We start from the raw sequence: 50,148 nt of genomic DNA, 5'->3' as shown, positions 1-50,148 counted from the left end.
GGGCAGCTTCTTCTCCGACGACTACCCGATTACCATATGGGGCGTGGGCCCCGGCCGTGCCTGCACGGGCGGTCGTCGAGCCGGGCAGTTCGCTGCCGAGCGGGCCGGGGGAGCGTAGCGTGCTCCCGCAATGCTTCGAACGCAACGGACCCGCCGAGGAATGGCGGGCCCGTTCAGGGGGGATGTGAGGAAAGAGGCTGTTGGGCTAGCCTACGCTTGGCCTCCAAGCACTTTGCCGACGGTATAGCCCATGAGGCAGTTGCGGGTGTGGGAGAGGCAGTTCAGGTTGTGCGGGTAGGTGTTGTAGAACATGCCGCCCGAGGTGAGGCCGATGGCGAAGAGGCCGTCGATCGGCTGGCGTTCCTTGTCGAGCACGCGGCACTCGGTATCGACGAGCAGGCCGCCTGCGGTGCACAGGCCGTCGGCGTGCTCTTTGGTGGCGTAGAACGGCGGCGTGTCGATGGTCATCATCATCTCGCCGGGGAAATTGAAATCCTCGTCCTTGCCCGCGGCGGCCATTTCGTTCCAGCGGTTGATCGATGCGACGAAGTCGTCAACGGGCACCTCCATCAGTTCGGCAAGCTCTTCGAGCGTGTCGGCTTTCAGTGCGTTTTCGCTTGTGGCTGCGGCTACCCAGACTTCTTTGGGGCCGTAGCACGAAGAGCTTGGCGTCCAGATCTTATCGATCTTGTTGGCGATGTCCCCATCGACGATGTAGTAATCGTAGGTTCCGGGCTGCGCCTGGATGGCGAGCGCAAGGTGACCGTAAGGCTCGTATTCGGGCGTAAAGCGCTTGCCGAGCTTGTTGACGCGCAGATACGGCATGAGCTGCTCGGGGTCGAGCATGATCGCCTGCGGGAACTCGTCTTCGGCGGCGCCGACGGCAAGGCCCATCTGGTGGCCGTCGCCCGTGTTTCCGAAAGCGCCGGTGAGCCAGGCGCCCGGCACGCCGCGCGGACGGCAGCGTTCCTTGAGCATCTGCTGGTTGAATTCGTAGCCGCCGGTTGCGAGCACGACGCCTTTGGCGCAATTGTACTGTTCGAATCCTTCATCGCTTTTCACGATGACGCCGGTCACCTTGCCCGCGTCATCGGTAACGAGTTGGCATGCGGGGCAGCTGTAACGGATCTCGACGCCAGCCTCTTGCAGAATGCCTGCGAGGATGCCCGCAAGATCGCCAGGGGCATAGGGAAGGTTGAACGAAGTGTTCCACGAGCGGGAGAGCGACGTAGTATCCCATTGGTCGCGAAAATCGGGGAAATCGCCCGCCGCGAACGTCAACGGATAATCATCGAGGTTCTGGTTGTCGAAATGGCTGATGTACCAGTCAACGGCTTCTCCGTTCGTTTCGAGCCAATGGCGGTACAGCTCCATTTCGCCCTGGAACGCGCAGTCGACCATGGCATCGCCCATCCAGGCATCGAGGTCGTAGGTCATGCCCCAGTGCTCGTTGAGCTTCGAGTTCGTGCCGCCGATGGTGGCCGAGTTGTAGTTGCCGACCGTCTGCTTTTCGACGGCGACGGTTTTGAGCCCTTGTTCGGCGCACGAGAGCGCTGCGGCGTCGCCCGCGGGTCCGAGCCCGCATACGACAACGTCAACGTCGTGCGTGGCCACGATGTCGCTTTCGGAAATGGGCTCGGCGACAAAGGCGATCTTGCCTTCGCCCGCAGCTCCAACCTCTACTTCTTCGACGACGGGCCAAACGGCTTTCGAGGGGTCGGTCGTCTGCATGGCTCCAGCGGTTTGCGTTCCCGAGCCGTTTGCGGTCGAGCCTGCTTCCGCACCTGCCGTGCTTGCCGATCCGCTCGGCGAGCATCCGACGATACCCGCCATGGCGGCAAGGCCGGCTGTTGCCGCTGCGCCTGTCAGAAACGAGCGGCGGCTGAGACCGCTTTTCGCCTCTTCTGCTTCGGATGCGTTTCTGGTTTCGGTGATTTGTTTCATCGTTTCCCTCCAGGATGTCGATGGTCTTGCGCTCGATTCACGTTCGAGCATGGCTGCAGTGTGGCCGCAGGACGGAAAAAGCGCATCTGACGAAACGGTAGATATTTGTTAATTGCCTGATCAAAGCCTTATATTTGCGAGACTTGTTTCCTTGCTCGGTTTTTGCGGTATGATTGCCGAACATTTCGAGTTGGGGTAAGGAGGCGGCGATGGGCCAATCGCTTTCGGAAGCGAAGCAAGCGAAAAGGGCTGAGGCGGCATCGGGTTGCGAGCCTCGCAGCGTTCAGCGCCGCCGGTCTTTCGTCGTCGTCATCGGTTCGGCATTTCTCTGGTCGTGGGGATTCCTCTGCTTCTTGAGCCCCGTTATGTTTCCGCCCGATGCAGCGCTCGACGCGAGCATCGGAATCGAGATAGGATTTTTCGTTTCGCAGGCATCGGTTGTTGCGTTCGCCCTCTGCGTGATGGCTCTGTCGCGCCGCCGCCGCTTGGTAGTTCGCCGTTCGGCGTTCTTCGTTGCCGCGGTTGCCATTTCCCTTTCGGCGGTGGGCATCGCGTGGGCGGTTCGTGCGAACGCGATGGGGGTCGTTATTGCCTGTGGCATTGTCGACGGGGTATGCGTGACGCTGCTCGGAGTTGCCTGGGGTGCGCGGTACTCGTTGGGTCCGAAGCGCATACGGCCTCTGGTTGTGCTTTCGTTTCTCGTCGCCTATTTGCTTTACTTGGTCGTTTCTCATCTTCCCGGCCCCGTGCCGATCGCGTGCGTGTGCCTTTTGCCTGTGGCTTCATGGGCGCTGTGGCGAAACGATGCCACGATACGGCACGAGGTTGCATCGGAGGTGTTTCCCGTTCGGGCATCTGATAAAGGGCCCGGTTCGCTCGGCGAGCTCGCGGCGGGTTCGTGGGAGGCCTCCGTGCTTCCTTGGAGATCCCTTTCCGTGTTGCTCATTGCAACGTTTATCGGCAATCTGATAACGTCGGTTCTGCTTGGCCGGGGATACGCGGGCGTCGACAGCCTGTTTTTCGGGGGCATCGTCGTGTGCGCGTGCATTGCAACCATGGCGCTCGTCCCCCTGACTTCGGGCCGCACAACGCTTTCGGTCGGCAGCGTGTACCGCATTACGGTAACGTTCACCGCCATCGGGCTTGTTGCCATCATGGTGTTCGGCGTTGCGGGCGTTGCGGTGGGTGGGGCGCTGGTGCAGGGTTCGGCGTTTTTCCTGCAGGTGCTCGTGTTTCTCGTGGTTACGCAAAGCACGCAGGAAAGCGGCCTGTCGCCGTTGCTTTCGTTCAGCATCGGGCAGGCGGTGATCTCAGGCGTGGTGTTTCTCGGAAACGTGCTGGGAAAGCAGATTGGCGATCTGTTCGGATCGGGAGCGTTCGTGCTCGACGTTTTGTGCGGGGCCAGTGTGCTCGTGTTGTTTTTCATGCTGGTGGCGCGAGCGAGCGCGTATTCGGATGGGGAAATGTCGCAACGGGGTGCGTTGGCCGATAACGAGGTGGAGACCCGCGTTTCGCCGCAGGGGGAAGCGGCCTCTCGGGTTGAGGCGGCTTTGCAGCCTGCGACATCAGAGGAGCTCATGGTTGGGAAGATCGCCTCGTTCGCCGAAGCGCATGGGCTAACGCATCGCGAAACCGAGGTGTTCGGATACCTCGCCCGCGGCCGAAGCTTGCCCTATATTGCCGGCGAGTTGTTCGTGACGACGGGGACCGTCAAAACCCACACGACCCATATTTACCAAAAACTCGGCGTTAATTCGAAGCAGGATCTGCTCGACATGTTCGACTCATGGGGAAGTCAGGCGTAAGGGCTGCGCCAATCCTGGTTTGGCGGTGGGGGCGAGCCCCGGGTGCACACTTTTCCTCGTTGTGTTGCGCTCGACGTCGCACTGCAGTGATTTTGGGAATATCGTATGTATATTGACCTGGGAAAACGTCGCTGATTAGCAAGCGGCGGCGCGGCTGTGGGGGTCGAGCGGTCCTTAAACGCAACACATCGTTGATTTTTGTGCAGTTCGGCCGTTTCTTCTTGCACGTGGCGAGGGATTGTATCGACTGGACTTGCGCGATTGCGGATACAGCGACCAGGGGCGGCTCGTTCCACCCACTTGCGCTATCATGGGGTTATCGAGTGATCGGAGACCTATGAGTGCATTGTTTGAAGAGCTGGCAATCAACGGGATGCGTGCGAAGAACCGTTTCGTACGAGCGGCTACCTACGAGGGCCTTGCGACTGACGATGGGCATCTTACTTCCGAGCTCATGGCGATTCACGAGGAGCTCGCAGAGGGCGGCGTCGGCACGATCATCGCAGGCTACGCATACGTAACGGCCGACGAGCAGCCTAACCCCAACATGCTCGGAATCTACGATGACTCGTTTATCTCCGAATATCGCGAGCTGGTCGATATCGTGCACGAGAGCGGCGCTGCATTCGTTTCGCAGATCGTGTACGGCGGCTCGGCGAGCAGGCTCGATCCGCCGAGCAAGCGCATTTTGGGACCCTCTGCCATCGCGAACCCGAAGACGGGAATCGTGCCCGCCGAAGCGACTAAGCGCGACATCGAGATGCTGGTTTCGGCGTTCGCCGCTGCAGCCGGGCGTGCGAGGGCGGCGGGTTTCGACGGCGTCGAGCTACATGCGGCGCACGGCTACCTGTTGAGCCAGTTTCTGAATCCGCTCCTCAATAAGCGTGTCGACGAGTACGGCGGTTCGGTTGAAAATCGCGCACGCATCATTACGGAGTCCGTGACCGCGATTCGCAACGAGGTTGGAGCTGACTATCCGCTGTTGGTGAAGCTGAACAGCTCCGATGGCGTCGAGGGCGGGCTGACCGAGCGGGATAGCATCGAGGCGGCGCGCCTGCTTGCCGAAAGCGGAGTCGATGCGATCGAAGTGAGCGGCGCATGGCGGGCATGCGAGCCGAAGGTTTATCGCGACAAACCGTATTTTGCCGATTACGCCAAGCAGCTTGTGCGCGAGGTCGGCGTTCCCGTGGTGCTCACCGGCGGCAACCGTAGCATTGACGTCATGGAGCACCTTGCTGCCGAGGACGGCATAGCGGCGTTTGGCCTGTGCCGCCCCCTTATCTGCGAGCCCGATCTCGTAAACCGCTGGCGCGACGATCCTTCGTATCAGGCTCGGTGCACGTCCTGCAACCAGTGCAGCTCGACGGCGGGCCATCGCTGCATTCTGCCTTCGCGCTAGAAAAGGACCTGCATTCACAGAGGGCTCGCATTCGGCGCGACTCTTCTCTTCGCGCTTGGCTTTCATGGCAAAGAAACGGCAAACGCCCGACGTTAGCCCAGCAAAATGCCCGTTGCTGCATACGGCATGCCTGATCATGAGTTTTTGGGGTATGATACGCACGTTAACGGGATGCCGAGGTCGTGCGCTTCGCGGAATCGAGGATGCGCGTCCGCCATTTTTTGCGCGAAGGAGAATCCATGCAGTACATCCATTGCTTGAACAACATTTCGAAGTACGGAACCGATCTGCTGCCCGATACCTACGAACTCACCGAAGAGTTCGACAAGTCGACGGGCGTGTTGGTCCGAAGCGCCGCGATGCACGACATGGAATTCCCTGAGAGCCTTCTGGCCATCGCCCGCGCAGGCGCTGGTGTGAACAACATTCCGCTCGACCGCTGCGCCGAAGAGGGCATCGTGGTCTTCAACACTCCCGGCGCCAACGCCAACGCCGTAAAGGAGATTGTGATCTGCGGCCTTCTGCTCGGCAGCCGCGGCATCGTCGAGGGCATCGAGTGGTGCCGCGAAAACGCCGACGACGAGAACATCGCCAAAGCAGCGGAAAAAGCCAAGAAAGCGTTCGCGGGCCGCGAGATACTCGGCAAGAAGCTCGGCGTCATCGGCCTCGGTGCGATTGGCGCGCAGGTTGCCAATACGGCAATCGATTTGGGCATGGATGTGTACGGCTACGATCCCTATGTTTCGGTGGGCGCTGCCTGGCGCATGTCGAGCGAGGTGCATCACGTGACCAATCTCGACGATATCTTCCGCGAGTGCGACTACATCACCATCCATGTTCCGGCCATGGAAGGGACCATCGGAATGGTGGATGCGCATGCCTGCGAACTCATGAAGGACGGCGCGGTGTTCTTAAACTTCTCGCGCGATACGCTCGTCGATAATGCGGCTATGGCCGCAGCGCTCGAGTCGGGCAAGGTGCACGCCTACATCACCGATTTTGCGGTGCCGGAGGTTATGAGGATGAACGGTGCCATCGTGCTGCCTCATCTTGGCGCTTCGACGGCCGAGGCCGAGGACAACTGCGCGATCATGGCCGTGCGCGAGCTTGTCAACTACATCGAGAACGGCAACATCGTGAATTCCGTCAACTATCCCGCTTGCGATATGGGCGCCTGCCCCGCAGGAGGCCATCGCGTTGCGGTTATGCATAAGAACGTTCCTAACACGGTGAGCCAGATCACCAATGCGTTCGGCGAAGAGGGCGTCAACATCGAAAACCTGACGAACAAGTCTCGCGGTGATTTCGCCTACACGCTGCTTGATATCGATCAGGAAGCCCCCGAGGCGGCAATCGCAAAGCTCAACAGCATTGACGATATTCGCCGCGTTCGCGTGGTATGCTAATCGGCAAACCTACCAATGTTACCCATCTGCAGCCTGTGCGATCGCCCGGGCTGCAGATTCGATGCTCTCGCGGGCAATGCCCGTGTAGCTTATGACGAATTTTCGGGGAAGAGTGGTTCCGGGAGGCAGATTCGGCAGGTTTTCCGCATCTTGATAGAACGACGAGAGCGGTGCGAGAGCTACCCCTCGTGCTTGGGCGGCTCGCGCAATCTCCTGCTCGCTTGCAGCCGATTTGATCCCTAAGATGAAGTGGAGCCCCGAATCTTCGGCCTCGATGCTCATGCGATCGGCAAGGGAGGTCGCTTTGAAGGCGGCGATGAGATCGTTGCGCACCGAGCGGTAGTGGGTGCGCATGCGGTTCACGTGCCGTTCGTAATCGCCGTTTTCGATGAATCGCGCAAGCGCCAACTGATCGATTGCGCTGACCGTGCAGGAGTAGAATCCGAGCTCTTGCTCGAAGCGGGTGGCAAGGTGTTCTGGCAGGACCATGTATCCGATGCGGAAGGCCGGCCCGAGGCTTTTCGTGAAGGTGTTCGTGTAGATAACGCGCTCGCTTGCATCGATGGTCTGCAGCGCGGGAATCGGCCTGCCTGCAAGGCGAAACTCGCAATCGTAATCGTCTTCGATGACGAATCGGCCATTTTCTTCCGATGCCCAGCCGAGAAGCTCGTAGCGACGGCTGATCGCGGTGACGAGGCCGGTGGGGTATTGGTGCGAGGGCATGATGTGGAGCACATCGGCTCCGCAACGTCTGAGCTTTTCGACTTCGATGCCGCCCTCGTCCATCGGCACATGGGAAAGCGCCACGTTGTTCGCGCGGTAGATTTGGGTAAGGCGCGCATAGCCAGGGTCCTCGACGGCGTAGCGCATGGTTCTGCCCAACAGCTGTACGATCAGGTTGTAGAGGGTTTGGGCCCCCGAGCCGACGACGATCTGGTCGGGGGCGACCTGCATGCCCCTGAAACCGCTCAGGTGGTTGGCGAGCGCGCGGCGCAATCGGAGCGACCCGGCTGCCGAGGTTTCGCAGAGCAGCGTTCGCTCCGACTCTTCCGCAAGTGCTTCGCGTACGGTTTTCGCCCATGTGCCGTAAGGGAAAAGGCCCGTTGCCACGGAGCTTCCGGTGAAGTCGGCAACAAGGGGGCTCGACGCAGATTCCTCGGCTTGCGCGTGTGCTTTCTGCTGCCGCGCTGCCCGGGAGCTTGGCGTTGCTGCGTTCTTGACGAGGGGGTTTGCGAAATACCCTTTCCGCTCGATAGCGTATACATAGCCTTCGGCTGCAAGCTGGGTGTAAGCTCCTTCGACGGTGATCAGGCTCACGCCCAGATGGCGCGCGAGGGATCGCTTCGAGGGAAGCTTCTCGTGGGCGGCGATGGTGCCCGTTTCTATGTCGTTTCGAATGCACTTGTAAAGGTATTCGTACAGGCTGTCCGTTCCTCGGTGTTCGAGCGCGTAGGTGAGCAAAGCCGTTCCTTCTTGTTTGGCGTTATTGTCGTCTGGTTATAATCTGACCATATTCAAAAAACCATTTTTGATAATACCACTAAGGTCATATACGCGATAGCCTTGCTCGTAGTCGAGAACGGATTCGAGGGAAAGGCGGCTGGTCATGCAGGAGGAATCGAAGAACGGCGAAGATAGAAGCGAGCTCAACCGTGCGCTTGCCCAGATGCTCAAGGGAGGCGTGATCATGGATGTGACGACGCCCGAACAGGCGCGCATCGCCGAGGAGGCGGGTGCCTGCGCGGTTATGGCGCTCGAACGCATACCAGCTGATATTCGGGCTGCGGGCGGCGTTTCGCGCATGAGCGATCCTTCGATGATCAAGGGCATCCAAGCCGCCGTGAGCATTCCCGTTATGGCAAAATGCCGCATCGGCCATTTCGTGGAAGCGCAGATACTGCAGGCGATCGAGATAGATTACATCGACGAGAGCGAAGTGCTTTCACCTGCCGACGATACCTACCATATCGATAAGACCGCCTTCGCCGTCCCTTTCGTGTGCGGTGCGCGCGACCTCGGCGAAGCCTTGCGCCGCATAGCGGAGGGCGCCTCGATGATTCGTACCAAGGGCGAGCCCGGCACTGGCGATGTCGTGCAGGCGGTGCGTCACATGCGTATGATGAACGCCCAGATCGGCAAAGTGGCATCGCTTCGCGAAGATGAATTGTTCGAGGAGGCGAAACAGCTGCAGGTGCCCTGCGACCTGGTTCGCTTCGTGCACGAGAACGGAAAGCTTCCCGTGGTGAATTTCGCAGCAGGCGGTGTTGCCACGCCTGCAGATGCGGCGCTTATGATGCAGCTTGGCGCTGAGGGCGTGTTCGTGGGGTCGGGCATCTTCAAGTCGGGCGATCCTGCCAAGCGCGCCCAGGCAATCGTGAAGGCCGTCGCGAACTACGGCGATGCCGAGATGATCGTATCGCTGTCCGAAAATCTCGGCGCGGCTATGGTGGGCATCAACGAGCAGGAGATCGATCTGCTGATGGCCGAGCGCGGGAAATAGGATGCCGTGATGCAGATAGCGCATGCAAGCGGCAAAGCGCTGCCTGGGGATGGGCAAACAGTCGGCGTTCTTGCCGTGCAAGGGGCATTCGTCGAACACGAACGCCGTCTCGCGCAGTTGGGTTGCGCGTGCATCGAATTGAGGAAGGCAGCCGATCTCGAAAAGCCGTTCGACCGCCTGATCTTGCCTGGGGGAGAGAGCACGGTGCAGATCAAGCTGTTGCATGAACTGGGGATGTGCGGGCCGCTTCGCGAACGCATCAAAGGCGGCATGCCGGTGCTCGGAACCTGTGCGGGGCTCATTCTGCTTGCCGATCGGGCTGAAGGTGCAGCGGATGGCGGGCGAAGCGGGCTCGCCACGATGCCCGTAACGGTTCGACGCAACGCCTATGGCAGGCAGCTGGGGAGTTTCCATGCGAACGCCGCCTTTGCGGGGGAGGAAAACGTGCCCATGACGTTCATTCGAGCGCCGTTTGTTACCGAGGTGGGCAAGGAGGTTGAGGTGCTCGCCCGGGTTGGCGGCGACATAGTGGCTGTTCGGTACAGAAATCAGCTCGGGGTGGCGTTCCATCCTGAGCTCGATGATGACGATCGGGTTCTGAAATTATTTCTTGCCGATGGGGCCCTGCTACATGAATAAAGGCCGCCATCTGCGATGTCGAGGCTGTAGATGCGCGCGTTCCGGTAAGCCTGGCGGTGCTTCTTTCCGAAAAGCTGCGGTAGAGTTTTGATTCATGCCAATTTTTCCTGCATGCAAAAGGGATGTGTTTATGCTGAATGCATGGAAACCATCGTTTGTTCGTACGGCCAAGGCCGCAAAGACCTTGGCCGGCGGTGTGAAGTAGCGTACGAGGCCCAAGTGAAACCCGGCGTACGTTCAATCGTCGGGTAGAGAAAAAGCAACATCTTGTCGGCGCCCGCGGCTTCGTTTAAGGAATACGAAGCCGCGGGCGTGTTTTTGCGTGGTCGCACAGTCATCTTTTTTCAAAAACTTCTATTACTCGCATGAAAGCTGCGCCCAGTCTATGCCGAATCAGGCATTTTGCATGTAAATCTAATAAAAACGTAAAACAAATGTGATACACAAAAAATGGCCTAGAATCTTTGGGAGCAGTGCGTTTGGTTTTGCTCCAGAAGGCATTTCCAAAAAGATACAACCTGATAAAGAATCAATAACCTGCAAAAACGCAGCAACCTCACAATGCCGTCGAATGTTGATGCCCTTTCTTGACAAACCTGCCTGGAGGCTGATTAGATGTGAAAATCTACTCGGGGGTTCATGAATATTCTGTGCAGAGGGTCTATTCGAAAGTGGGCTTGCCTTTGAGCAAGACACCAGAAGCGAGAAGGGGGTACGCTTATGGCAGCGAGAAGCTTTGTCTTTGCGGATCCACGTAAGTGCATCGGCTGCAAAACGTGCATGGTGGCGTGCATTCGGTCTCATGAGGGAAGCGAGATGACGGGACCTCGTCTTCGGCTTGTTACTACGATAAAGGTATCCGCGCCGATTGGCTGCCACCATTGTCTAGACGCGCCCTGCGTGAAGTCTTGCCCGACGGGATGCTTGCATTCAGACGGCTCGCGTGTCGCCATTCGCGAAGAGCGCTGCATCGGCTGTCAGAACTGCGTTCTTGCCTGTCCGTTCGGAGCTATCTCCATTGGATCCAGGCCGAAGCTCGAGTCGTTCGGGGGGCTTGCGTTTAATTCGGGGCAGACCCCGGTTGTTGTCAAATGCGATCTTTGCGCTGGACGCAGCGCGGGACCGGCTTGCGTAGAGGCATGCCCGACCGATGGCCTGTTTCTTGCCGACGATAAGTTCTTTGCGGCAGAGGAGGCGGCTAAGCGCGACAGAGCCGCAAAATCCGTTGAATCATTCATGGAATCGTTTTCGGATGTAACACTATAGTGAGGGGTTGCCTTATGGAAAAGCACATGACTGTATGTCCGTACTGCGGTGCCGGATGCAAAATGAATCTTGTTGTCGAAAATGGTTTGATCGTAGATGCCGAGCCCCTGCACGGAGTGACCAACGAGGGGAATCTGTGCTTGAAGGGATTGAGCGGCTACGATTTCGTGAACGATACGAAAATACTGACGCCGCGCTTGCTCCATCCTATGATCAGGCGCCGTAAAGGGGCAGAACTCGAACGCGTAACCTGGGACGAAGCACTCGATTTTACTGCGCAGCGTTTGTCGGAGATCAAGGAGAAATACGGACCCGATTCGATCATGCTCACCGGATCATCCCGCGGGCCGGGCAACGAAGCCAATTTCGTCATGCAGAAGTTCACAAGGGCGTGCATAGGCACCAACAACATCGACAACTGTGCGAGAACGTGCCATGCCCCTTCCGTCATCGGTCTGATGGATACGATTGGAAGCGGTGCCATGAGCGTAAGCATTCCAGGATTCGAAGAAGCTTCCTGCATCATGTTGTTTGGATACAATCCTGCCGCCAGTCACCCTATCGTAGCGCGGAGAATCGTCAAGGCGAAGGAAAAGGGAGCCCGCGTCATCGTTTGCGATCCGCGCGTTATCGAAACGGCCCGCATCGCCGATATCCACATTCAAATGAAGAATGGTTCCAATCTCGCGCTTTTGAACGCGATGGCGTTCACGATTATCGAGGAAGGGCTGTCCGATAGGGCGTTCATCGATGCCCATACAAGCGGGTATGAAGCCTGGCTCGAGGTAATCCAGCAGTATCCGCCCGAGGCAGTGGAGGATGTCGTTGGCGTGAAGGCCGAAATAATTCGTGAAGCTGCAAGGATGTACGCCACTGCGGAGTCGTCGATTATCGGTTGGGGCATGGGCGTCACCCAACAGCGGCAAGGCGTGCACACAGTCCACGCCATAGCTTCTCTTGCCTGCATTGCGGGCAAGATAGGCAAGCCTCATTGCGGCGTGGCTCCCGTGCGCGGCCAGAACAACGTGCAGGGCAGCTGCGATATGGGAATGCTTCCGAACTTGTATCCCGGCTACCAGAAGGTGGAAGACGCGAAGGTGCGGGCGAAGTTCGCAAAGGCATGGGGTCTTCCTGCTGAGAAGCTGTCCAACAAAGAGGGATTCAAGCTTACCGATCTTCCCCATGGCGTGCGGGACGGCAGCATCAAGGCGTTTTACAACTTCGGAGAAGATCCGCTGCAGACCGAACCGGATTCCGCCGATATGGAAAAGACGCTGAAGAATCTTGAATTCTTTATCAGTCAAGATATTTTCATGACTCAGACGACGGCGCTTGCCGACGTCGTGCTGCCCGCCACTTCATGGGGCGAGCACGAAGGGGTTTTCACTGCCTCGGATCGATCGTTCCAGCGCTTTACGGCCGCCGTGCCGCCTAAGGGAGAATGCAAGCATGATTGGGAGATATTCCAAGAGATTTCGACGCGGATGGGCTATCCGATGCGCTATCGGAATACGAAGGAGATTTGGGATGAGGTTCGGGAGCTCTGCCCCCAGTTCTACGGGGCAACCTACGAGCGGATGGAGGGCCTCGGATATGCGCAGTGGCCGATTCCCGATATCGAGGGAGAAGGTACGCCGGACCTGTATCTCGACGGCAGCTTCAACACCTTCGACGGGCGTGCGTTGCTGCTCTCTCACCATTGGAGCGCTCCGACGGAAGAGCCAGATGAGGGATATCCCCTCGTGCTCTGCACAGTGCGCGAGGTGGGACATTATTCGTGCAGGTCGATGACTGGCAACTGCAAGGCTTTGGCGCAGCTTGCCGATGAGCCGGGCTACGTACATATCAATCCGATCGACGCACGCAAGCGCGACATTCGAGATGAAGAACTCGTTTGGGTGTATTCGAGACGGGGCAAGGTTATCACGCGAGCCGCGCTCGATGAGCGTGTCAATCCTGGAGCCGTATACATGACCTATCAATGGTGGGTCGGGAAATGCAACGATCTCACGATGCATGTTACCGATCCTCTGTCGGGTACGCCTGAAGACAAATACAGCTCGTGTGACGTCGCTTCCATCGGTGATCAGGTTTGGGCTGAGCAGCATATGGAAACGCTATACAGCGAATTGAAGGCCCGTCTTGCTGCCGAGGCGGCGCGCCAAGACGGACCCACGCTCAAGTACGGCGAGCGGCAATAGTCACTTGACGACGTGCTTGGAGGACGGATGTGAATCGCTATATAGTCATAAACCCCGATGCGTGCATTGGTTGCAAGACGTGCGAGGCAGCCTGCATTGCGGCTCATGAGAAAGCGGGTCTCCAAAGTGCTGCCCGGTTGACGGTTGTCGAAACGAAGGGTGTGTCCGCCGTTTCTCTCTGTCGTCAGTGCGCAAGCGCCCCCTGCCTTGCCATATGTCCAACTGGCGTTATTACACGCGAAAACGGCATTGTCCGCGTGGATGAGCAGCGGTGCGTCGGATGCAAAATGTGCTCGATTGCCTGTCCGTACGGGGCGGTGATTCCGTCGGGCACTTCGGTTGCGGGTGTTGCGGGCGTGTGTTTCAGAACACCGAGATATCCAGGCTCGGCAAGTCCTTTGCTCAAGTGGGAGGCAGGCGTTGCTGCCTGCGCGGTGAAATGCGATCTGTGTGCAGGTGCGTCGGAAAGCCCTCGCTGCGTCGATGCGTGTCCGACAGGTGCGCTTGTTCTGATCGGCCAAGAAACCCTTGATGCCGATTTGCGCGAAAGAAGGCTCCGCGCGGCAGAGGAAATGGAGGCTGTATCGGTTGAAAGCTCGAAGGTTTGGAGGTCGCAATGGGTCTGACATTGTTGGTGGGCGCAGGCGGCATATCAGTTGTGGGCGCTTTGGTTTCCCTTCTGCTGTATCGTCAGGAAAGCGCAGTCAAGTTTCTTTCGTGTAGCTGCGGCGTCGTATCCTCGGTCCTGGCCCTCGGGTTCGGCTTAATATCGATGTTAGGGCCAACGCAGGTGCTGAGGGCCGTAAGCCCCTTCGGGTTTGCGGACTTCTCGATTTCCTGCAACCCTCTTTCCGGCTTGCTGATTGCGGTGATTTCGGTGCTGGCGATAGCCGCGTGGATATACGGGTTTTCGTATTTCGACGAGTATCGGGGTCGCGGTATCGGCAAAATCGGGTTTTATATGAACCTGTTCGTGATATCCATGATTTTCGTAGTAGCAGTCGACAATGCATTCTGGTTCCTGGTTTTTTTCGAGCTCATGTCGCTAACATCGTATTTCCTCGTTGTATTCGATCGTTCCGAACAGGCGCAACGGGGCGGATTCGTGTATTTCGTCATGGCTCATATCGGTTTTCTCATGATCATGGTGGCGTTTCTTATGATGGCGAACGCTGCAGGAGGAAGCTTCGAGTTCTCCGACTTCCGGCAGGTTGCGATGGCGCCTGCGGCAGCCTCGATCGTTTTCATGCTCGCGTTTCTCGGCTTCGGCATCAAAGCTGGCATGGTTCCCTTTCATTCGTGGCTTCCCCTGGCGCATCCCGAGGCTCCGTCGAACGTGTCGGCGCTTATGTCGGGCGGTATGGTGAAAATCGGCATCTTCGGTATTGTGAAAGTTTGCTTTGACTTGTTGGGGGCTTCGGGTTGCCAGCTTTGGTGGGGCTTCGTCGTCATGATGCTCGGCGTTGTATCGGCGGTGTTCGGCATCGCGTATGCGGTGGCAGAACGGGATATCAAAAGAACGCTTGCGTACTGCACGGTTGAAAACATCGGAATCGTTCTGATCGGCGTTGGGGTGGCAATCTTCGGTATGGCTCTTGAACAGCCGATAGTCGCGACTTTGGGACTTTTGGGCGGATTGTACCATCTCGTCAATCACGCAATGTTCAAAGGTGCGCTTTTCCTTGGCGCGGGTTCGGCTATTTTCCGGGTTCATACCCGATCGCTTGATGCGATGGGGGGTCTTGCCAGGAGAATGCCCTGGACGGCTGCGGTATTCCTCATCGCTTCGGTCGCCATCTGCGCGATACCTCCGTTGAACGGGTTCGCTTCAGAATGGATCACCTACCAGTCGCTGCTCGACGTCTCTCTTGGAGCTGCTCCCCTTATAAAGACGGCGGCGGTTCTAGCGGCGGCTTCGCTTGCGATTTCGGGAGCTTTGGCCATCGTATGCTTCGTTAAAGCGTACGGAGTTGCTTTCTCGGGTGCGCCGCGATCCGAAAAAGCGCGGGAAGCCCGTGAGGTGCCTGTTGCTATGGTGGTGGGAAGCGTGCTGCTGGCAGCGATATGCATCTGCCTCGGCGTGGGCGCGGCATGGATCGCGCCTGCGATCGGTCGAATCGCGGCTTCTGTTCTCGGCATGGCGGCCTCGACCGCCCCGGTGGCCTTGGGTTCGGAACTGGTGAACCCGCTTGCGGGAACAGGGGTGTCTTTTATCCTGATCGCCGTGCTGCTGATCGTTCTCGCATTGCTGCTCGTAGGGCTGCGTGCTGTCGTGCGGCGCAGGGCGGGCGCCGGTCTGCGAAAGGAGCCGTGGGACTGTGGCTATCTTCCCGAACGGGAGATGCTCGCTGCCTCAACGAGCTTTTCCTCTGCAGCGGGCATGTTCTTTGCAGCGTTGTACCGGGCTCGGGATCTGGTTTCTGCGCAAAAGGTGAAAGTCGAGTTCTTGTACGAAAGGCTGGTGGGGGGAATCGGAAAAGCCGAGCCGCTCTCCGATCGGTATTTGGTCGATGGGGTGATCGGAATCGTCAGCAAGCTAAGCCAAGCGACTCGGAAAGTCGAAGGAGGCGATTATCGCGTCTACGTCTCCTACGTCGTTGTCGCGCTCGTCTTCTTCCTGATACTGACCGTTGCGATCGGATAAGCGAGGGAGCCATGAATGAGATAGTGCTAGCGATTCTGCAACCTGTAGCCCTTCTGCTTGCCGCACCGCTTTTTTCGGGCGTCAGCAGAGTTCTTCGGGCGAAGATGCATACGCGGAAGGGTCCGAGCATCTTCCAAGACTACTATGACATACTGAAGCTGTTCAAAAGGGAGGATGTTCGCACGATCGATTCCGGTGCGCCGTTCAGGATCATGCCGGTGCTCTACCTGGCAACGGTCTTGCTGCTTGCCATGGGGATACCTATGGTTACTCGATTCTGTCCGATACCGGCGCTCGGCGATTTCATCGTGGTCGTGTACATGCTCGCGTTGCCCCGGTTCTTTTTTGCGCTGTCTTCGATCGATAGCTCGGGATCGTATCCCGGTGTCGGCGGTGTTAGGGAACTGCTTGCCAGCGCGCTTATCGAGCCGTCGATGATCATCGCACTGTTCGCTGTCGCGATTGCGACGGGGTGTTCGAACATCGGCGATATGGGAGGCGCTCTTTCGTCTCTCTCGTTCACTTCGCCCATCGCAATGGTCGTTGCGGCGTTCGCCTTCTGCGTAGCATGCTATATGGAGCTTGGAAAGCTTCCCTACGATGTTGCCGAAGCCGAGCAGGAGCTTCAGGAAGGCCCCTTGGCCGAATACTCCGGGCCTTCGTTGGCCTTTCTCAAACTGGGGATGTCGCTTAAGCAGATCATCGTGATCAGTATGCTCCTTGCCATCTTCTTCCCATTCGGAAGCGCTGTCGATATGACTCCTGCTTCACTGGCTTTAGGGCTGCTGGTGTTCTTCGTGAAAATGTCGGTCGTATTCACCGTGTGCGCTCTCATTGAGAATACGGTCGTACGCGTGCGGTTCAAATTGCTATCCCAGCATACGTGGATGGTGGTGGGATGCTCTGTCTTGTCGCTTGCGTTCCTCGTTATGGGCATATAGGTGGAAGGAGTGATGAGCATGCTGTCAGGGATCGAGGTTGCGTTCTTTCCGCTCTTGGCTATATTGGTGCCCTTCGCGGGGATGCTGCTGATTCTTGCGCTGCCGCGTGGTGCGGCTCGCTGGATCTGCGCCGTCGCTGCGGGCGTCTCGCTTCTTGCGTGCTTGGCTGCCGCGGGGCTTTTTGCGCAGGGGGGCATGCAGGGAAGCACGCTTCCGTGCCTGTGGTTCGGTTCGGTGGTCGTGTTCGGCTTTACCGTCGATGCCATGAGCACGCTGCTCGCTGCGGCGTTCGTGGGCATCGGGTTTTTGGTGACCGTGTACTCGTTCGCTTACCTGAATAAGGGAAATCGCGAACACCCTGACGAGCACAAGAAGCGGTTCTACGCGGTGTTCATCGCTTTCATCGGTGCGATGGCCGGCTTGGTTTTCAGTTCCACGATACTCGGACAGCTCGTCTTCTTCGAGATTACCGGTGCATGTTCGTGGTCTCTCATCGGCTATTACAACAACGCCACGTCGAGAAAATCAGCGATGAAAGCGCTCATCATCACGCACATAGCATCGCTCGGGCTCTATTGCGGCGCCGCCGTTTTGTTCTTGGAGACCGGTTCCTTTGAGCTTCAGGCGATCGCTCAGCTTGGAGAAGGCGCAAAAGCGTTCGTCCTTATCGCGATTCTCGTCGCGGCATGGGGCAAGTCGGCTCAGTTGCCGTTTTACATGTGGCTTCCGTCGGCTATGGAGGCGCCCACCCCCGTTTCGGCGTATCTCCATGGTGCATCGATGGTGAAGGTTGGCGTGTACATTTTCGCTCGGGCGCTCTTGTGTGCGGGGTCCGTACCGATCGAGGTCGGCTGGGTTGTCGTTGTGGGAGCAATCGTGACCATGGTGTTCAGTTTCCTTATGTACTTGCCGCAGAAGGACGTCAAACGTCTGCTGGCGTATTCGACGATCGCGCAGCTTTCGTATATGTTTCTTGGTTTCGGCTTTGCGATCTTCGGGTCGCAGCTGGCCATGCAGGGCGGTATTGCCCATATTTTCAACCATGCGTTTGCCAAGACCCTGTTCTTCCTCGTCGCAGGCGCCCTGAGCTACACGATGGGCACGCGGCTTCTTACGAAGTTCCAGGGTCTTTCGTCAAAGATGCCGCTTTTGGCGATCGCGTTCGCGTTTGGCGCTTTGGCGATTGGCGGACTTCCTCCGTTCGGCCCGTTTTTCAGCAAGTTCATGATATTGGCCGGTGGGTTTGAGGTCTCGTCGCAAAGCGTGTTGTTGTTGGTGATCGTGATCGTCGCGATCATCGAGTCCCTCTGCTCGTTCGCATGGTTTTTGAAGTGGATGGGTTCGGTAGTTTCGGGCGCGCCGTCTGAAACGGTCGAAGACGCCCATCCGCTTCCGAAGCCTATGGCGGTTGTGTTTGTCGTGCTCATGGTTATGACGGTCTGCTCTGGGTTCATTGCAGTGACTTGGTTGAGTTAGGGTGATGGTGTCATGTCTGCATTTGCTTGGGTAAACGCCCTCGGCGGTCTGCTTATCGTCACGTCGACGATGGTGGTTCTTGCCCGATCGGTTAGAAAGTCGGCGATTCTTTACGCGCTGCAATCGCTTGTTCTCGTACTGCTTCTCGTCTCGCTTGCATTTGCGACGGATTCAGAAGTTCTGTTCATGTGGTCTGCATCGGCTTTCATCACCAAGGTCGTGCTCGTTCCGAGCATGTTGCTGTTTCTGCAGAGGAAGCTCGGTGCCGATTCGCAAGATCTCGGTGAGCGCCTCTCCCCGTTCAAGAGCATCACACTGATCGCCTTAGAGGTGCTGATCTGTTTCGCGGCGATACAGGGCATCGATCTCTACACTGCTGCAGAGGTGAAGCCCGCGCTCGCCATTTCGCTTGCCCACTTCTTCATCGGTCTTACATGCATCGTCTCGCAGCGCAACATTGTGAAGCAGATATTCGGATACTGTCTGATGGAAAACGGCTCGCATGTAACATTGGCTCTTCTTGCTCCACAGGCGCCGGAGCTTGTGGAAATCGGCATTGCCACTGATGCCATCTTCGCCGTCCTCATCATGGTTCTCATGGTTTTGAGGATATACAAGATCGCGAAGACGCTCGACGCTCGTGATCTTATGGAATTGAGGGGGTAGAACATGGATATTTCAAGTCTGCTGCTCGTTGCGATGGCGACGCCGCTTGTCGCCTGTTTGCTGATAGCGGTTCTTCCCATAAGGCTGCCCCGGATCGCGTTCGAAGCGGTGCACATCGTATCGATCGGGATAACGTTTCTGTCGAGCCTGTTCGTTGTCGCCTTCGTGTTCGGGGGCGGCGGCTCGGTGGAGGTTATCGATGTCTGGTTTCAAGTCGATGCGCTGAGCGCCGTCTTCCTTGGACTGGTGAGCACGGTTGCCCTGTTGACGGGCGTTTGCTCGGTATCCTATATCCGTTTCGATGCCAGGGAGGGGCGCTTTGATGCCTCGCAAACCAAGCGGTTCTATGCTTTCTTCAGCTTGTTTTTGTTTACCATGCAGTTGGTTGTCACATCGAACAACGTGATCATGATGTGGGTGGCTATCGAGGCGACGACGCTTTCGACCGTATTTTTGGTGGGTTCGTACAATACGAAGATCTCGCTCGAGGCCGCATGGAAGTATCTTATCGTTTGCACGGCTGGTGTTGCGTTCGGCCTGTACGGCACCTTGCTCGTGTATGCGAATGCGGCAGACATCATGGCCGACCCGCATCAAGCGGTATTCTGGACATCCCTCGTTCCATATGCTGCCCAATTCGACTCGGCACTCATCAGGATAGCGTTCGTGTTTGCAGCGATCGGGTTCGGCACGAAAGCGGGGCTGTTTCCCATGCATACCTGGATGCCAGATGCCTACTCGCAGGCGCCGAGTCCGCTATCGGGGCTGATGTCCGGTGCCCTTGCTAAGTGCGCAATGCTGGTTCTCATTAGGTTTTACGTTCTAGCGGTGCAAGCGGTCGGACCCGAATTCCCCCAGACCGTCATGCTCATATTGGGAGCTGCTTCGATACTGTTCAGCGCATTTGCCGTTTTTTCGCAAAATGACCTCAAGCGCAAGTTGGCTTACAGCTCGTGCGAAAACATCGGCATCGTCGCGCTTTGCTTAGGGTTCGGTGGCCCGCTCGGCATTGCCGCCGCACTTCTTCACTGCATATTCCACGGTCTTGCGAAGGCTCTCATGTTCTGCCTCTCGGGCAACGTGATCATGAAATTCAAAACCAGCAATCTTGAAAAGATCATCGGCGTGGTGCAGGTTGCCCCTGTTACGGCGGTTTTGCTGGGTGCAGGTCTTTTTGCCCTTTCGGGGTTCCCCCCGTTCGCGCTGTTTCTCAGCGAGGTGCTTACGGTGCTGTCTGGCATCTACGCGGGTTACCTTTGGCTTGTCATCCCGATTTGCTTGGCGCTGACGGTTGTGATTGCGGCCTTCAGTCTCGTGTTTCTTCGGTCGGTGCTGGGCAAAGCTCCTGATTCCGCCAAAAAGAAAGACGTGGGCGCTACGATGCTCGTTCCCGAGATGGTGCTCATGGCTTTGCTGTTATGGTTCGGCGTGGCTTTGCCGGCTCCGGTTATAAGCGGGGTGGGATCGGCGACGGCGATAGTCATGCAGGAAGATGCGTCGCACCTGTACGAGATACCGCTTTTCGGCGACGTGCTGCATACGGCCGATAAGACAATGTTTCCAAGCGAATAGGGAGGTTCTTGTGACCAAACGAAGTGGAAATAGGGAAAAACGCCGTGGTTCGACGCACGTCGAAGCAATCCGGAGGCAGTTCCATGGGGCACTCATGGGCGAGACGTGGCAATCCGACGAACAGGTAACCATGACGGTTAGGGCGGATTCGGTGCCCGATGTCGTGCGATTCCTTTATTATCGAAGAGGTGGGTGGATTTCGGTTGTGGTCGGCAACGATGAGCGTCCGATCAACGGCAACTTCGCCCTGTACTACGTGCTCTCTATGGAGGAATCCGATCCTTGCATATGCGTGGTCCGCAGCGAGGTGTCTCCCGAGGAGGGAACGTTTCCGTCGGTTGCTGCCCGAGTTCCAGCGTGCGTCTGGGGGGAACGCGAAATTCGCGACATGTTCGGGCTGACGCCCATTGGCATTCCCGATGGGCGCAGGCTTGTTCTTCCCGACGACTGGCCCGAGGGACTCTATCCGCTGCGCAAGGACTCCATGGATTACCGTCATCGTCCCGAACTTGCCGCCGATCTTGAGAATTACGAGTTTCTGAACAGAGCTGAACCGGGAACAACTACGGTTATTCCCATGGGGCCTCTGCATATCACTTCCGACGAGCCCGGCCATTTCAGGTTGTTTGTCGAAGGGGAGTACATCGTCGATGCCGACTACCGGATGTTCTACGTTCATCGCGGTATGGAAAAAGTCGCCGAGGCGCGTATGACTTACGATACGGTTCCTTTTCTTGCCGATCGCATCTGCGGTATCTGCGGTTGCGCCCATTCGGTCGCATATGCCCAATCGGTTGAGAATTCGCAGGAGATACTGGTTCCCGAACGCGCTCAGGTGATCCGCTCTATTCTGCTTGAGGTCGAAAGGTTGCATTCGCATCTGCTCAATCTGGGGCTCGTATGCCACTTCTGCGGCTTCGATACGGGGTTCATGCACTTCTTCCGAGTAAGGGAAAAAGCGATGAACCTTGCAGAAATGCTTACGGGTGCGCGAAAGACCTACGGGATCAACCTGATCGGCGGTGTAAGAAGGGACATCCTTTCCGATCAGAGCATGAAAACGATTTGGATGCTCGGTGAGCTTCGGCAGGAAACCGATCATCTGGTAGAAGCGTTGCTGTCGACAGCGAATTTCGAAAGCCGCACGGCGGGCATCGGCATCTTGGATCCCGAGGTCGCGCGCGACTACAGCCCGGTAGGTCCGACAATCAGGGGAAGCGGCTTTTCCCGCGACACGCGCTTCGATCACCCGTTTGCCGGATACCGGTATACGGATAAGAAGGCTTGCGTGCACGACGGATGCGATGTAAAGAGTCGGACGCTCGTGAGGGTAGAGGAATTCTTCGACAGTCTCGATATGATTCAGGCATGGCTCGAGAATACGCCGACGGGTCCGATTTTGAACGAATCGTGGAAGTACGAGCCGCATCGGTTTGCGGTGGGCTTCACCGAAGCGCCCCGCGGCGAAGATCTTCACTGGTCCATGACGGGCAACAACCAAAAATGCTATCGTTGGCGGGCGAAAGCCTCAACGTACAGCAATTGGCCGGTGCTTCGCTCCATGCTGCGCGGGAACACGATCGCGGATGCCGCCGTTATCGTGGGGAGCATAGATCCGTGCTACTCGTGTACCGATCGGGTGACCGTCGTCGACATCGGCAAGAAGTCGGAAACGGTGATAACGAAGCAGGAGCTCGAGGACTATTGTCGCGATCGCACCCGATCCCCTCTGATGGGCCGTTGGTAAGGAGCCGGCGATGCTGAAAACACTGAAAGGCATTCTGAAGACAGGCGATGCGACCGTCAAATACCCTTTTGCGCCCATTGAGCAGGCTCCGGATGTTCGCGGCAAACCCGAGCATGATGCGTTGCGTTGCGTTGCTTGCGCGGCATGCGCTACGGCGTGTCCGCCGAATGCGATTCAAATGGAATTGAACAGCGGAGCGGGTACTGTTACGTGGACGATCAATTACGGCAGGTGCATTTTCTGCGGTCGGTGCGAAGAGGTCTGCCCGGTTGATGCGATCAGGCTCGGGACGGAATTCGAGCTGGCGGTCATGCTCAAGGCGGATTTAGTGGATTCGTGCACGTATCGGCTTCAGGAATGCTCATGCTGTGGCGAGTACTTTGCGCCGCGCAAAGAAGTCGAGTACGTAGCAAGCGTGCTCGACAAGATGGGGGGCGTCGGTGCTTCGGGCGATTCTGTCGGCCTTTGTTTGGCATGCAAGCAAAGAAATGATGCTCTCGCATACGAAAACCGCGCAAGGGGAAGGAGGTAGTTATGGTTGAACGAGGTATACCGACTCAGCTGCAGGCGCAGCTCGAGCCGAAGAAGCTGAGCGAAGAAATTACGAAGGCAAAGGCGACGTTGCTGAAGAACATCAAGCGATCCGTGTACGTCTATCGGGTAGATTGCGGCGGCTGCAATGCCTGCGAGATCGAGATATTCTCTTCGATCACTCCGGTGTTCGATGTGGAGCGCTTCGGAATCAAGGTGGTTCCCACACCGCGCCACGCCGACGTCCTTGTGTATACCGGGGCGGTGACGAGGGCTATGAGGCTTCCGGCCATACGCGCCTACGAGGCTGCCCCCGATCCCAAGATCATCGTCTCGTACGGAGCCTGCGGATGCACGGGCGGCATATTCCACGACAATTACTGCGTCTGGGGTGGAACCGACAAGCTGTTTCCCGTGGATGTCTACATTCCGGGCTGTCCGCCCACGCCGGCTCAGACGGTGTATGGTTTCGCCATGGCGCTCGGCATGCTCGACCAAAAGCAGCATGCGGTACACGAGGTCGAAGCCGAAGGAGAATACGTGCCCTTGAAATACGAGGACATTCCGCATGGCCTGCGGGTTCAGCTTGAGCGCGAAGCACGTCGTCTATCGGGGTACCGACAGGGCGGCGATATGTGCGATTTGTTCCTCGAGGTGCTTCAAAACGGCGAAGTCGATGCTTTGAGGGAGGTCGATCTGCTTATTGCGGCGCAGAAGGATTCCCGAAAGAAGGAGGTTCTGACCAGCCTCAAAGATTTGCTCGTGTCGAGAACCGTTGGGAGCTGATATGGGCGGCCGGGTTGTCATGTACCAGTTGACGGCAAAGCTGGTCGACAGCGAAATCGATATTCCGCCGGATGCCCAGGACATTATGTACTACACGTTATCGGTAGGACATCATACGGGCGTTATGGACTGCTTTTCCGCAAAGCTGTCCTGCCCGATCGAGACGTTCGAATCGGTGCTTGAAAACATAGCAGACGATCGGGCTCGTTCGAAGCTCGGCGGCATATTGCGATTCGGCGAGATACAGATTGACAAGAGCCATCTGCCCGTGCTCAAACCAGCTATCAAGCGTACGTTGCGCGAGCTTTTTACGAGGAAGGACACGAATCCCTATTCGGCCGAACTGGTTTGGATGAGCGATTTCATTCAGCTGCTCGATGCGACCGAGAAGGAGACGGCTATGTACCTTATGGGCAGGAGGATCGATGACTGATAAGGTGCTTCTGACGGTGGGGAGCGTATTGCGGGGAGATGATGCTGCGGGACCGATGCTTGCGAAGCTGATGTCGGAGCACCCCGAAGCAGGATGGGCGGTCGTTGACGGGGGGCAGACGCCCGAAGACGAACTGCAGGCAATCAGGCGCATAGCGCCTAAAACCGTCGTTGTGGTCGATGCTGCCCATATGGGCTTGGACACAGGGGCGATTCGCCGGCTGAAGGCGGAGGACGTCGCGCGGAGCTTCCTCATTACCACCCACGCTCTTCCCCTGACGTTCCTTCTCGGTCAGTTGGGTGAATTGGCCGAAGTGGTGATATTTCTGGGTATCCAACCAGCCGACACGACGTTCTTCAATCCTCTGACGCCTGCGGTGAAGGAATCGGTTGAAGAGCTATGCGGACGGCTTGTCAGCGGAGCCGATTTGATGGAGTACCCGGCGTTCGAAAAGACCAAGCAGTAGCTGAATCAGAGAAAGGAACGGCTATGAAAATCGATGCCCAAATGCCAACGAGAATTATTTTCGGAGCAGGTCGGTTAGACGAGCTGGCGTCGCTCGATCTTCCGGGGTCGCATGCGCTTATCTGCACGGGTAAAAGTGCGCGACCCGAGCGGAAGGAATTGCTTGCACGCGTGATTAAGCTGCTCGATGGCGCAGAGATCGATGCGACCGCATATGAGGGGATGACGCCGAATCCGACCGACGAAGAGGTTCGGGAAGCATGTGAGCTTGCAAAGGAAGCCGGGTGTGATTTCGTCATAGGTTTGGGAGGGGGCAGCAGCATCGACGGTGCCAAGGCCGTTGCCATGATGATGAGACAAGGCGGAAGACTGTGGGATTACGCCTATACGGGTACGGGTGGAAGAAAAGAAATAACCTGCGCGGCGCCCGTGGTCGCCATCTCCACGACGGCGGGAACCGGTACCGAAACCGATCCGTACAGTGTTATCACGAAGGTGGAAACGGGCGAAAAGCTTGATTTTGCCGCCGATGCGCTGTGCCCCGTTCTATCGATCATCGACCCAGAACTCATGGTGTCGCTGCCCAAGGACCAAACCATCTATCAGGGAGTCGATGCGCTGTTCCATGCGGCGGAATGCGCGATCACCAACAGGGGGGAGAATAGGCTGGTGGACGTGTTTGCGCAGGAGTCGATTTCCAACGTGCTCGCTTGGCTCCCGGTCGTCGTCGAGGATCCGGGCAATATCGAAGGCCGGGCGATGATCGCCTACGCTGCGGATATCTGCAGCGGTTATACGCAGACGCTTATCAATACCACTTCACACCACATTATCGCCCAGACGATCGGCGGCATGTTTCCTTCGGTTGCCCACGGGGCAAGCTTGATCATGATTGCCGAGGAATACTACAGACGCATAGCCGAGTTCGTGCCTGACGAACTCGATCGAGTCGGGGCGTATCTTGGCGTCGATCCTTGCGGCGGCCGTCGCGGGCAGTCGTTCGCTGATGGCTTGGGGAGTCTGTTCGACTGCCTTGGCGTGCGCGGGATCGCTATGAGTGAATACGGCATAACGCGGGAGGATCTGCCCGTCATAGCCGATGCAGCGGTCAATCGCACCGGTATTGCCGATGTCGATTTGTATACGCTTACCGAAGATGATGTTCTCGGCATTCTGCAAAGATCGTACCGATAGCGAACCTTGCATGGAAAGCAATAGCTACAGCAAGCCGTACAGCGCCTGGTATGTTGCGGAAGCCAATTGGGTGCCGGTCACCGAAGTCGTTGCCGTCGAGGAATCCGTCGGTATCTACTACGACGGCCAGCTTATCGAGGAAGCGTCGTGTACTCCCGAAGATCTGAAGGACCTTGCAATCGGGTATCTGTACACTTCGGGAACGATCGAGTGCCTCGATGATGTCTCCTGCGTCGAAGACGGTATCGGCGAAGCAGGTTTGGAGGTGAGGGTCTTGTCTTCAAACCAGAGGCGGATCGCTGAAAGCCCCCGCCTGCCTTTGCGTGCAGACGCGACTGCCGGCGAATTCAGGGTATCGCCAGAAGCCGTTCATCGGGCAAGTGCCGCTCTCCTCGGCGCCCAGCGCATGCATCGCGGTACAGGCGCCACCCATGCTGCTGCGTTCGCCGACCTCGCCGGCGGCTATCGCTGTATTCGGGAGGATATCGGTAGGCATAACGCCGTTGATAAGCTCATCGGCGCCTTGCTGGGCAGTTCGACCGCTCCAGCGAGCGGGTTCGTCCATCTTTCAAGCAGGTGCGCTTTGGATCTTGTAAAGAAGTGCGCCGTATTCGGCATACGGCTCATTTCGACAGTGTCGGCTCCGACATCGGCGGTTATCGAATTCGCCGATAGGCAGGGGATTGCTCTCTGCGCCTTTTCCCGAAATGGGCATTTCACCGTTTATACCCATCCGGAGAATCTTTCAAGATAGCCGATCCCTCGCACTCGACGTCCGGGGGGGGGGTCCGCTCGCTGCGATGCAGGCCTCCGATGCGAATCTCAAATCCATCGGAGGCCTGTGCGCGTTGCGAGTGCGATCAGCTGATGTTCATAATGGAATGCTCGGTTACGTAGTCGTTTGCCTTCAGGCGGAGGGCTGACTGGCGAGCCTCTTGCATTCTGCCGTTTCGCTCGAAGTCAAGTCTGATCATGGCTTCGAGCCCCGGCGAAGCGGCAGCTTTGAAGTATTCGTCGAGATCGTTGTCGTCGACATCGAGGTCGAAATGCCGAGCTACGGCATCGAGAGCGAATTGTCTGACGAGTTGTTCGCGCACCTGGTTATCGAAGTGAGCCATGAGCTGCTGCTCGGTTACCCCCTGCTGTCGCAGAAAATCCTCTTTCGTCATATCTTGCTGGGCGAGCTGGTCTTCGAACGACTGTAGGATATCAGCGGTAACGGCATCGAACACGGCAGGTGGGATTTCGCCCTCGAAGCGCTTGACGAGCTCGTTGGCGCTTAGCAGGTTTTTGTAGTGGCGGTATTCGATCGACTTGCGTTCGAAGATCGCCTCGCGGGCGCTTTCCCGCAGGCCTTGCACCCCGTCGACGTCGGGCATGTTTTCGCGGATCCACGCGTCATCGAGGTTGGGCACAATCAGCTTCTGGACCTTTTTGGCGGTTACCGTCGAGGTATAGTGCTCGATTTCCGGCTCGTAGTTCTCATCGAGGGTGAAGCCCGGGTATTTGTACTCGATGGTTTTCGTTTCGCCGACGTTCATTTTCATGACCTGTTCGTCGAAATCGGGAGGCATCATATCCGCCCCCGTGGTGTAGGTGCGGCTCTCCGAACAAAGCTGATCACAGCGAACGCCGTCTTTGAACGTTTCGATTTCCAACTCGACGAGATCGCCCTTCCTGATTTCCGCATGGCTTGCGTCTTCTTCGAGGTAGGCGTGGCTTTGAGCGAGGGAATCGAGATAGCGTTCTATGTCTTGGTCGGTGACTTCGAGCGGAGGCACTGTTATATGGACGGGATCGTACGAGGAAAGCGAGAACGAAGGCTTGAGCGTGCAGAGTGCCTCGAAGGCGAAGTCGGCGTTGCGGGCGAGGGGGCCATGCGCGGTGAAGGAGGGCTTTCCGACTATCTCCACGTTGCTTCCTTCGGCGGCGAAGGGGAACGAATACCCCATGATTGATGCCCGTAGGCGTTCGCTAACTGCGGTTGCGCCGAGTTTCGCCGCGGATGCTTCTTCGAGGCTCTGGCCTTCTTCAGGCGTGATGTTGTTCTGGTAGGCCAAGGCTATGGTGAACTGGTCGATGAGCGTGTTTACGTCATCGGCCTTGATGGTGATGCTGAGGGTGGCATGATCGTCGTCGACGCGATCATAAACAGATTGCAGCTCCATATAACTACTCCTTCGCATAGGGTCGGCTTTTGCGGGCAGACCTCATGACCCGTATCGCACAAGCGACAGGTCTTGATACGGAATGTTTAGCCATCGGATGCTGTTTGTATCGGAAAAGATACAAGCCAAGTATACCACAGCAAGCGGGGTTTCGGATGGCAAATACGGCTTCAAACAGGCTAGATCATATTTTTCATCAGCGGTTTATCGAAGCTGACGATTTCGTGACTGTAAAGATGGTTGCGGGCGACGAGCAAGCAATCGATGTAGTCGAGCATGCTGGATCCGAACAGGCGCGTGGCGTAGCGGACGATGTCTTCTTCGCTGACGCGAATGTCGTCGAGGAGGTTGAGCATTGCTTCGCTTACGAGCGAGCGCGGAACGCCGTATACGTCTCTGAGGGTAACCGCCACACGTGCGAATATCTCTGGATACGAATAAGCGTGCCCCCCGGCGATAAGGCTTGCCGCCTGCTTTGCTTTTCTTTTGTCGTCATTGAGCAGGTAGCGTAGAATAACGCTCTCGTCGATGATTGTAATCATTTTTTGGCCAATGACGAGATCCATGCTTCGCGCTCCACTTCGCGCGATTGCGGTTTCGAGTACAGGTTCAGGAAACCGAAGGCCTCGTCGCCTCCCTTCTTTTCGAAGCTTTTGATCTGAAAAGGAAACTTTTGATCGAGCGTGCATTGCTTGAGGAAGATTCTGACCGCCTCGGAAAGGCTTGTTCCCATCGATTCGAATAAAACTTCCGATTCGGCCTTCAAATCGGCGTCGATCCTGACGTGCAAGATGGTTTCTTTCATAAAACCCCCTGTAAAATGTAAAAAACGTAACACAATTGTACTACATGCAATCCTTAATTTCATTTGCAAAAACGAGGTTTTCGCGCAGTGCATCACTGGCGCTCTTGATAGGCAAAATACCTGATCATAATGAGAAACAATTATATGAGCGCTTCACTATGATTTCCGACTCAAATCCTTGACAATTCACTGAGCGCCAATGTAATAATGGTCGGGCATCGGATGCACTGGTTATCAGAATTATCCAAATTCAATTTGAAATTGGGGGGAGGTGTAATCCGAATGACTTTAGGACTTGGTTTGCTCTACGTCGGTTGCGTTCTGTTTATGAATGGTGTGGGAACGCTTCAGAAGTGGGATCCAAAGGCCATGGCGGTCATGAATTTCTTTACCGGCGGTTTGCTCGTGGTGATCAACACTATCAATATCGCATGTACCGTCGTTGCGGTTGGCGCAGACGGCATTGGCGCCGACTTCTACGGAATTGCGACCAATATGCTGTTTGGTTTTACCTATCTGTTCGTGGGATGTACGAATCTGTTTAAACTCGACGGAAGGCCGCTTGCCTGGTACTGCCTGTTCGTTGCGGTAAACACGTTGCCGTGTGCGTACCTTTCGTTTGTAACGGCTGATCCGATCTTCGGGGTTATATGGCTTATCTGGGGAACTTTGTGGTTGGCTTACTGGTTCGCCGGCGCCGAAATGAAGATAACCCTTGGGCCGAAGTTCATCGGTTGGTACACCGTCGTTGTAGGAATTATCACATGCTGGGTTCCTGGATACATGCTTCTGGCAGATTGGTGGAAGTTCCTGTACTAAGCGCATGAGGGTAGGGTTTTTTGGGAGGGCGGAGTTCGTTCTCCCATACAAAGCGAAGGCGGGTGAAATCACTTGCCGAAACGTACGGCGAGGCGTGTCGCGTCGCCGAGATTGGAGGAAAGAATTATGGGCAGTATCGGAAGTATGAATAAACCTGAGAATGGCTTCCTGGCAGCACTGATTCAGTTCCCTGTGCCGATCGTCAACTCCCGGGCTGATATCGACAAACAGATTGAAAGCATCATTCGCACGCTCCATGCCACCAAGGCCGGTTATCCGGGCCTCGAGCTCATCGTGTTCCCCGAGTACAGCACCCAGGGCCTCAACACGGCCAAATGGCTGACTGAAGAATTCCTGTGCGACGTTCCCGGACCCGAGACCGAGGCGTTCGGCCAAGCTTGCAAGGAAGAGGGCATCTACGGCGTCTTCTCCATTATGGAGCGCAACCCCGATCCCGACAAGAATCCGTACAACACCGCTATCATCATCGATCCGAATGGCGAGATCTGCTTGAAGTATCGCAAGCTGTTCCCGTGGAATCCGATCGAGCCTTGGTATCCTGGCGATCTCGGTATGCCTGTGTGTGACGGACCTGCTGGTTCTAAGCTCGCCGTGTGCATTTGCCATGACGGTATGATCCCCGAGCTTGCCCGTGAAGCTGCCTATAAGGGTTGCAACGTGTACATCCGCATCTCCGGTTACAGCACGCAGGTTTGCGAGCAGTGGATCCTCACCAACCGCTCCAATGCGTGGCATAACCTTATGTACACGCTGGCTGTCAACCTTGCTGGTTACGATAACGTCTTCTACTACTTCGGCGAAGGCCAGATCACGAACTACGACGGTACCGTTCTCGTTCAGGGCCATCGCAATCCTTGGGAGATCGTCACCGGCGAAATCTTCCCCTGCCAGGCCGACCAGGCACGTCGTTCTTGGGGTCTTGAGAACAACATCTACAACCTTGGCCATCGCGGCTACGTCGCCCTCCCCGGTGGCGAAAGCGATGCCGGCCTTACCTGGGTCAAGGATCTTGCAGCCGGCAAGTATAAGCTTCCTTGGGAAGACGAGATGGATATCAAAGACGGTAGCATTTACGGTTATCCGACAACCGGCGGTCGCTTCGGCAAGTAAGCGGCGTTTCGCGGCATAAAGGGTTTTCGGCATCGAATCGGTGCAAGGGAAATGCTTACGGGTGGTCGCTCGAACCGGGCGACCACCCTTTCTTCGTCAACCAGGCACGTTCGGACGAGAGGCGTTTGCGAGGGATAAACGTTTCCCGATCACGGGCTCCTTTTGATATCGGACGCCCCTCGGCGGCAAGCGTCTTACCATCTCAGACGTTTTCTGACCGTCGACGCACACGATGAGGCACATCACCCTATTCGGCCTTCACAACGGCGTGCGCCTCCAGCGACAGGGCGTCTTATTTCACTTCGATCGTGGGAATGATCTCGCTGACGGCGTTTTCCCAGTCGACTTGGGTTTCGAACTGCGTGCCGTCGGCCTGGGCGGGCTGGATGATCTTCTCGGCGGGAACGGTCCCGAGGGTTTGCAGGTCGATTAGCTCATCGGCAACGGATTCGTCGAGCAGGTCTGCATGCCAGCCCTCAGGTGTCGCTTCGGGCAGGTTGATATCGAAGACGATCCATGCGAAGTTCGTCATCCAGAGTTCTGCACGTTTTCCGTTGCCGAGTTCCTTGCTGAACACCAGAGCCGTATCGGGATTGTCTTCTGCCGCAGGGGTTGTGGAGCTTGCCTCGGTGCTGCTTTCGATGGCAGGGGAGGAGGCATCTACTATCTTCATGGTTACGAGGCTCGCTTCGGGAAAGCCGTTTGCGTAAACCGAAGCGCTTCCATCGTCGCCGTAGACGATGTTCACGCGATTGCTCCAGTACGACGGCAGGTCGAACACGAACAGATCGGTGCTTACGCGATCTCGCGCAGCCGGAGTTGATCTCTGTTCGGTTTTCCAGTCGATGCTGCCTGTCTTTTGAGCGGATTCGCTTGCTTCCTGCCGTATCAGCTCGGAATGTTCGGCGTTTTTCGCCGAAGCGGCCTCCTGAAGGGCGAAGTAATCGAATCCGTGCGAATCGAACGGGGTGGCGTGGGAGGTTGGCGGTTTGGTGAGCGAAATCGTGAAAATGAGGATTGCGATGACGGCGGCTGCGATGATGCAGGATACGACGACTCCTCGTACGGTGTTGGCGGGCCTTTGGTTCTCTGCCATGGTTATCGACTCCTTCGTGCTGTGCTCGAGGCGTCCCAGGGGCGCTTCAGATAGGTAAGATAGTAAGAGTATATCGAGCGAAGAGAGCTGTGGCATTGGATACGGGCATTCGTTTCGCTCGTGCAAGCAGGCGGTAAACAAGCTGTTTTATGCACCCGTATGCCCTTCCGGTTTCGAGCGGGCAACAAAACAGGACGGATTGCGTCAAAGCGGTTATGTTGGTGGCAAGAAAACATATAGCTCGTTCGAACCAGAAGGAGAACGATCATGAACGTACATGACTTTACCGTAAAAGGATCCAAGGGCGATGCCGAAGACCTCTCCCAATACGATGGAAAAGTGCTGCTCATCGTGAATACGGCGACGAAGTGCGGACTCACGCCGCAGTACGAGCAGCTCGAAGCGATCTACGAAAAGTACCGCGATCGCGGGTTCGAAATCCTCGACTTTCCGTCGAATCAGTTCCTCAAGCAGGCTCCCGGCACCGATGAGGAGATCAGCGATTTCTGCACGCTCAACTATGGCACCACGTTTCCACGGTTTGCCAAAGTCGATGTGAACGGCAAAGATGCCGAGCCTCTGTTCGCTTGGCTCAAGGAGCAGCTCCCCGACGAGCATGCCGATGAGGAAGCGAAATCCTTCGCTAAGAAGGTTAAGGCGCTCCTGCCGTTTTCCAAGAAGGGCGATATCACGTGGAACTTCGGCAAATTCCTGATCGATCGCGAAGGCAATCCGGTTGCTCGCTACGCCCCGGCCTATGCACCCGAAAAACTCGAAGCGGATATCGAGAAGCTTCTCGACTAGGACGTTCTCCCGCCGGGCTTCGGAATCGAGCTCTTCTTGCTTCGCGCCTGCGCCCGCAACGCTCTGCGATGCTGCTATAATGCTCTGTCGAGTTGCATTGCGAAGGCAACAGGTGGGCGGAGGCTTTGGGTGGAATCACCGGAGGCTTCCTCATCAGGGGATTGGAACTCCGGACTGCATGTTCAACACGCTCATAATATGCTACCTTTTTTTGGGTGGAGCGGGCGCGGGAGCGCTTACCGTCATGGGGGCGCTTGAGTGCGCGAACGCCCGGTCCCGATTCGGCTACGAGATCTGCGCGGCCTCTTCGCCAGACCGCCGCGTTCGCATGCGGCAGGCCTTTACGCTGCCCGACGATTTTTTCACCCGAAGCTGGTCAATCTGCTTCATCGTGCTTGCAACGGGCATGCTGTGCCTTTTCGCTGATTTGGGCAGACCTGACAGGATCATCAATTTGCTCGCAACGCCGACCCCCTCTGCCATTACCGTTGGTGCCTATGCCCTGGTGTGCTCGCTTGTCTGCTCGGGCGCGTTCGCGCTGTTGGCTTTGTTCGAGACTCCGCACATCCCGCCTTTGGCTATCATCGTCCTTGGAGTTGTTTCCGTAGCGTCGGGAATTGCGACCATGACCTATACGGGCGTCCTGCTGCAAAGTATGGCGTCGATTCTGTTTTGGCAGACTCCCCTGCTCCCCGCCGTGTTCGTACTCTCATCGCTTTCCTGCGGTATCGCGCTGGTGCTGTTAGCCACCTCGTTCGTCGAAGCGCGCTACGCGTTCGTCAAGCCCATCGTGTGGCTTTGCCGCGTCGACAGCGTTGCCATTGCGTTCGAGGCCGTCTGCCTCGTAGGGCTTTTGGCTTGGGGCATGGCCGGCGAGGGAACGAGGCTTGCAGCCGAGTCCCTTATCGCAGGCGATATGCGTTGGCTGTTCTGGGCGGGGCTTGTTGTGGGCGGATTGGCGGTGCCGCTTGCGCTCGAGCGGTTCGTGACCCACGGCAACTACCGTACCCAGCTTCTCTGGATCAGCGCGTTCCTCCTTGCAGGCGGATTCGTATTAAGATACTGCATCGTCGGAACCGCCTCGTACGATGTGACCCAAATGCCCGAGCTCTTCTTTGGATTAGCTTCCCGATAAACGAAAGGCTGTAACCATGGGACGACGCAACCCCCGCATGATGAAGGACGCACCCTATGACGTTCGCGATAAGGAGGCCGAGGCCAGAGCGGCTACCTCGTACGTTCCCCGTAAATCGTCGCGAAACGGTGCGATCATCTTCAGCATCGCTGTATTCGTGGCCACGTGCGCGATCGTGCTCGGCGTGGCTTTCGTTGCGACGGGGGGCATTGGCGTTGGGGCGCTCATAGCCATGTTGCTTATTGCAGTGCTCGTGCTTTCTTCGACCCACATTGCTCTCAGCTGGGAAAAGGTGGTAGTACTTCGCTTCGGCAAGCTGAACCGCGTTGTGGGGCCCGGTCTGTACTTCACCATTCCCATCATCGAGCATGGCACCATCCGCGTCGACCAGCGCATCATCGCCACACCCTTCTATGCGGAAAAGACTCTCGCGGCCGATCTCGTCCCCGTGAACATTGATGCCGTGCTATTCTGGGTGGTGTGGGATGCGGAGAAGGCTTGCACCGAAGTCGAGGACTACTACGCCGCCGTATCATTCCTCGCGCAGACCGCCATGCGTGAGGCGGTGGGCCGTTCGACGGTCGCCGAGGTGGCTCTGCGCCGTGACCAGCTTGATCTGGAAATCAAGGAAGACATCGAGAAAGAGGCTGCCAGCTGGGGCGTCGACATCATATCGGTGAAGGTGCGCGACATTGTCATCCCCGATGAGCTGCAGGAGGTTATGTCGCTCGAGGCGCAGGCGGACCGCGAGAAGAACGCCCGTATGGCCGTGGTCGGCGTGGAGCGCGATCTGGCGGAGATGCTCTCCGAGGCTGCCGAGGTATACGGCGATCCCGATGCGGCGCTGAAGCTGCGCACTATGCTCATGCAGTACGAAACGGTGAAGAAGTCGAGTGGCACCGTCGTCACCGTACCGAGCGCTCTGAGCGACGGTTTTATCGGGGAGGCGGGGGAGAAGCAGGGTGCGCCTGCGCGTAGTCCCCGTGGATAATCTTTGTGCAAGTGAAAGGTCTGCTATCATGCATGCCAATCACTTCATCGAAAGACTGCCCTCATGAGTCCACTTGAATCATTCGAACTTGACTACAGCACCGGTCTTCCCGTTTGGATACAGGTAAAGAACCGCATTGCCTATCTGATCGGGTCGGGCGAATACAAAGCAGGTGACCGCCTGCCTACCGTGCGTGCTCTGGCAGTCGATCTCGACATCAGCTACAACACCGTGAACCGCGCGTACATGGATCTCGAGCGCGAGGGCTACATCACCACGCGAAAAGGGCGCGGCACATTCGTGGCGGAGCGCAACGACATCGGCGCGGCCCGCGCGACCGACAGCCCCGTCGAGCTTCTGATCGACGACATGATCAACGCGTGCTCCCATGCGGGGCTCAACGAGGACGATATCCTCGCGATGGTCAAGGCGCGGCTCGCGCATCGCAAGGTGTGAGTCACAGCCGCTTGTGCGGCGGAGTCGTCCGGAGAGTGCGGGCGTTTTATCCTTTATTTATCCTCAAAGTGGGATAATCTGTCATATTGATTGTCGCAATAGATTGCGATAAGGTGACAGCACAAGGATTTGGCCAATTCTTAAGAGGAGTATCAGGGGGATATCCTGAAGGATTGCGCGCGGGGGAGCTCGAAGAATTGGGTTTTCGCTGGACAGTCCAACAGAAGATATCCTGACACAATCTTTGAGGAGGAGAAATGTCAGGAGCGAACAGTCCGTACGGCGGACTTACTCGTAGAAGCTTTCTCAAAACCACCGCAGTTGTCGCAGGAGCGGCCACCGTTGTCGGGGGTGCGTCTTCGCTCACGGCGTTAGCGGAAACCTACAGCGCTGGACAGGTCGAAGCGGAAGGCGAGCAGATTTTCCGCGGTGTGTGCCGCCCGAACTGCTTCGGCTTTTGCCATGTCAACGTCCACGTTCGCGACGGCAGAGTGACGAAGACCTCTCGCGCGGAGTACAACGAGAAGTGCTACGACCGCATCTGCCAGCGCGGCCTTTCCCATGTTCATAGGATCTACGACCCCGATCGCGTGCAGTACCCCATGCGCCGCGCCGAAGGCACCGAGCGCGGCGCTGGTCAGTGGGAGCGTGTGAGCTGGGACGAGGCTCTCACCGAGATCGCCGACAAAATCAAAGCCATCCAGAGCCAGTACGGCGAGAGCGCCGTGGCGTTCCTCACTGCTTCGGGCAATCAAGCTGCTGGCATCACTGGCGCATACGGTCGCCTTCAGGCTCTTCTGAACGCCAGCAACATCGGCCCTTGCCTGGACATGGGCAGCTACTACGGAATGCAGGCGGTAGCCGGTCTCTATATCAGCCCCCTGATGGGCTTGCAGATGTGGGAGGGCAACGAGCCCACTGACGCTAAGAACGCGAACACCATCGTGGTGTGGGGCGCGAACATCACCGATGCTCAGGTGCAGAACTGGCATCTGGTCAAGGAGGCCATGCAGGGCGGCACCAAGCTGGTGGTCGTCGACCCTGTTTTCACGCAGATTGCGTCTAAGGCCGACAAGTGGATCCCCATTCGCCCCGGCAGTGACACGCTGTTGAAGTACGCTCTCATGAACATCGTTCTTGAGAAGGAAGCGCAGGATGTGGAGTACTTGCAGCAGCATACGGTTGCCCCGTTCCTGGTTCGCAGCGACACGGGCATGTTTGTGCGCCGCAGTGATACCGGCATCGAGCCCACTGCGACCGGCGAGGTGAACCCCACGACGGGCGAGGAGATCATGCTCGATCCGTACATGGTGCTGGTCGGCGGCGAGCTAGTTGAGGTGACCGGGGTCGTCGCCCCCGATCTCGAGGGCACCTACGAGCTCGATGGTGTGAAATGCCGCACCGCCTACGAACTGCTGAAAGAAGAGATCCTTTCGCATTCTCCCGAGGAAGTTTCCAAGTTGACCGAGGTTTCCGTCGAGGATATCTACGAGCTTGCCGACATCTGCATGGATACGCCGGTGTACCACTACGAGGGATACGGTCCGCAGGCGTACAACAATGGTGCGCACACCACCATGGCCGGCCTTACGCTCTGTGCCCTTCTGGGCAATCTGGGCAAGCCAGGTGCCTCGTACGGTGCGTTCTGGGGCGTCCATATGGGCGTCGGCTCCACCTACGGCACGCCAGAAGGCGCTGCGAGTACGGGCTTCACAATCCCCAGTGTCGACTTGAAAAACGTTGTGGAGCAGGGTCAGTTCGGCGGCAAGAAGGCCGACATAAAGATGCTGTGGATGTATTCGGCGAATCCGTTGAACACCCATACTGACACCTGCGCTTGGACCGACGTTATCATTCCTGCGATGGAATACGTTGTCGTAGCCGATTCGGCGATGACCGACTCTGCACGCTACGCCGACATGGTACTGCCCATCGCGCAGTGGTTCGAGCTTGAGGAAGTGGCGAACGCAGGACAGTGTTCTTCGCTGAACTACAACGAGAAGGCCATCGACCCCTTGTACGAAAGCAAGCCCGACACCCAGATTGTCTCCGAACTTGCCGAAAAGCTGGGGCTTGGAAAATACTTCACGCTGAGCAATGCGGAGATTCTCGACGAGGTGTTCAACACTCAGGTCGGCACCGCTCTCGGCATGGACATGAAGACCCTGCGCGAGAAGAAGCAGGTGCGCTTCATTCCCGGCGATGCCGAAACCGATCCGCATATCGCTTACAAGGACGGCGCGTTCGGAACCGCGTCGGGTCGCTTCGAGTTTTACCGCGAGATGCCCGTGGTGCGTGCGGCTACGACCAAGACGCCGACTCCCGAGGAGATCGAGCGCGACCGCATGCCCCATTGGTTCCCGCCGTTGGAGGCGTGGCCGGAAAACGAACTGTACTCGAAGTATCCGCTGGTCCTCATGAGCGAGCGTCCGCGCTACCGCGTCCATTCGCAGTGGTTCAACACGCCGCTTCTGCGCGAAATCGATCCCGAGCCCTTCGTGAAGATCAACCCCGCAGACGCCGAGGCGCGCGGCATCGTCGACGGCAGCTATGTCGAGTGCTTCAACGACCGGGGCACCGCTGTGGCTAAGGCGGTGTTCTCCGAGGCTATCCGTCCCGGCACGCTGCTTTATCCCAAGGGTTGGCAGCTCAACCAGCACAAATCGGGCGGCTGGTCGCTTTTGAGCTCCACCGAGTTCGACGTGTTTGCGGTAAACAACAACTTCATGGATGTGCTCTGCGACGTTCGCGTATGGGAAGGGAGTGACGAATAATGACACGTCTTGGTTTTGTCATCGATAAAAAGTCCTGCATTGCCTGCCATGCGTGCGCAGTAGCGTGCAAAGTGGAAAACAACCTGCCTGACGGCATCTGGTGGAACCGCATCCTCACCGAGGGCGGGGAGAACATGGACACGCCTGCGGGCACGTATCCCAACCTCACCATGGCCAACATCGCCGTGGGGTGCCAGCACTGCGACAACCCCGCATGCGTGAAGGTATGCCCCGTGGGTGCCACCTACCAGGATCCCGATACGGGCGCTGTGCGTCAGGACTACGACAAGTGCATCGGCTGCCGCATGTGCATGTCGGCCTGCCCCTACACGGGCGTGCGCTCGTTCAACTGGGAAGAGCCGAGCTACGCCATCGGCCAGGCTATGGGCGACGCCGATGTCCCCGTGCATCAGAAGCATGTGGTCGAGAAGTGCACGATGTGCTGGCACAGGCTGGCAAAGGGCCTCGAGCCCGCTTGCGTCGAGCCTTGCCCCGCCCGCGTGCGCTACTTCGGGGATTTCGACGATCCGAACTCCGAGGTGTCCAAGCTCATCCGCGAGCGCGAGTACACGAAGCTGCTCGACGAGCGCGGCACCAATCCGTCCGTTTACTACCTCGTTTAAGCAGAAAGGGAGGAAGAAATGTCTGAGAACAACCAGACGGCGTCGCCGTCATCGGCTCCTGCTGCCAAATTCGGGGGCAAGGGTCTCAACATCGCCATCGTCGTCGCGGCTGCCGTGACCGTCGCGGGCCTCGTCCTCTGGGGAGTCCAGCTCACCGGCGGCCTCGCCCAGAGCGGCATGCGCAACTTCGATTCGTGGGGCCTCTATATCACCTGCTTCATGTTCCTCGTGGGTCTGTCCGCGGGCGGCCTCATCATCTCGTCGGTGCCCCGCGCCTTCGGCATGAAGGGCTTCGGCGGCATCTCGAAGGTCGCGGTCTGGACCTCGATCTGCTGCACGGTGCTCGCCATCGGCTTCGTGGTCGTCGACCTCGGCCAGCCGTTGCGTTTGTGGGAGCTGTTCGCCTACTCGAACCTCGGCTCGCCGCTGATGTGGGACATCGCCGTCATCGCGATCTACCTGATCCTCTCGATCGTCTACCTCTGGGCGACGCTTCGCTCCGAGGCGGGCAAGATCTCGGAGAAGGCGCTGCGCATCGTCAGCGTGATCGCGCTCGTGTGCGCCGTGCTCGTGCACAGCGTGACGGCGTGGATCTTCGGGCTGCAGCAGGCTCACGAGTTCTGGTACACGGCGCTCCTGGCTCCGTGGTTCGTGACCTCCGCGCTCGTGTGCGGCACCGCGCTTGTGCTGATCGTGGTCGTGGCGCTGCGCCGTGCGGGCTACATGGAGCTCGCGCAGGAGAACGTCGTCAAGATGGCGAAGATGCTCGGCGCGTTCGTCATGGTCGACCTGTACTTCTTCGGCTGCGACCTCCTGACCTCCGCCTTCCCGGGCGGCAGCGGCGCCGAGGTCGTGGACATGCTCGTGTCCGGCCCGCTCGCCCCGTTCTTCTGGGTCGAGATAATCGGATGCGCGCTCGCCGCCGCGGTCTGCTTCGTGCCGAGGTTGCGCACCAACCCGCTGCTCGTGGTCGCGAGCCTGCTCGCCATCGTGGGCATCTTCTGCAAGCGCGTCCAGCTCCTGGTCGGCGGCTTCCAGATCCCGAACCTCGACATGCCGGGCGTCATGACCCAGTACTCCGTGACCGACTGGACCGCCGGCATGGCGGGCGCCTACCAGGGCATGGTCTACTGGCCGACCCCGATCGAGTTCGGGATCGCGCTCGGCGTGTTCGGCCTCGGCGCTCTCATCCTGCTCCTCGGCCTCAAGTTCCTGCCCTTGAAGCCTGCGGAGAACTCGCACTAGGGAACCCCGCCCGGGGCCGCTTCCTCCCGCCGCTGCTGCGCGGGGGACGGCCCCGGGCTCTCTTTAAGGATTCGTCATGGTAAAGAAGACCCTCATAACCCTCGCGGCGTTCCTCGTCGTCGGCGCCTGCGTGTTCGGCGCAGGCATGCTCGCCGACCCCTCGGTGGGGCTCCCGCAGGCGGTAGCCGAGGACTCCCCGTGCCCCGCGACCTCGTGCGCGTCGGGACAGTGCCACGGCTTCGGAGACGTGCCCGAGCCCGACGGCGTCCACGAGATGGAGTGCCCCGAGGCGGCCTGCGCGAGCGTGGAGTGCCACGCGTGGGACACCCTGACGGAGCGCTACTGCAGCCCCTCCGACGCCAGCCTCAACCTGTGGCTGCTCGCGCCCACGGCGCTCGTCGTCGGCCTCGTGCTGCTCGTGAAGAAGGTGAGGTAGATGGACAGGAAGAGGCTCTTCGCCGTCGACGCCGTCGCCCTGGCCGTCTACCTCGCGGCCGCGACCCCCGCGCTGACGGGCGTCGCCGTGCACGAGTGGCTCGGGATAGGCGTGTTCGTTGTGTTCTTCGTCCACGCCGTCCAGCACGCCGGCTGGGTCGCCGACACCGTGCGCACGGCTCTCAGCTCTCCCGCGCCCGCGCGCGTCGCGAACCTCGCGCTCGACGCGCTCATCCTGGCCGCCTTCATGGTCGTGACCGTGTCGGGGCTGCTGATCTCGGGCGCGGTGCTGCCCGCGTTCGGCTTGTACGCCGACGGCTACTACTTCTGGGACCCGCTGCACGCGATAGCGGCCAAGGCGCTGCTCGCGCTTCTTCTCGTTCACGTGGTCGTTCACTGGAAATGGATCTACAGCTTTTTCAAGAAGAGGGGCTCCGATGCTCGCGCGAGCCGCGCCGATGCGGAAGAGGCCGATGCGGAGGAAGCCGACGGTCGGGCCTAACGGGGCGTTCGCTGGGCTCGGAATGGAGCTCCGAGAAGGACGGCTCGTCGAACAAAGTGAATTGCCTCCGGGCAATAAAGCGGGTTGCATGGATTTGCGGCCCGCTTTTGCTTGCCCAGGTTTCGGTGCGGCGGCGATGCGCCGTGCTCCGCGCAGAAAACGCCGGGGCCGGGTGCGGGAATCTGCGGTTCGAGCGCCGAGGGGGAAGCGTGCGCCCGCTCTTTCCCGACGGGTCGCCCATAGCGCTGGATCGGGGCGCTGGCGCGAGCTACGCGCCTTCTACTGGGCGCAAGGCGGGCCGGAAGCCCGATGCGAACGGCGGTTCCAGCGCCCGAACCGCAAGAGCCCGCACTCAGGCGGTCCTTCTTGCGCGCGGTCCGCCTCGTGAGAAAAACCCCGAGCTGGGTGCAGGTTTTTGCGGTTTTGCATGCTTGGATTCTCGGGTTCGGCGTCAGTGTTTATCGTGCCGCAATGCGGCGATTCCGTGAACTGGTGCCCCTATGATCTTACCGATACTCGCTTTTACTTGGGGCGAGAATCGCAGCGCCCGGGGGCGCTCGCGGGAACGCAAAACCGCAAATATCTGCACCCAGGTGCCTCTTTTCTGCACGAGCGCCTGGTTGGCTTCTTTGCTGGAGCCCGTTATTTCTTTCGTATTGGACCATCGAACCTCCTATTGAGCAAATTTGTTCAATAGGCAAACGATACAACTGGCCGCTCACGTTCTCGCTTAGATGCATCCCCCATCCGAATGCGCTATCATAAGCGCAGCACAACCCATGAACGAGAAGCTTTCTGAACCCGGTACAATTGCAGCACGGAAGGCGCATGGCAAACGAACAGCTCATACTCAATCGATACAGGCCGATCGCGCAGGCGGGATCGGGCGGATTCGGCACGGTCCAGGTTGCCTGGGACACGCGCATCCAGCGTCGCGTTGCCATCAAGTGCATCCAGCTTGACGAGAGCCAAGCGTTTCGGGCTCTGCAGGTAGAAGTGCAGGCCATTTACGGAAATCCGTACGGGAGCGACGGATCGTACCGAGATAGTGATCCGCACGAACGCAGCGACCCCCGTGCCGTCCCGGCCGTCTCCCTTGAAAACCTGCCCGGCCTCGACGAGGCGCGCACCGCTGCGATGCTTTCCGACCCCAACATCGTGGGAGTCTACGATTTCGAGGTTCGCAATGCGACGGCGTACCTCATCATGGAATACGTCGACGGAATGACGTTGACGAACCTGCTGCGCCAGCACGGCGACGAGCTGTCGCTCGATGCGATAGCAGCCATCTTCTCGTCGATCGCCCACGCGCTTGAAGTTGCCCACGATAACCAGGTGCTCCACCTCGATATCAAGCCCGATAACGTGCTCATCAATCACCAGGGGCAGGTGAAAGTGACCGATTTCGGTCTTGCCACGCTCTCCGATGCAACGGGGTTCGGCACGGCGGGCGGCGGTACGATCGGCTACATGCCGCTCGAACAGATGAGGCAGGAAGCGCTCGATGCCCGATGCGACGAATGGGCGCTTGCGAGCCTTACCTACGAGATGCTGACGGGCAAAAACCCGTTTCTTGCCCCCGACCTCTCGAAGGCGGAAGCCGCAATCGAAGATGCCGAGCTGCTGCTTCCATCGCTTTGCTACGACGGGCTCGATGCGGAGGCTGACGACGTGCTGTTCTACGCGCTCGACCCTGATCGCGAGGAGCGCTACGACAACGTCGAGGACTTCTCGGAAGAGATGAGCCGTTTCTTCGGCAATTCCGCACGCGGGCACAAGGAGCTTGCAATGCTCGTCGGCCAAGCTGTGGAAGAACCCGAAGACGAGGAGGAGGTCGTCGAGCGCATCAGCCTCTTCGATCGAATCGGCACGGGCAGGATGCAGTCGGTTCTCGTCCGCATTTGGGCGGCGCTTGGCGTGGGGCTGTTGAGCTTCGTGTCGCTTTCCAACATTTCGGCGGCAGGCGGCTGGGCGAGCCCGGTGTTCTGGGGTCTGTCCGCGCTCTTCGTGCTGGCCGGGGTGCTGAAGCCGCACCTGGGAGCGTTGCTTTCGCTTCTGTCTCTTTCCGTTGCGCTGCTGTTCCAAGAAGCGTTCGTCGTGGGCATTCTGATGATCGTCCTTGCGTACGCATGGTGGTTCTTCGTGGGTCGGTTGAGCGACGAGGGACCCAATGCGGCGCTTGCTCCAGTTCTGTTCGGCTCGTTCGGATTCAATCCGATATCGCCGCTCGTTGCGGGATTCTTCCTTTCGGTGAGGGAGGCGATTGCCACTGCGGCGTTCGCGTTCGCGCTGAGCATCGTGCTTGCCGGTTTCGGCTCGAACAGCCTTGCGGGTTGGAATGCGCTTGCGTTTTGGGATTTCGGCTCGCTTGACGTGCAGCACAACATGCTCGTTCTCCTACAGCAACCGCTTACGTGGTGCGTGCTGGCAGGCTGGATGGGGGCGGCTGCGATTCTAGCGCTTTTGTGCCGGAGGCAGACGCGGCTTTCCGCGGGCATCGGTGCGGCGCTCGCCTGCACTCTCATGATAGCTGCGCTGTGCCTGGGCGCATGGTTTGCTTCGGGCATGGTTTCTTGGATGCCTGACTTGCAACTGCTTATCCCGACGATCGGGGCAGGCGTTGTGGCGGTTGTCGCTTGCGCGTTCGGCGTTCCCATTCGCCCGGATGAATGGGGAGAGTGGGAAGAATAGGGGCGTGGCGCGGTCGGTTCTCTCATGCGAGCCCTTGCTCGGATCGCGGACATTCGTTCTTGCTTCCTCGCACCCGCGAGATCATTAACGCTGCGCAGTCTTTCCCGCAACGTAGCCACGGGTGAGCGCCATGTCAATGGAGCTCCTCGACGCCGATATGAAATTGGGAGACGCTGCGTGCGGGGAAGAACCTGCTGCGTGCGAAAAAGAATCGTGGTCCGCTACCTCAGCAGATCCGCGATCTTGCCGATGATAAGCTCGAAGCTCACGCCGCGCTCCTTGAAATCGGGCTGCTTGCTCGAGACGATCATCGCGTCGTGAACGAAGTCGCCCGCAAATGCGACGGCCTCCTGCAAGCTCTTGCCTGCCATGATGGCGGCGAGCAAACACGAGCAGTACAGATCGCCCGTACCGTGGAGCATGTAGGGGAGGTATTCGTTCTTCGCCTCGAACAGCTCGCAGTTCTCGCCTGCGACGAAGTTGCGGATGCAGGTTTCGCCCTCGCGCTGGATGCCCTTGAGCACGACGTTCTTGGCTCCCTTTGCAAGCAGCCCCTCGATCATGCGTTTGGCGGTGTCATCGTCGATATCGGTGCCCGGCCAGTCCTCTCCGAGGATGATGGACGCTTCGGTGAGGTTCGGCGTAAGGATGTCGGCTCCGCAGGCAAGCTCGGCCATCGCGTCGCAGAGCTCGGGCGTGTAGGTGGGGTAGACCTTGCCGTGATCGGCCATGACGGGATCGACTACGCGCAGAGCGTTCGGGTACATGTTGTACAGATCGCGGATGCGATCGACCTGCTCGGGCGCTCCGAGGAAACCCGAATACACCGCGTCGATCTCGACGCCGATGTTTTTCCAGGCGGCCAGGTAATCTGGGAGCATATCGGTGGTATCGTGCATGTACCAGCCGGGGTATGCCGTATGGGAGGAGAACAGTCCGGTCGGCACGGGGCATACATCGCAACCCGCTGCGGAAAGAACGGGGATGGCCACGCCGAGCGAGCACTTGCCGTAGCCGCACAGATCGTGGACGGCGGCGATGCGGGGAATGTAGTCGCCTTCGCGCTTGTAGAGGTGCAGGTCTTGGAGTGACATCGGGTCATCGCCTTCTTCGGGTCATCGCGTGCTTGCGCAACGCGGCATCTACGGGTAACAGGTAACACGATATCGCGCGCGAAGAAAAAACGGCGCAGGTGCTACCGATTCGTTATCGACGGGTTGTTCGCTATTTGGACTCTTCGTCCTCGTCCTCATCATCGTCATCGAAGAACGACCAGTCGTCTTCGGTGGGCTCGTGGTTCGTGAACCGCTTGCGCGTTCTCCGCTCCATGATGACGCTTGCAATAATGCTCAGCACCAAGCCGGCCAAGACGAGCACGCCGATGCCCGGGACGGTCTCAAACAAGAAATGATAGAGTTCTCCGAGATCCATGAGTGCCTTTCCGATTTATATAAGGGCTGATCAACAAATTGTCATCGAACGAGCCCATTCGCATAGAACTATATTTTAGTAGAGTATACTATGCCCGATCAAGAGTGGGTATGGCGTGGCATCATAAATCCTCCGTTTGGTTTATGGGCGGCCGTCGAATGATGAGCGGGAGTAGAGAGCGTGCGGCCACGAAAGAGAAAACAGCATAGCAACTATGTTTTGTTCGTTATCGTTTCGGTTGTCGTCGTGCTGGCCGTTCTCGCCGCCTCGGTAAGCTTGCTTGCTCATATCGACCAGAAGCTTCGCCAGGGGGCCGAGCAGCAGGTCACGACGTTTACCGAGCAGGCGGCGAGCAACGTGAGCGATCGCATGACTGCAGTGCAGAACGCGATTGGCGCCTTCGGCATCGAAACCGCCGATCCCGAACGGGTGCGGCCTGTGATGGAGGAATTCAAGAACCGGTTCGGCTTCGCATCCGTTGCGTTTGCGGGCGTCGACGGCATCGGGGTCTATTCCGACGGCGCGCCGTTCGAGGTCGGCGATCTCAAGATGGCCGAAACGGCCCTCTCGCTTGAGAAGCCTTCGTATTCGGCCAACTACGATCTGGGCGGGGGGCAGCGCGGCAAGCTCGCCCAGAACCCCCTCTACATCGACGGGGTTCTCGTCGGAGCCCTTTACGTCGAGATTCCGAGCAGCATGTTTTCGATGGAGCGCAGCCTCGATATGTTCGATGGACGCGGCTACTTCATCCTGTTCGATGGCGAAACTCAGGAGATCATCGTTCCTCCGACCGAGGAAACCCGGGTTCCCATAACGACCGATACGCTGATCTACGATTTCCTCTACGAGTCGCAGCAGACGGCTGGCGGCAAGGATACGCTGTTCCGCAACGATCAGTACGCGCAGGAAAAGAACTACATCGCGCTGCTGCAGCGCGCGGTTGCAGACGAGCGCTGCGATCTGTTCACCGGCGTGATCGACGGGAAAGAAAGCTACGTGTGCGTTGCGCCCGTCTATGCGGGCAACTGGTTCGTATGCAACGTCATCCCCGTCGAGAACGTGCGTGCGGAGGGAAGCGCCGTCATGGCTGCCTTCCAGGTTGTTTTCGCCCTAGCCATCACATGTCTGCTCATCGTTCTCGTCGTGTCCTACCTGTTCTACCGCAAGCGCATGCAGGAACGCGGCGTCGAAATGAAAACCCGCCTGTACGGAGCTCTTTCGGAAAGCCTCGATATGGCGGTGAACATGTATTCGCCCGACGATGCGGTCGTCACGCCCATCGTAGCCAAGGCGCGCGAAATCTTCGGCTTCCCCATGGCGGACATCATGGGCAAAAGCAGCGTTTCCGACGAAATCGCGCTTTCGGACGAGGGCCGCGAACTGCTCGATCGCATACGGCATGGGGAAATCGAGAGCCTCGAGCAGGGGGAGTTCGCGTTTAGGGAACCATGGAGCGGACGGCCGAGCTGGGTGTTCTATTCGGTTACGCCATTCGAATACGAGGGCAAGCCGCAACTGCTCGTGGTGTTTCGGGATGTGACTGACGAGAAGACGCTGCAGGTTTCGATGAGCGATGCGATGGTTGCCGCCGAAACGGCGAACAAGGCGAAATCGGATTTCCTATCGAATATGAGCCACGAGATCAGAACGCCTATGAACGCCATCGTCGGCATGGCTCAGATCGCCCGCAAGAACCTCGATGACGCGGAGCGGCTCAGGGAAAGCCTCGACAAGATCGATCTTGCTTCCGACCATCTGCTCACCATCATCAACGACGTGCTCGACATATCCAAGATCGAAAGCGGGAAGATGATCCTTGCAAGCGAGGTGTTCAGCCTTTCCGACGTGATCGAGCGCGTGGCCGCCGGCATCAAGGGACAATGCGATGCGAAAAACCAAACGCTCACGCTCAAACGGTACGGCATCGATGCCGATGCGTTTGTGGGCGATCAGGTCAGGCTTCGCCAAATGCTTTTGAACCTGCTGGTCAACGCTTCGAAATACACGCCGGCGGGCGGACATATCAGCTTCGAGGTGTCGGAGAAGCCGAGCAACGTGAAGAAATACACCCACGTGACGTTCGTCGTCGCCGACGATGGCATCGGCATGAGCGAGGAGTACATCGAGCACCTGTTCGAGCCGTTTGTCATGGAGGGTCGATCTTCGGTGCAGGGTACAGGGCTCGGCATGCCCATCGTGAAGAACATCGTCACGATGCTCAACGGCGATATCCGAGTCGAAAGCGAGCTCGAGCGGGGGACTACGTTTACGGTTTCGATCACGCTGCTGCGCGCGACCGAAGACGAGAAGAACCTGCTTGTGGCCGATGCGCCCGCTTCCAAGCTGCCTTGCACACGCGTTGCGCTGGATGAGAGCGAAAGCAGCAAGCTCGTCGGATTGCGCGTTCTGCTTGCCGAGGACAACGATCTCAATGCCGAGATCGCCAAAGAGCTGCTTGCCGATGCCGGGCTCGAAGTCGACTGGGCGGAAAACGGCGAGCGCGCTTGCGAGCTGTTCGAAGCTTCCGAACCGGGCTTCTACGGTGTCGTGCTTATGGATATCCAGATGCCCATCATGAACGGCTACGAGGTCGCGCGGACGATCCGGGCCCTCGAGCGCGAAGATGCCGCCACGGTGCCGATCATCGCCATGTCGGCCAACGCGTTCATGGAGGATGTGGAGGAATCGTTGCGCTGCGGGATGAACGCTCATCTTTCGAAGCCGATCGACATGGCCCAGGTGCTGGCAACCATATCCGAGCAGATCGGCCGTGCGCGGGATGCGTCTGGAGAAAACGCACCCCGCCGATAATTCGTCTGCGCTATACTAGGGCGAAACCGGCTACAAAGAACGATCGAGACGTGAGGAGCGCAGTCGTATGCTAGACATTCGATTTGTCCGAGAAAACCAAGAGGCAGTCGCCACCGCGATGAAGAACCGCAACGCTTCATGGGATTCCTCGCGTTTCTCCGAACTCGACGAGGCGCGCCGCGCGGTCATCACCGAAGAGGAGGCGCTGCAGGCGGAGCGCAATGCCGCCTCGAAAGCCATCGGCCAGATGATGGCGCAGGGCAAGAAGGACGAGGCGGAAGCTGCCAAAGACCAGGTACGCGCCATCAACGAGAAGATCGCCGCTCTTTCCGAAAAGCGCGAGGCCACCGAAGGCGCCCTGAACGATCTGCTGCTCGCCACGCCGAACATGCCAGCCGATTCTACGCCCGTGGGCGCCGACGAGAACGACAACCCCGAAGTTCGCCGCTGGGGCGTTCCCACCGAGTTCGATTTCGAATACAAGGCTCATTGGGATCTGGGCCCCGAATTGGGCATCATCGATTTCGAGCGTGCGGTGAAGCTTGCGAAAAGCCGTTTCATTCTGCTCGGCGGTCTTGGGGCCCGTCTCGAACGCGCGCTCATCAACTTCATGGCCGATACCCACACCTCCCGCGGGTACAAGGAGTGGTGGTGCCCGGCGATGGCCAACGCCGATACGCTGACGGGTACCGGTCAACTTCCGAAGTTCGAAGAGGATCTGTTCAAAACGACCGAGGGGCTCTATCTCATTCCCACTGCCGAAGTGCAGCTCACCAACATTCATTCCGGCGAAGTGCTTGAAGCGGATCAGCTTCCGCTCAAGTACTGCGCGTTCACCCCGTGCTTCCGCGAAGAGGCGGGCAGTGCCGGGCGCGATACGCGCGGCCTCATCCGCGTGCACCAGTTCGATAAAGTCGAGATGGTCAAGTACGCCAAGCCCGAGGAAAGCTACGACGATCTCGAAGCGATGGTCGAGGATGCCGAGAACATCCTGCAGCTTCTGGGCCTGCCGTATCGCGTGATCTCGCTGTGTACGGGAGACATCGGCTTCTCCGCCGCGAAGACTTACGATCTGGAGGTGTGGCTGCCCTCCTACAACGGGTACAAGGAGATATCCTCGTGCTCGAACTGCACCGATTTCCAGGCGCGGCGCGCGAACATCAAGTACCGCGACCCTGCAAACTTCAAGGGATCGCGCTTCGTGCACACGCTCAACGGCTCCGGGCTCGCGGTCGGTCGCACGATGGCTGCCATCATCGAGAACTACCAGCGGGCAGACGGCTCCATCAAGGTTCCCGATGTGCTTGTGCCCTACATGGGCGGCGTGGAAGTCATCGAGAAGGTGTAAAGGCCGGCGGATCCAAGAACGTGGCTGCAAAACAAACGGCAAAGCGCAAAAGCGTAAAGGGCGAACCCCGAAGCGCGAAGACGAGCGGCTCGAAAGCGAAAGGCTCGAAGGCGTCTTCGGCGGGAAAGGGGCGCAAAAGCAACGCGAAGCAACCGAAGAAGCGTCGGTGGCTTCGCGTTGCCGCAATCTTGCTCGTTGTCGCCATCGTGGCGATTCTGGCAGCGTTTTCCTGGGATCGATGGTTCCGCTTCGACGATGCGGCCGATGTGCAGGGCAGCTGGCAGGCTTCCGGGCAGGCTGCGGTCGTCGTGATCGACGGCGAGCAGATGCATCTCACCGACGAGGTTGCTTACGAGTACGCGCTCGATACGGGTGCGAAAACCATCGAATTCTCGTTCGGCAAGCTAACGGGTTCGGGCACGTACCGGTTCTCGGGCGATCGCCAGACTCTTACGATCGTCGAGGGAGGGAGCTCCGATGTCGTCAGGGATTTCCTGCGATTCTTCGGCCTCGACATCGGCGCCGAGAGCGAAGCCGACCTCCCTACGACCGTATTCGAAAAGGTGGCGTCGGGCTCTGCTGCGGGAGGCGATGCCGCTGCGGGGGGCGATGCCGATGACGACAAACCGGCAGACGGACAAGCGGGCGAGGGTTCGCCTGACGGCTTGCCGGATGCGACGGGAGATGCCGCCGATGCGGGCGACGGCGATGAGGATGCGGGCGGATCGGCCTCAGGCGACGCGCCGAGCGGAGACGCTTCGGGCGGCGATGCGGAAGGCGGGAACCCTGCAGCAGACGATGGCATGCTGTTCGATTCGCTCAACGATCGGGGCGTTTCGCCGTGACGGACGCCGCGCGGCCGCTTCGCATCGATGCGCTGACGGTGCAGCCGGGGCGTATCGTCTGCGAGGTTTCGGTCGATCCCGCACGCCGCTATACTACGCCGAAGCTCGCTGCATCGATGTGCGAGGATCATCCGAGCCTTGCGAGCCATGCCTGCGTGAACGACGAGGGGGACACCTTCGGCTGCGTCATCGGGCATACGTCGGTTCCGCATCTGCTCGAGCATCTGGTTATCGATATGCAGGTTCGGGCGGGCGGCCGAAGCGATGCCACCTTCGTCGGAACGACGGAATGGACCGACGAAGCTCAGGGATTTGCGACCGTCCAGGTGAGTTTCACCGACGATTTGGTCGCGTTACGGGCTTTTCGTGATGCAGCCGAGAAAATCAACGGCGCAATGCTAAAGTAAAGCAATGTCATCCGCG

At 58.3% G+C, this 50,148-nt stretch carries 45 protein-coding genes (1 of these 45 only partly in view); 37 read left to right on the top strand and 8 right to left on the bottom strand.

Features of this window, described 5'->3' with window-relative positions; genetic code table 11:
• Positions 1-210: 210 nt before the first annotated feature.
• Positions 211-1,944 (bottom strand): FAD-dependent oxidoreductase, encoded by a 1,734-nt coding sequence (locus tag C1719_RS14335; protein WP_102375725.1) that lies wholly within the window; start codon positions 1,942-1,944, stop codon positions 211-213.
• Between the two features lie 209 nt (positions 1,945-2,153).
• On the opposite strand from C1719_RS14335, the gene C1719_RS14330 reads away from it, so the two are divergent.
• The 3 genes from C1719_RS14330 to C1719_RS14320 all read left to right on the top strand — a co-directional run bounded on the left by C1719_RS14330 (position 2,154) and on the right by C1719_RS14320 (position 6,554).
• Positions 2,154-3,749: a helix-turn-helix transcriptional regulator gene (locus C1719_RS14330; RefSeq protein WP_102375724.1), complete on the top strand. Its 1,596-nt coding sequence runs from the start codon at positions 2,154-2,156 to the stop codon at positions 3,747-3,749.
• Between the two features lie 337 nt (positions 3,750-4,086).
• Complete coding sequence (locus C1719_RS14325; RefSeq protein ID WP_102375723.1) at positions 4,087-5,148, top strand: NADH:flavin oxidoreductase; 1,062 nt, start codon at positions 4,087-4,089, stop codon at positions 5,146-5,148.
• A 239-nt stretch (positions 5,149-5,387) separates the two neighbouring features.
• Positions 5,388-6,554, top strand: coding sequence for a phosphoglycerate dehydrogenase (locus C1719_RS14320; RefSeq protein ID WP_102375722.1), 1,167 nt, complete (start codon positions 5,388-5,390; stop codon positions 6,552-6,554).
• An 18-nt stretch (positions 6,555-6,572) separates the two neighbouring features.
• On the opposite strand, the gene pdxR is transcribed toward C1719_RS14320, so the two are convergent.
• On the bottom strand, positions 6,573-8,015 hold the full coding sequence (pdxR, locus tag C1719_RS14315) for a MocR-like pyridoxine biosynthesis transcription factor PdxR (RefSeq protein WP_102375721.1): 1,443 nt from the start codon (positions 8,013-8,015) through the stop codon (positions 6,573-6,575).
• A 145-nt stretch (positions 8,016-8,160) separates the two neighbouring features.
• On the opposite strand from pdxR, the gene pdxS reads away from it, so the two are divergent.
• The 17 genes from pdxS (at position 8,161) to fdhD (ending at position 26,369) form a co-directional block, all read left to right on the top strand.
• The gene (pdxS, locus tag C1719_RS14310; protein ID WP_102375720.1) at positions 8,161-9,054 is read left to right on the top strand and encodes a pyridoxal 5'-phosphate synthase lyase subunit PdxS; all 894 of its coding nucleotides are present in this window, start codon (positions 8,161-8,163) and stop codon (positions 9,052-9,054) included.
• A 9-nt stretch (positions 9,055-9,063) separates the two neighbouring features.
• Positions 9,064-9,693 (top strand): pyridoxal 5'-phosphate synthase glutaminase subunit PdxT, encoded by a 630-nt coding sequence (gene pdxT, locus C1719_RS14305; RefSeq protein WP_102375719.1) that lies wholly within the window; start codon positions 9,064-9,066, stop codon positions 9,691-9,693.
• A 720-nt stretch (positions 9,694-10,413) separates the two neighbouring features.
• Positions 10,414-10,959, top strand: a complete 546-nt coding sequence (locus C1719_RS16365; protein ID WP_102375718.1) for a 4Fe-4S dicluster domain-containing protein — start codon at positions 10,414-10,416, stop codon at positions 10,957-10,959.
• A 14-nt stretch (positions 10,960-10,973) separates the two neighbouring features.
• The gene (gene fdhF / locus C1719_RS14295) at positions 10,974-13,160 is read left to right on the top strand and encodes a formate dehydrogenase subunit alpha (protein ID WP_102375717.1); all 2,187 of its coding nucleotides are present in this window, start codon (positions 10,974-10,976) and stop codon (positions 13,158-13,160) included.
• A 29-nt stretch (positions 13,161-13,189) separates the two neighbouring features.
• A complete protein-coding gene (locus C1719_RS14290; RefSeq protein WP_102375716.1) occupies positions 13,190-13,786 on the top strand; it encodes a 4Fe-4S dicluster domain-containing protein in 597 nt (198 codons plus the stop codon).
• Positions 13,777-15,804 (top strand): hydrogenase 4 subunit B, encoded by a 2,028-nt coding sequence (gene hyfB, locus C1719_RS14285; protein ID WP_102375715.1) that lies wholly within the window; start codon positions 13,777-13,779, stop codon positions 15,802-15,804. The genes C1719_RS14290 and hyfB overlap by 10 nt, the downstream gene beginning before the upstream one ends.
• 11 nt (positions 15,805-15,815) lie before the next feature.
• Positions 15,816-16,745, top strand: a complete 930-nt coding sequence (locus C1719_RS14280) for a respiratory chain complex I subunit 1 family protein (protein ID WP_102375714.1) — start codon at positions 15,816-15,818, stop codon at positions 16,743-16,745.
• Between the two features lie 18 nt (positions 16,746-16,763).
• Positions 16,764-18,221, top strand: coding sequence for a hydrogenase 4 subunit D (locus C1719_RS14275; protein ID WP_219717873.1), 1,458 nt, complete (start codon positions 16,764-16,766; stop codon positions 18,219-18,221).
• A gap of 12 nt (positions 18,222-18,233) precedes the next feature.
• On the top strand, positions 18,234-18,887 hold the full coding sequence (gene hyfE / locus C1719_RS14270; protein ID WP_102375712.1) for a hydrogenase 4 membrane subunit: 654 nt from the start codon (positions 18,234-18,236) through the stop codon (positions 18,885-18,887).
• Between the two features lie 3 nt (positions 18,888-18,890).
• Positions 18,891-20,459 carry a hydrogenase 4 subunit F gene (locus tag C1719_RS14265; protein ID WP_102375711.1) on the top strand — a complete coding sequence of 523 codons (1,569 nt, stop codon included), beginning with the start codon at positions 18,891-18,893 and terminating at the stop codon, positions 20,457-20,459.
• 94 nt (positions 20,460-20,553) lie between these two features.
• On the top strand, positions 20,554-22,206 hold the full coding sequence (locus tag C1719_RS14260) for a hydrogenase large subunit (protein ID WP_281255984.1): 1,653 nt from the start codon (positions 20,554-20,556) through the stop codon (positions 22,204-22,206).
• Positions 22,207-22,216: 10 nt separating this feature from the next.
• Positions 22,217-22,738 carry a formate hydrogenlyase complex iron-sulfur subunit gene (locus C1719_RS14255; RefSeq protein ID WP_102375709.1) on the top strand — a complete coding sequence of 174 codons (522 nt, stop codon included), beginning with the start codon at positions 22,217-22,219 and terminating at the stop codon, positions 22,736-22,738.
• Between the two features lie 2 nt (positions 22,739-22,740).
• Positions 22,741-23,523, top strand: a complete 783-nt coding sequence (locus C1719_RS14250; RefSeq protein ID WP_102375708.1) for an NADH-quinone oxidoreductase subunit B family protein — start codon at positions 22,741-22,743, stop codon at positions 23,521-23,523.
• 1 nt (position 23,524) lies between these two features.
• Positions 23,525-23,956 (top strand): formate hydrogenlyase maturation protein HycH, encoded by a 432-nt coding sequence (gene hycH / locus C1719_RS14245; protein WP_102375707.1) that lies wholly within the window; start codon positions 23,525-23,527, stop codon positions 23,954-23,956.
• Complete coding sequence (hycI, locus tag C1719_RS14240) at positions 23,949-24,422, top strand: hydrogenase maturation peptidase HycI (RefSeq protein ID WP_102375706.1); 474 nt, start codon at positions 23,949-23,951, stop codon at positions 24,420-24,422. The genes hycH and hycI overlap by 8 nt, the downstream gene beginning before the upstream one ends.
• Positions 24,423-24,445: 23 nt before the next feature.
• Positions 24,446-25,615 carry an iron-containing alcohol dehydrogenase gene (locus C1719_RS14235; protein WP_102375705.1) on the top strand — a complete coding sequence of 390 codons (1,170 nt, stop codon included), beginning with the start codon at positions 24,446-24,448 and terminating at the stop codon, positions 25,613-25,615.
• A gap of 10 nt (positions 25,616-25,625) precedes the next feature.
• The gene (gene fdhD, locus C1719_RS14230; protein ID WP_180963636.1) at positions 25,626-26,369 is read left to right on the top strand and encodes a formate dehydrogenase accessory sulfurtransferase FdhD; all 744 of its coding nucleotides are present in this window, start codon (positions 25,626-25,628) and stop codon (positions 26,367-26,369) included.
• Positions 26,370-26,475: 106 nt separating this feature from the next.
• Here fdhD and C1719_RS14225 read toward each other — a convergent pair whose 3' ends face one another.
• The 3 genes from C1719_RS14225 to C1719_RS14215 all read right to left on the bottom strand — a co-directional run bounded on the left by C1719_RS14225 (position 26,476) and on the right by C1719_RS14215 (position 28,588).
• Complete coding sequence (locus C1719_RS14225; protein WP_180963635.1) at positions 26,476-27,783, bottom strand: trigger factor; 1,308 nt, start codon at positions 27,781-27,783, stop codon at positions 26,476-26,478.
• Between the two features lie 179 nt (positions 27,784-27,962).
• On the bottom strand, positions 27,963-28,349 hold the full coding sequence (locus C1719_RS14220; protein ID WP_245874554.1) for a type II toxin-antitoxin system VapC family toxin: 387 nt from the start codon (positions 28,347-28,349) through the stop codon (positions 27,963-27,965).
• A complete protein-coding gene (locus C1719_RS14215) occupies positions 28,322-28,588 on the bottom strand; it encodes a type II toxin-antitoxin system RelB/DinJ family antitoxin (RefSeq protein ID WP_102375701.1) in 267 nt (88 codons plus the stop codon). The genes C1719_RS14220 and C1719_RS14215 overlap by 28 nt, the downstream gene beginning before the upstream one ends.
• 282 nt (positions 28,589-28,870) lie before the next feature.
• Here C1719_RS14215 and C1719_RS14210 point away from each other — a divergent pair, with 282 nt between their 5' ends.
• Together C1719_RS14210 and C1719_RS14205 are read left to right on the top strand one after the other, a co-directional pair.
• On the top strand, positions 28,871-29,407 hold the full coding sequence (locus C1719_RS14210; protein WP_102375700.1) for an AmiS/UreI family transporter: 537 nt from the start codon (positions 28,871-28,873) through the stop codon (positions 29,405-29,407).
• A 126-nt stretch (positions 29,408-29,533) separates the two neighbouring features.
• Positions 29,534-30,538 (top strand): formamidase, encoded by a 1,005-nt coding sequence (locus C1719_RS14205; protein WP_102375699.1) that lies wholly within the window; start codon positions 29,534-29,536, stop codon positions 30,536-30,538.
• A gap of 292 nt (positions 30,539-30,830) precedes the next feature.
• On the opposite strand, the gene C1719_RS14200 is transcribed toward C1719_RS14205, so the two are convergent.
• Positions 30,831-31,634 carry a hypothetical protein gene (locus C1719_RS14200; protein ID WP_102375698.1) on the bottom strand — a complete coding sequence of 268 codons (804 nt, stop codon included), beginning with the start codon at positions 31,632-31,634 and terminating at the stop codon, positions 30,831-30,833.
• A gap of 267 nt (positions 31,635-31,901) precedes the next feature.
• Between C1719_RS14200 and C1719_RS14195 the strand changes: the two genes are divergently transcribed.
• The 10 genes from C1719_RS14195 (at position 31,902) to C1719_RS14150 (ending at position 43,290) form a co-directional block, all read left to right on the top strand.
• On the top strand, positions 31,902-32,438 hold the full coding sequence (locus tag C1719_RS14195; RefSeq protein ID WP_102375697.1) for a glutathione peroxidase: 537 nt from the start codon (positions 31,902-31,904) through the stop codon (positions 32,436-32,438).
• 178 nt (positions 32,439-32,616) lie between these two features.
• Entirely contained in the window at positions 32,617-33,573 is a 957-nt protein-coding gene (nrfD, locus tag C1719_RS14190; RefSeq protein WP_102375696.1) for an NrfD/PsrC family molybdoenzyme membrane anchor subunit, read from the top strand.
• Positions 33,574-33,589: 16 nt separating this feature from the next.
• Positions 33,590-34,564: a slipin family protein gene (locus C1719_RS14185; protein ID WP_245874553.1), complete on the top strand. Its 975-nt coding sequence runs from the start codon at positions 33,590-33,592 to the stop codon at positions 34,562-34,564.
• A gap of 63 nt (positions 34,565-34,627) precedes the next feature.
• Positions 34,628-35,020, top strand: coding sequence for a GntR family transcriptional regulator (locus tag C1719_RS14180; protein ID WP_102375695.1), 393 nt, complete (start codon positions 34,628-34,630; stop codon positions 35,018-35,020).
• Positions 35,021-35,277: 257 nt separating this feature from the next.
• On the top strand, positions 35,278-37,794 hold the full coding sequence (locus C1719_RS14175; protein WP_102375694.1) for a molybdopterin-containing oxidoreductase family protein: 2,517 nt from the start codon (positions 35,278-35,280) through the stop codon (positions 37,792-37,794).
• Positions 37,794-38,417 (top strand): 4Fe-4S dicluster domain-containing protein, encoded by a 624-nt coding sequence (locus C1719_RS14170; protein ID WP_180963634.1) that lies wholly within the window; start codon positions 37,794-37,796, stop codon positions 38,415-38,417. Before C1719_RS14175 ends, C1719_RS14170 begins: the two co-directional genes overlap by 1 nt.
• A gap of 18 nt (positions 38,418-38,435) precedes the next feature.
• Positions 38,436-39,662 carry an NrfD/PsrC family molybdoenzyme membrane anchor subunit gene (gene nrfD, locus C1719_RS14165; protein ID WP_102375692.1) on the top strand — a complete coding sequence of 409 codons (1,227 nt, stop codon included), beginning with the start codon at positions 38,436-38,438 and terminating at the stop codon, positions 39,660-39,662.
• Between the two features lie 76 nt (positions 39,663-39,738).
• On the top strand, positions 39,739-40,098 hold the full coding sequence (locus C1719_RS14160; RefSeq protein ID WP_102375691.1) for a hypothetical protein: 360 nt from the start codon (positions 39,739-39,741) through the stop codon (positions 40,096-40,098).
• Positions 40,099-40,599: a DUF4405 domain-containing protein gene (locus C1719_RS14155; protein ID WP_102375690.1), complete on the top strand. Its 501-nt coding sequence runs from the start codon at positions 40,099-40,101 to the stop codon at positions 40,597-40,599.
• Between the two features lie 828 nt (positions 40,600-41,427).
• Positions 41,428-43,290: a serine/threonine-protein kinase gene (locus C1719_RS14150; protein WP_102375689.1), complete on the top strand. Its 1,863-nt coding sequence runs from the start codon at positions 41,428-41,430 to the stop codon at positions 43,288-43,290.
• Positions 43,291-43,511: 221 nt separating this feature from the next.
• Here C1719_RS14150 and C1719_RS14145 read toward each other — a convergent pair whose 3' ends face one another.
• Together C1719_RS14145 and C1719_RS14140 are read right to left on the bottom strand one after the other, a co-directional pair.
• Positions 43,512-44,384, bottom strand: a complete 873-nt coding sequence (locus C1719_RS14145) for a PfkB family carbohydrate kinase (RefSeq protein ID WP_102375688.1) — start codon at positions 44,382-44,384, stop codon at positions 43,512-43,514.
• A gap of 130 nt (positions 44,385-44,514) precedes the next feature.
• Positions 44,515-44,721 (bottom strand): DUF6724 family protein, encoded by a 207-nt coding sequence (locus tag C1719_RS14140; RefSeq protein WP_102375687.1) that lies wholly within the window; start codon positions 44,719-44,721, stop codon positions 44,515-44,517.
• Between the two features lie 219 nt (positions 44,722-44,940).
• Between C1719_RS14140 and C1719_RS14135 the strand changes: the two genes are divergently transcribed.
• The 5 genes from C1719_RS14135 to C1719_RS14115 form a co-directional block, all read left to right on the top strand.
• Positions 44,941-47,532: an ATP-binding response regulator gene (locus C1719_RS14135; RefSeq protein ID WP_102375686.1), complete on the top strand. Its 2,592-nt coding sequence runs from the start codon at positions 44,941-44,943 to the stop codon at positions 47,530-47,532.
• A gap of 67 nt (positions 47,533-47,599) precedes the next feature.
• Positions 47,600-48,880 (top strand): serine--tRNA ligase, encoded by a 1,281-nt coding sequence (serS, locus tag C1719_RS14130; protein ID WP_102375685.1) that lies wholly within the window; start codon positions 47,600-47,602, stop codon positions 48,878-48,880.
• 20 nt (positions 48,881-48,900) lie between these two features.
• Positions 48,901-49,725 (top strand): hypothetical protein, encoded by an 825-nt coding sequence (locus tag C1719_RS14125; protein ID WP_102375684.1) that lies wholly within the window; start codon positions 48,901-48,903, stop codon positions 49,723-49,725.
• Positions 49,722-50,132 carry a cyanophycin synthetase family protein gene (locus C1719_RS14120; RefSeq protein WP_102375683.1) on the top strand — a complete coding sequence of 137 codons (411 nt, stop codon included), beginning with the start codon at positions 49,722-49,724 and terminating at the stop codon, positions 50,130-50,132. The genes C1719_RS14125 and C1719_RS14120 overlap by 4 nt, the downstream gene beginning before the upstream one ends.
• 4 nt (positions 50,133-50,136) lie before the next feature.
• Positions 50,137-50,148: the beginning of an aminotransferase-like domain-containing protein gene (locus C1719_RS14115; RefSeq protein WP_102375682.1), read on the top strand. Its footprint extends 1,272 nt past the window's final position; the window shows 12 of its 1,284 coding nt (coding positions 1-12); it begins with the start codon at positions 50,137-50,139; its stop codon lies off the right edge, out of view.

This window comes from Raoultibacter massiliensis (assembly GCF_900199545.1).
GTDB lineage: Bacteria > Actinomycetota > Coriobacteriia > Coriobacteriales > Eggerthellaceae > Raoultibacter > Raoultibacter massiliensis.
This window is presented reverse-complemented; position numbering and strand designations above follow the sequence as displayed.

Bases quoted from the DNA above. Each gene is read 5' to 3' on its own strand.
- C1719_RS14140 (WP_102375687.1), bottom strand. From the start codon at position 44,721: ATGGATCTCGGAGAACTCTATCATTTCTTGTTTGAGACCGTCCCGGGC.
- C1719_RS14335 (WP_102375725.1), bottom strand. From the start codon at position 1,944: ATGAAACAAATCACCGAAACCAGAAACGCATCCGAAGCAGAAGAGGCG.
- hycI (WP_102375706.1), top strand. From the start codon at position 23,949: ATGACTGATAAGGTGCTTCTGACGGTGGGGAGCGTATTGCGGGGAGAT.
- C1719_RS14150 (WP_102375689.1), top strand. From the start codon at position 41,428: ATGGCAAACGAACAGCTCATACTCAATCGATACAGGCCGATCGCGCAG.
- C1719_RS14280 (WP_102375714.1), top strand. From the start codon at position 15,816: ATGAATGAGATAGTGCTAGCGATTCTGCAACCTGTAGCCCTTCTGCTT.
- C1719_RS14155 (WP_102375690.1), top strand. From the start codon at position 40,099: ATGGACAGGAAGAGGCTCTTCGCCGTCGACGCCGTCGCCCTGGCCGTC.
- nrfD (WP_102375696.1), top strand. From the start codon at position 32,617: ATGTTCAACACGCTCATAATATGCTACCTTTTTTTGGGTGGAGCGGGC.
- C1719_RS14180 (WP_102375695.1), top strand. From the start codon at position 34,628: ATGAGTCCACTTGAATCATTCGAACTTGACTACAGCACCGGTCTTCCC.
- C1719_RS14200 (WP_102375698.1), bottom strand. From the start codon at position 31,634: ATGGCAGAGAACCAAAGGCCCGCCAACACCGTACGAGGAGTCGTCGTA.
- C1719_RS14215 (WP_102375701.1), bottom strand. From the start codon at position 28,588: ATGAAAGAAACCATCTTGCACGTCAGGATCGACGCCGATTTGAAGGCC.
- C1719_RS16365 (WP_102375718.1), top strand. From the start codon at position 10,414: ATGGCAGCGAGAAGCTTTGTCTTTGCGGATCCACGTAAGTGCATCGGC.
- C1719_RS14330 (WP_102375724.1), top strand. From the start codon at position 2,154: ATGGGCCAATCGCTTTCGGAAGCGAAGCAAGCGAAAAGGGCTGAGGCG.
- C1719_RS14250 (WP_102375708.1), top strand. From the start codon at position 22,741: ATGGTTGAACGAGGTATACCGACTCAGCTGCAGGCGCAGCTCGAGCCG.
- C1719_RS14235 (WP_102375705.1), top strand. From the start codon at position 24,446: ATGAAAATCGATGCCCAAATGCCAACGAGAATTATTTTCGGAGCAGGT.
- C1719_RS14185 (WP_245874553.1), top strand. From the start codon at position 33,590: ATGGGACGACGCAACCCCCGCATGATGAAGGACGCACCCTATGACGTT.
- C1719_RS14265 (WP_102375711.1), top strand. From the start codon at position 18,891: ATGGATATTTCAAGTCTGCTGCTCGTTGCGATGGCGACGCCGCTTGTC.
- C1719_RS14325 (WP_102375723.1), top strand. From the start codon at position 4,087: ATGAGTGCATTGTTTGAAGAGCTGGCAATCAACGGGATGCGTGCGAAG.
- C1719_RS14260 (WP_281255984.1), top strand. From the start codon at position 20,554: ATGGGCGAGACGTGGCAATCCGACGAACAGGTAACCATGACGGTTAGG.
- hyfB (WP_102375715.1), top strand. From the start codon at position 13,777: ATGGGTCTGACATTGTTGGTGGGCGCAGGCGGCATATCAGTTGTGGGC.
- fdhD (WP_180963636.1), top strand. From the start codon at position 25,626: ATGGAAAGCAATAGCTACAGCAAGCCGTACAGCGCCTGGTATGTTGCG.
- C1719_RS14160 (WP_102375691.1), top strand. From the start codon at position 39,739: ATGGTAAAGAAGACCCTCATAACCCTCGCGGCGTTCCTCGTCGTCGGC.
- hyfE (WP_102375712.1), top strand. From the start codon at position 18,234: ATGTCTGCATTTGCTTGGGTAAACGCCCTCGGCGGTCTGCTTATCGTC.
- C1719_RS14210 (WP_102375700.1), top strand. From the start codon at position 28,871: ATGACTTTAGGACTTGGTTTGCTCTACGTCGGTTGCGTTCTGTTTATG.
- serS (WP_102375685.1), top strand. From the start codon at position 47,600: ATGCTAGACATTCGATTTGTCCGAGAAAACCAAGAGGCAGTCGCCACC.
- C1719_RS14205 (WP_102375699.1), top strand. From the start codon at position 29,534: ATGGGCAGTATCGGAAGTATGAATAAACCTGAGAATGGCTTCCTGGCA.
- C1719_RS14275 (WP_219717873.1), top strand. From the start codon at position 16,764: ATGCTGTCAGGGATCGAGGTTGCGTTCTTTCCGCTCTTGGCTATATTG.
- pdxS (WP_102375720.1), top strand. From the start codon at position 8,161: ATGCAGGAGGAATCGAAGAACGGCGAAGATAGAAGCGAGCTCAACCGT.
- C1719_RS14170 (WP_180963634.1), top strand. From the start codon at position 37,794: ATGACACGTCTTGGTTTTGTCATCGATAAAAAGTCCTGCATTGCCTGC.
- nrfD (WP_102375692.1), top strand. From the start codon at position 38,436: ATGTCTGAGAACAACCAGACGGCGTCGCCGTCATCGGCTCCTGCTGCC.
- C1719_RS14145 (WP_102375688.1), bottom strand. From the start codon at position 44,384: ATGTCACTCCAAGACCTGCACCTCTACAAGCGCGAAGGCGACTACATT.
- C1719_RS14320 (WP_102375722.1), top strand. From the start codon at position 5,388: ATGCAGTACATCCATTGCTTGAACAACATTTCGAAGTACGGAACCGAT.
- fdhF (WP_102375717.1), top strand. From the start codon at position 10,974: ATGGAAAAGCACATGACTGTATGTCCGTACTGCGGTGCCGGATGCAAA.
- pdxT (WP_102375719.1), top strand. From the start codon at position 9,064: ATGCAGATAGCGCATGCAAGCGGCAAAGCGCTGCCTGGGGATGGGCAA.
- C1719_RS14220 (WP_245874554.1), bottom strand. From the start codon at position 28,349: ATGGATCTCGTCATTGGCCAAAAAATGATTACAATCATCGACGAGAGC.
- C1719_RS14225 (WP_180963635.1), bottom strand. From the start codon at position 27,783: ATGGAGCTGCAATCTGTTTATGATCGCGTCGACGACGATCATGCCACC.
- C1719_RS14175 (WP_102375694.1), top strand. From the start codon at position 35,278: ATGTCAGGAGCGAACAGTCCGTACGGCGGACTTACTCGTAGAAGCTTT.
- hycH (WP_102375707.1), top strand. From the start codon at position 23,525: ATGGGCGGCCGGGTTGTCATGTACCAGTTGACGGCAAAGCTGGTCGAC.
- C1719_RS14255 (WP_102375709.1), top strand. From the start codon at position 22,217: ATGCTGAAAACACTGAAAGGCATTCTGAAGACAGGCGATGCGACCGTC.
- C1719_RS14195 (WP_102375697.1), top strand. From the start codon at position 31,902: ATGAACGTACATGACTTTACCGTAAAAGGATCCAAGGGCGATGCCGAA.